The sequence below is a fragment of the Nostoc sp. JL31 genome (genome assembly GCF_017114965.1).
Lineage (GTDB): Bacteria > Cyanobacteriota > Cyanobacteriia > Cyanobacteriales > Nostocaceae > Nostoc > Nostoc punctiforme_A.
On record NZ_JABXKO010000024.1, the window covers coordinates 1 to 57,671 of the forward strand.

Sequence of the window (57,671 nt, forward strand, 5' to 3'; positions counted from 1 at the left end):
TTGAGCCTGAAACAGTTGAGCCTGAAACAGTTGAGCCTGAGACAGTTGAGCCTGAAACAGTTGAGCCTGAAACAGTTGAGCCTGAGACAGTTGAGCCTGAGACAGTTGAGCCTGAGACAGTTGAGCCTGAAACAGTTCCGTCTGAAAGTATTTCTGTTATTATCCCCACACCTGCAAAAAAGAGAAATGAGGGTAACTACTATGAAATACCTTTACCAATTCAAAAAATGTTTACGACAGATAACCCCACCCACGCTGACGCGCACCCCAATACTTGTCGGGTTTTGGGGAAAAAGGGAATGGGAAAAAGGAAAGAAAAAACCTTTAACCCTTAGCCTTTAAGCTTTTCCCCAAACCAAATTCTAGTTTAAAATTCAAAACCCGATCAGTATTGACGCGCACCCTGCCTTATACCATTTTGGATTTTAGATTTTGGATTGTGAAACATGCATTGGATAAGTGTTTCAGTTTTCCATCTGTCGCAATCATTTTTCAAATTGGTATTAGCAAGGAGAGGGTAGGTGGGTATTGCCCACTCAAAAGGAATCGCATAAAAAAACCCCTAGCATTTCTACTAGAGGTGGAAAATAATACCATTTCACTTGATGTTTGTCTGAGATGACCCTGTTTGTGCCTCTGCTCTACGCAAGAGGCTGGAGTATTTCTCAAATATTACAGTAACAAAGCGATCGGGTATAAAATTAGCCAACATTTGCTAAGAGCAATTCTCGTTTTTCTGATTTTTTAACTCTCACTTGAGAGTCATCATCAACATCGATAAGCGCTGTGTCTCCATCTGTAATTTCACCAGACAGCATTGCTTCGGCTAGAGAATCTTCTAGGAGGCGCATAATTGCCCGACGTAATGGCCTAGCGCCGTAGCTAGGGTTATAGCCTTCTTGTACCACAAGCTCTTTGAAGCGATCGCTAACTTCTAGGATAATTCCCCTTTCTGTCAAGCGACTAGCAACATCGCGAAGCATAATTTCGGCGATTTGCTTAACTTCATCCTTGGAAAGCTGGGTAAAGACGATAATCTCATCAAGACGGTTAAGGAACTCAGGACGGAAGTAAGCTTTCAATTCCTCATTTACCAAGGTGCGGATGCGGTTATAACTAGCGTCGGCTTGAGTGTCGAAGTCAAAGCCTAAACCACTACCACCTTTTTCAATCACCTTGGAACCGATGTTAGAAGTCAAAATGATCAGCGTGTTCTTGAAGTCCACTTTCCGACCTTTGGCATCAGTAAGATGACCGTCATCCAAGAGTTGCAGCAACATATTGAATACATCGGGGTGCGCTTTTTCGATTTCGTCGAATAGCAGCACTGAGTAAGGTTTGCGCCGCACGGCTTCTGTAAGTTGTCCGCCTTCGTCGTATCCTACATAACCAGGAGGTGAACCAATTAGCTTGGCGACGGTGTGGCTTTCCATGTATTCGGACATATCTAGCCGAATCATCGAATCTTCCGCGCCGAAGAAGTAGGCAGCTAGTGCCTTCGCCAATTCTGTTTTACCAACTCCAGTAGGGCCAGAGAAGATAAAGCTAGCAATGGGACGATTGGGATTTTTCAAGCCAACGCGGGCGCGACGGATACCGCGAGATACAGCCGTGACTGCTTGCTCTTGCCCGATGAGGCGCTGATGCAGAGTGTCTTCTAGGTGTAGGAGCAGCTCTGACTCAGATTCAGTTAGCTTGTTGACTGGTACGCCAGTCCAAGAGGCAACAATTTGAGCGATGTCTTCTTCGTCAACTACAGTCGAGTTGACAGGTTGCTCGTTTGGTGTAAACGTTGCTTGCAGTTGTTCTGCGAGTTTTAACTCTTGGTCTCGTAGTTGTGTCGCTTTGTCAAAATCTTGGACTCTGACTGCTGCTTCTTTTTCTTTGGTAACGCCAGCGAGTTCACGCTTAAGTTCTTTATTGGGAGAACTTTGGGAGTTCCGCAGACGAACGCGAGAACCAGCTTCATCAATCAAGTCTATTGCCTTATCTGGCAAGAAGCGATCGCTAATATAGCGGTCTGATAATTCTGCGGCGGCGACAAGTGCCGCATCCAAAATTGTGACTTTGTGGTGTTGTTCATAAGCACCGCGCAAGCCGTAGAGAATTTGTACGGTTTCTTCTACCGATGGTTCCCCAACCTTAATCGGTTGGAAACGACGCTCTAGGGCAGCATCACGCTCAATATGCTTCCGATACTCATCGAGGGTAGTTGCGCCGATGCACTGGAGTTCACCGCGTGCTAAGGCAGGTTTAAGGATGTTGGCTGCATCCAAGCCACCTTCTGTACCACCAGCGCCAACTAAGGTGTGAATTTCGTCAATCACCAGGATAATATTGCCCACAGTGCGGACTTCTTCCACGACTTTTTTGATGCGTTCTTCAAAATCGCCACGGAAGCGAGTTCCAGCTACCAATGACCCCATATCAAGGCTGATAACTTGCTTGCCTTGTAAGCTTTCGGGAACATCCTGATTGATAATCCGTTGAGCTAGACCTTCGGCGATCGCAGTTTTACCAACTCCTGGTTCCCCAATCAACACTGGGTTATTCTTAGTGCGGCGACCGAGAATTTGGATTGCCCGCTCAATTTCCTTCTGGCGACCAACTACGGGGTCGAGTCTGCCTTCTTGGGCTAATTTGGTCAAATTTCTGCCAAACTCTTCCATTGTTAGCGGTTGGGTGCGCTTTTGATTACCACTACCAGCAAAAGCCGGTGCATTTTCACCCAAACGGCGAACTATCGCACTGCGGACACTCTTGAAGTCAACCCCTAGATTTTGCAGTACTTTGGCGGCGACACCTTCACCAGCCTCGGTTAATCCTAAGAGTAAGTGTTCAGTGTTAATGTAATTCTGTCCCAAACTATGAGCTTCTTTAAACGATTGCTCAAAGAGGCTTTTTACTTTAGGAGTAAAAGGAATTTCTGGTGGTACAAAGCCAGAACCCCTACCAATAATTTTTTCTACCTCGCGACGCGCGTCTTTGAGGGTAACGCCTAATTCAGCCAGCACTTTAGCAGCAACCCCAGTTCCTTCTCCCATCAAACCCAGGAGAATTTGTTCAGTTCCTACGAAATTGTGTCCCAGGCGACGTGCTTCCTCCTGAGCTAACATAATTACTCTAATGGCTTCGGAAGTGAAGTGTTCAAACATAATGGGTTCTTGCTCCCTCGCTGCTTGGACTTTGGGTGAGATAAAATTCACCCTCATCTAAAGTTTTTTGTATTTTCTTAAGGACTAATGTAACTTTATTTAAAGTTAAGTGGCAGTGGTGAGAGCCGTAAGACATCAGGTGTACTTGCCGTCTACTAGAAGTTCTGAGTGGAGTACGGGGAAAGCTAAAAGTTGCAAACTTGACAGTTAAGCTTTCGGTATTTGACAATTTTCTTTTGTCTGTCCTGTTTTCCATTGTCAGCTAAACTTAAAATTCAGGACTTAGCACTCTAAACTCAGGACTGACAATGACTGAAGCAACGGCCGGTAAAGACCAACAACATCCACTTTATAACCGCGATCGCCCCCTTATTGATATTTTACTCGCTCAAGAGGCTACAGACTATAACTTAGCAGAATTGGCTAGACTGCGAATGCGCTATCAAGGGTTTCCAGGGGCGAGAGACATCCAAAAAGACCTAGATAAAGTCTTGCAACAGTGGGGTTTGACCGAAGCCGAGCTTTTTGAGAAAACTCGTCAAATTCACGATTTGGGTGGAATTTACAAAAGCCGTGGCAAGAAAGATGAACAGGATTGGAATTAGTTATGGGGAATTGGGCATTGGGCATTGGGCATTAGTTATTCTTTTCCATTCCTAACTCCTGACTCAGCGCTGGAATCGCGTTGGCAAAGCCCGCCTTAGGCATCGCTAATTCTGTGCCTTTGCCTAATTCAGATGTCACTGTGAATTGTACACCATGTTTTTTTATAATCTACCGGGAAATGGCTAATCATAAGGGAGTATTTTTACTTACTGGCTTGGTGATAAATAAATAGTCTAATAGTTTTTGGAATATTAAAATAAACCTTGCGATCGCTACCTCGTTTCCAGAACGACATGAGTTTAAACAAGTCTTTTTGGAAATAGTCTAAATCGATTGTGGCGATCGCTTCCTCATTTTCTGCTCCCCAATCAGGAAAGTTTTGCCAATAAAGCTCGATAGCTGCCAGAGAATCGTAAAACTTGAAATACAGCAGATTTCAAGTTTCTTTGCCCAAATATAAAGCGTATTTTACTCCTGAACTCCGAATTCTGGATTCTGGATTCTGAATTCTGCTGTATGTTAGGAATTTGTCTTGGCAAAAGTATTACATTTCTGAGGATCGCCCGTTTGGATACCTTGTTTAAACCAACGAACCCTTTGGGCTGAACTACCATGTGTAAAAGATTCTGGCACAGCATAGCCTTTAGCTTGTTTTTGCAAGCGGTCATCTCCAATACTGCTAGCTGCGTTCAATGCTTCTTCAATATCACCTGTCTCCAGAATTTGCCGTGAGCGTTGAGCATGATTTGCCCAAACGCCTGCAAAACAGTCGGCTTGTAATTCTAATCGCACAGAAAGCTGATTTGCTTGCGTCTGACTCACTTGGTTCTGCAAGGTTTGAACTTGCTGCGAAATTCCAAGTAAATTTTGGACATGATGTCCAATTTCATGAGCAATCACGTATGCTTGAGCAAAATCTCCAGGTGTCTGATATTGAGTCTTCAAATCGCGGTAAAAACTCAAGTCAATATACACCTTTTGATCGCGCGGACAATAAAAAGGCCCAACTGCTGAACGTGCAAATCCACAAGCAGACTCCACCGCTCCTGAGTAAAGAACTAACTTTGGTTCTACATAAGTTTCTCCGTCTTGCCGAAACTGCTCACTCCATGTATCTTCTGTATCAGCCAGTACAACAGATACAAAATCCGCCATTTGATCTTGAGTTTGAGATCCTGTTGTTTGAGGTGACTCAGCTATCGGGCTATCACTTGGTGGGGAATCTTGTTGCCAAAGGGCACTGGGATCGCCACCCAATAGTAAAACCAGTAGCGATATGAGTGCTGCTCCTACACCTCCACCCACGACAGGAGCGGAAATCTTCATCCCACGCCGATCTTCAACATTTGTACTCCGACGACCTATTTGCCAACGCATAATTACTGCTTACCAAACTCATAAAAAAATACGGCTTGAACTAGGTAGGATGAAATCTACACAAGCCTTTTAACTATACAAATAAATATTACTTATTCTATGTATCGATCTCTTCTGCCTACGGACAAAGCACAAGTAAAGTACAGTCAGCCTTTAGGAAGGTTTTATTAAACAGGTAGTCCATTAAATCACACAGAATTCCCGGACTACTTATAGGGAAAACCACAGTCAGTACAAAAGTGAAATTTCAAACACGTAATTTGCATTCCATGACCAAGCTCTCAGGATTTGGGATATCAACACAGGGGAATGTCGTTATGTCTGCGTTGGAAATACAAATTTAGTTGAGGCTATCCCGTGTCATTCACTAATAATAATTCCGGATCAGTTAGGGATCTTCTCATCTTGGTGTATTCACTTTTTGACTTGCACCGTTGAGGTATTATTGCCTACCTCATGAGCGAAAGAATGTATTTTATTACTAAGGATAGTTTTGAGTTGAACCAACTCGTATTTAATATAGCAAGTACTGAAGAATCAACTTTGTCAGTGATTAATCTTTTCCCTGCGACCAAGGAGTAATTATGGTTTTAATTCAATATCAACGTGCTGTAGGCGTATTTACTCATCGGATAGATGCGGAGCAGGCAATACATGAGTTGAGAGATTCTGGCTTGGCGATGGAGAAAGTATCTGTAGTTGTACAAAATTCAGATCGTAATCATGAAATTACCGATAATGAAGTTAAAGAGGGCACTGGTGATAAAGCTGACGAAGGTGCAACAGTAGGAGGGCTTTCAGGGGGCGCTGTTGGTGGGTTAACTGGTTTATTAGTGGGTCTTGGGACTTTAGCAATCCCTGGAGTTGGCCCAATAATGCTGGCTGGGGCAGCAGCAACTGCTTTGGTTACAACCCTTGTTGGGGCAAGTATTGGTGCTGCCACTGGGACTTTTGCTGGTGCATTAGTTGGTTGGGGAATATCGTCAGAGCAAGCTAGAGCATATAACGAGCGAGTAGAGGACGGACACTATTTAATAATTGTGGATTGTACATCTTTTGAAATTGCTAAAGTACAAGAAATACTACAGCGTTGGGGTATTGAAGAGTTTGGTATTTACGAGCATCTCAACAGTGAATCTGAAACTACAAATTCTCTGACCACAACAACTTCTGCTACTGCCATTCCTAATAAAAGTGGGATGATGTCCAAGTATAGTGTTAGTTGCTTTAATAGCATAGCTAATGCTGAAGCGGCAATTAAGGATATGTGTGTCGCAGGTTTTTCAGTAAATCAGATTTCCTTAATTTGCAAAGACTTTTCTCAATTCCTTGGGTCAACAGGCATTAATTTAAGTGAACGCTTTGATGCTATGAGGTTAGGAATAGCAGATGAGTGGGCACGCTTTTACAATGAGCAAATAGAGCAAGGCAATTACATACTTATCGTTAGTGGCACAGATGGTGAGCAAGATATAGCTAGGTCTATTCTGTTTAATTATGGGGTTCAAGAGTCTCAAATTTATGACCCAATGTTAATTCGTTCTTAAAAGCGGGTGCTATCATGAATGGGAGCAAATTTATTTGAGTTTTGGCAGATACAGCAGAATTCAGAATGGGCTACGCCCCGCTGCGCTAACAAGATTAAAATACGCTTTATATCTGGGTAACAGATTTAGCTTGTGTAGCTCACCAACTTGAAATCTGCTGTATCAATAAGCAATGGGTTTTGCAGCCTAAAAACTCTACTATGTAAACAATCGACACCTTTCAAGGTTATAGCGAGTGGTGTCGATGAGCTTCAACACATTTACCTGATAGTAAAATATCTTACTTAAAATTCTCAACAGTCTGGCTTTGCTCAGGGTCAGCAGTGAGCGAAGTTGAAGGGTCAACCTGTATAGCCTCTTTCTTCGTCTCCAGTTCCTCCCGTTGCTTGCTGTACTCCCGCAGGTGCTTCAAAAGGTTTTCTTGGGATGAGTTTGGGATAGACGGACTGGGATTTGGTTGAAGGTCGGTGTCGGTACTTGCAAAATTAGCCGCTGAGGGATTCATTTCGTAGACTCGTAGCGACTTGTCATTAAACATCGCCTGTTGGGTTGGCGCTGGGGTAGGAATTAGATTCTTTGGTTTGCTCACAGCAGCTTTTACCGAATCTAGAGTAGTAGCAACCTGCACTTGTTGCTGCATCTGTTGTGTAGAAGATACTAAACCACTTAAACCATTCACCAATTGCCGCAGATTTTTACGGAAATTAGGATCGCCTGTCAATTCATCTAAATCAGATGTAATTTTTTGGGTATTTTCAAAGGTTACTCGTGCTGAATCTAAAGTTTGTTGCAGCAACACCGCATTCTTTGGATCGTTTAAGGTTTTAGAAGCATCGCGTAAATTAGCTGAGGCTTGAGCTGCATTTGCTGAAAGCGTTTCTAAATTGTTAAGTAATTCTCCTTGAGTCAATCGATTGACAGACGGTGATAAGCTACTGACTGTAACACGCAATTGGTTGCTGGTTTCGGTGATATTGTTCAATGCACCAACGAGCGTCGAACGATTTGTTGTCAACAAATTATCCAGGTTGTTCAGCAATCGATTTGCTTGAGTTGCAGTTGCACCGAATTTATTGACTGTTTGATTTGCAGATGTATTAAGTTGGTTTGTCGCCCGTTGCACTGAATTAGCCGTAGCGGAAAAGGTACTAAGTTGTAGTTGTAAGCTTTTGGTCAAACCTTGTAAATCCTGACTTAGCTCACTAAAACTTGATGCTGCGCCTGTGGTAGTTTCTAGAACCCTATTGACATTTCTATAAAATTTTGGATCATTGTAAGCACCGGCTAGCTCAGTTGAACTACGAATTAGTTGATCAACACTGATACCAACCTGACCTTTTAACCGAGAGCCATTACAGACTATGAGGCTGGTATCACAACTTTTATCTAGGGGTTTAGCAGTCACAACCCCAGCAGGCAAGGTTGCTTTTGGTGTGATGTCGATAATACTTTCGCTAATTAATCCACTTTGATTAGCTTCCACTACAACATTACGGGGAATAATGAGGTCAGCTTGGGCAATTTCAATCTCTACATCAATGGCATTTGCGCCTGGTCGAACGTGGGAAATAGTTCCTACCTTAACGCCACGATAGCGAACTGCTGCTCCCTTTTGCATACCGCCAGCGTTGGCAAATTCGACAATAATTTTGTATGAACGGCCAGCAGCGGTGAATCGATTTAACCACAGAAAGAGTAAGCCAAATACCCCTAGTCCTAGCAGGAGTAATAACCCCACAGAACCTTCTCTAAATGTTCGCCCAGACGCGAAGCGGCTTGTCATAAGACCTCGCATTTTTTTGCCTCCACCAACAACCAATAACCAATTAGGAGTTAAAAGTTAGGAGTTAGTAGTTAAATTTAACTCTTTACTCCTGGCTTTTAAGTTTCTAGCCGGCGACTTTAATCGGGCCTTGAACACTTCCACTGATAAATTGTCTGATCAAGGGATGTTCTGTGTTGTATATTTCACTAACTGTACCTTGCCACTGCACTTTACCTTCATAGAGAAATATAAGTCTATCAGATGTACGGCGGATAGTGCTGTCCTGGTGGGTAACAACGGCGTATGTACTACAAACTCCATGTAAACATTGCAAGTGGCGGATTAAATCTTCGATTACTGTCGAGGCAATGGGATCGAGTCCGGCCGTTGGTTCGTCGTATAGTAGAACTTCTGGCCCTTCACTGGGATTATCAGGGTTAGACATAATCGCACGGGCAAAACTTACCCGTTTGCGCATTCCCCCGGAAAGTTCGGCTGGGTAGAGGTGGCCTATTGCTGGTAAACCTACCATCTCCAATTTTTCTTCTACCAAATCTCGGATGCGCGATCGCGGCAGCTTTGAATTTTGATAAAGTAAAAATCCCACATTTTCCTCCACTGTCAGCGAATCAAATAGGGCTGCCTGCTGAAACACCATACCAATGCCAACCTGCTGTCCGCCATCCTCAATCAAACCCTCTCGCCGCACTCCTTGCACATAAATTTCTCCTTCATCGGGACTAAGTAACCCTGCCATGACTCGTAAGATGGTTGATTTCCCAGTCCCTGATGGCCCAATAATACCCAGTGCTTCTCCCCGGTAAACGGTCAAGTCTACATTATCTAGAACTTTATGGCTACCAAAGGACTTAGAAACACCTTTCAGTTCAATCAATGGTTCAGTCATTAGTTATTAGTCATTGGTCATTGATCATTGGTCATTAGTCAGTAGAAAATAAACAAATGACTACTGAGAACTAACAAAGGACAAATATGCCAAATAGTGATTTCATACTTACTTAGTAAAAAATTATTATTGTATAGTATATTATAAGTACATAATTAGCATTCTGATTAGCAAACTTTATTTTTTTAGCATAATATTTAGTTATTTGCGATGTTTATCGTCTCAAAATACCCTAAACACAAGGCTGACGAAGACACCGTAGTAATTAAACATCTCAGTGATGTCAACATAAGATTCCAGTTTTCTGTACACATCAGCAAAGTCATTTATCTATTATTAAGATCCTACTTAACTTTATAACAACTCAGGTTGAGACAAAATAGAAAAATCAGATTTAAGTTGTGAAAATCAAAAGGATTAGACTCGCTATTTTTTATATAAGTCAAAAACCTTGTTTTTCATTAATTATTAACTATAGTTATAAAAAATTAGCCTCTTGCTATCCAAAGTTATTGGAATTAGCAGAATTATTAATTGAAGAATAAGTTAGAAGTCAGAATCTAGACGCGACGCTCGTTCGCCCTTGGCGTCTCCCCTTGGGAGAAGACTCGCTAACGCTACGCTATCGCCCTTAGCGTCTATACTCGCTACCGCGGACTCGCTCTCCGTTGCGCTATCAGTCGGGGATTTAGACCAGCCACTGAATTGTTGCATCACTAAATCGTTTGCGCTGCGTCTCTGAAAGACAAGATTTAGTGCGGGTATTAAACCCTTTGATTCATCCGCTAGGGGCACAAAATAGCCAACTGAATTCTGGCTCCTAACACCTGAATTCTGTTTTGATTTAATAGCATTACTCGCCAATGCATTTGGCAAAGTCGAAAATTATTTACTAGTATTGTAACAATTACTGTTAAAAATCAAAGTAGAAATTATGAGTAGCCAATTAGAACAGTTTGCAAGTGATAATTCCTCTGGTATTTGTCCTGAAGCACTGGAATATATGATTAGGGCAAATCAAGGTAGTGTTCCAGCTTATGGAAATGATGAATGGACTCAAAAAGCAACAGATTATTTTCGGGAACTCTTTGAAATTGATTGTGAAGTATTTTTTACCTTTAACGGCACAGCTGCAAATTCTTTATCTTTAGCTGCTCTTTGTCAGTCATATCACAGCGTCATTTGCCATGAAACATCTCACATAGAAACAGATGAATGTGGCGCACCTGAATTTGCATCTAATGGCTCTAAACTGCTACTTGCTCACGGTAAAAATGGCAAATTAACATCAGACTCTATAGAGTCAATTGTCACCAAACGCACTGATATTCATTATCCTAAACCTAAAGTTATTAGCATTACACAATCAACTGAATTAGGAACTATATATTCTATTGAAGAACTTTTAAGTATTAAAGAAGTTGCAAACAAATATAACTTAAAGATTCACATGGATGGCGCTCGTTTTGCAAATGCAGTTGCCGCTATGAATAAAAGTCCTGCTGAAATTACTTGGAAAACTGGGGTGGATGTATTGTGTTTTTGTGGCACCAAGAATGGAATGGCATTAGGTGAAGCCATTCTTTTTTTCAACAAAGCATTAGCAGAGGATTTTGATTATCGATGCAAACAAGCAGGTCAGTTAGCCTCAAAAATGCGGTTTATTTCTGCTCCTTGGTTGGGTTTATTGGAAACTGGCGCTTGGCTAAAAAATGCCAGACATGCTAATCAATGTGCTGAATACTTAGAAAATCAGCTATTAAATATAGAAGGCGTTGACTTGATGTTTCCTAGAGAAGCCAACGCCCTATTTGTGAAATTACCTGAAGAAGTCATTCGCAGCTTAAAAGCCAAGAACTGGCAGTTTTATACATTTATTGGTGTGGGAGGAGTACGTTTTATGTGTTCTTGGAACACTACTCAATCAAGGATTGATGAGTTGATTGGTGATATTAAAAATTCAACAATGAAATAAGTGCAGCAATCCTAAAATTTAATACGATTCAGTTAAGGATTATTGGTGTAGATAATTGGTCTTTCAAGACGCGATAAATCGCGTCTCTACATGAGGGTTTTGTTGCTCATTCTCAACTGTATTGTTTTAAAATTGCTTCAGCTTATTATAACTTATAATGTCAGCGTTTACTTGGTATGTAACTTCAACTGCAATTTTGATTGTTGCCACAAACCCAAATGCTTATTTTTAGCATTAGCTTCTGCAATTAAAAATTGGGTTTTGCTCTCATAGCAATTTTGTAAAGATTCTTGGTCAACGACGGCATTACCTGACTCTACCAGAAGAAGATTTACTGACCGATTATCTACAAACACTTCACCCGCTGGACGACCACTTTTAAGTTGTTCTGTGCTTCTAATCACGACAGGAGTTTGAAGTGGTAATAGCTGTTTTAGCCTTTGTGTTGCTGCTAAACCATAGCGCTTGTCAGTTGCCTCTGGTGCATTAATACAGGCTAACTTGACTATAGTTGTTTGTCCTGCATTATCTTTAACCAAAATAGTGTTCCCGTCTGTAACACCAACTACTCTACCTAGCACCAACATTAGTTGAAGTAATTCCATCATTTTATTTATGCACAAATAGAATTTTATTTCGGTACTTAGGTTACTAGTGTGATTTAGCTCACAAGTTGCAAATAAAAGTAAAAGTAAAAGTAATAAATATTATTATTGCCAAAACCTGACCTTTATATCAATCAAAACTTCATTTAATAACTACAGGTAATTGAACACTCACAGTAGTTCCGGTGAAGAGGTTAGAAGAGATTCACACTATTATGAGCATTGACTATTCTAAAAGTCAACTTCACAGATTTACAAATTATCATTGTATTTGAAGAGTTTTAACTTCTAAATCCTAACTTTGTTTGTATGCCAGAACAACAGCAGTGGACTATAACAGCAACTGAACAACCACCAGAGTGCTTTATCCAAGCAGTGAAACAGTATACACCTGCATCAAGTGGACTGTATGCAGCGCAGTTGTTGTGGCAACGGGGTATTAAAGATCGTCAACAATTAACAGCTTTTATCAACTATAAAGTTTATCAACCAGCAAGTCCCTTTGAGTTTGGGCAAGAAATGCATCTGGCGATCGCACGGTTGCAACAAGCGTATAATACTAAAGAAAAAATCGCCATTTGGGGAGATTTTGATGCCGATGGGATTACCGCTACATCGGTACTTTGGGATGGATTGGAACAGTTTTATGCTCAAAATACTCAGTTAGTTTACTACATTCCCAATCGCCTGAAAGAATCCCACGGACTTAATCATCAAGGGATTGATAACTTAGCAAAACAAGGTTGCAAATTAATAGTTACTTGCGATACAGGTAGCACAAATGTTGAAGAAATTATCTATGCCAAACAGCTAGGCATAGATGTAATAGTTACAGACCATCACACTTTACCAGCCGAACGCCCACCTGTTGCAGCAATTATCAATCCCCGCTATTTTCCAAAAGAACATCAGCTATTTAATCTTTCTGGGGTGGCGGTAGCTTATAAATTGGTGGAAGCACTATATCAAAGTCTGCCCAATGTTGCCAAATATCCGTTGGAGGATTTATTAGATTTAGTTGCAGTTGGATTAATTGCCGACTTAGTGCAGTTAAGTGGAGATTGCCGCTACTTGGCACAGATGGGAATTCAACGACTGCAAGAAGATTTTAAACAGCCAGCAGCAGCGCGGCGGCGGCCAGGGGTAGGAAGATTATTAGAATTGTGCCAGAAAAGTGGCGATCGCCCCACAGATATTTCCTTTGGTTTGGGGCCAAGAATTAACGCCGTTAGTCGCATCCAAGGTGATGCTAGTTTCTGCGTGGAATTATTAACTAGTCGTGATATCAAACGTTGTAACGAACTCGCCGAAGTTACAGAACTCGCCAACGCCCGCCGCAAATCTTTACAAAAAGATGTGCAAGCACAAGTAGCGCAAAAACTTACCCAATTAGATTTATCAACCACCAGCGTCATTGTCTTAGAAGATGCCCAATGGCCTGCGGGTGTATTGGGCTTAGTTGCGGGACAGGTAGCACAAGAAACAGGACGCCCGACGATTTTGTTGAGTACGGAAGGCGCAGGGGAGCAGGGAGCAGGGGGCAGGGAGCAGGAGGCAGGGGGAGAAATTACTTCTTTATCTTCTAACTCAGAACGGGCTGAACGCCCCGCTAACGCTAACAGCACTCAAAACTCAGCACTCGTATTAGCTCGTGGTTCCGCTCGTTCGGTGAATTCTGTAGATTTATATCAACTGGTGAAAGAGCAAGCACATTTGTTACATCGCTTTGGAGGACATCCTTTTGCAGCAGGTTTGAGTTTGTTGGTGGAGAATATTCCTTTATTTACAGCGGCGATTAATCAGCAGTTGCGGCAATCTTTAGGTAGTACAACTCTAACGCCAACTGTGCAAGCAGACTTGACGGTAAGGGTAGCCGACTTGGGGAAAGAGTTATTTTTGGAACTGAAACTGCTAGAACCTTGTGGAATGGGTAATCCTGTTCCGAAATTGCTAATTCAAAACTGCTGGTTTGAAAATTCTTGGCATCGCAATCAGCAGGATTGGCAAGGGAAAAAGGTACAGTACATTAAAGCTGAGTTTGATATTCGCGATGATTCTAGCAGAAGTGCTTTTCCTGGCTTATGGTGGGGACACTACAAAGATGAATTGCCCATAGGAAGATGTGATTGCATAGCAGAACTAGACTATAACACCTTCAAAAAACGTTATGAAATCAGATTGATTGCCGTGCGTTCTTCTGCTAACTCAGCACTCAACACTCAGCTATCGCTAACACCCTACATCCTAGACTTACGGAATCAGGAACACTCAGCACTCAGCACTCAGCACTCAGGACTAATTATCGAAGATTGTCCCACAAATTGGGATGATTTACGTATGTGGTTGCGGCGATGTTTGGCGATCAGCCGCTCTACGTCTGGGCTTGAGAATCAGCAACAATTAGTGATCGCTTGGTCTAAACCTAACCATCAACTACCTAATCAAATTTGGCTGACTCTTGTTGGAATTGCCAAATATCTCAGTCGCACAAATCAACTAGTTACCCGCGGACAACTTTTAGAGAAAATCGGCGTCAGTGACCAAACCTTACTTGTCGGCATCAAAGCCTTAAAATACTTAGGGTTCACAGTTCAACGACAAGACCGTTCTTTACAATTTACCTGGAATCCAAACGATAGTGCCGAAAACCTTGCTGACGAAGCAGTTGCACGATTTTTAGCTGCTGTTCGAGAAGAACAATTTCAGCAACAGTATTTTGCGGAAGTTCCCTTATCTACGATTGTTGCGATCGCCAGCTACGACAGTAAATAATTTAAAGGGTTTATAGCGTTCGCTACACAGCCTCTTTCCCCCTGCTCCCCTGCTCCCTGCGGTCTAAATGATAAGTCTTTAGCAGGACACGATATGAGTACTATCGGATGCGAACCCTGAAGTTAAAGAGGTGTCCCAGAAGGCTCTTGCACCCTCTTGTTAACAGTTTTTGCTTCTACAAAACCATCTCTACCTGTAATCAATCTAGAGCGACGATTACGAGTAATATAATTCCATCCCCACTGAATTGCTACTACTATTTTAGTGTCAAACTCGATTAAGAAGTAGATGTGAATTACTAGCCAAAAGAGCCAAGCAATGAAACCTTTGAGTTGGACTAAGCCTAAATCTACAACAGCTAAATTTTGCCCAATCATCGCCAAAGTACCTACGTCATTGTAACGAAATTGTGGCAAAGTCTCACCTTTAAGCCTGCGTTTAATGAGTTTAGCTACATACTCTCCTTGTTGTTTGGCTACAGGTGCAACACCAGGTAAGGGTTTACCATTTTGATGGGAAAAGTTGCTTAAATCTCCCACTACAAAAATGTTTTTATAACCCTTGATAGACAAGTCTGGTTCTACAATCACACGTCCTGAGCGATCGCACTCTACATCTGTACTTTTTGCTAGGGCTTTCCCTATAGGCGAACCTTGAACACCTGCTGCCCACAAGATAGTTTTTGAGGTAATTTCTGTCAATTCATCGCCTTGCTTGAAAGTAACGATGTTATCTTCAATCTTTGTCACTCTGGTGTTAGTGTAGACAGCCACACCCAACTTTTGCAAAGATTCTGCTGCTACTTTCGATAATTCTGGTGAAATGTGTGGGAGGATGCGCTCGCCCCCTTGCAATAGTAAAATACTCGCTTCTGAGGTGTTGATGCTGCGGAAATCTTCTGTGAGAGTTTGGTATGCCAATTCTGCGATCGCACCGGATAATTCTACACCAGTGGGCCCACCCCCGACAATCACAAAAGTCAACAAAGCACGGCGTTTTTCGGGATCGGTTTCTTTTTCTGCCGCTTCAAATGCCGAAAATATCTGGCGACGCATTTCTATGGCATCTTCAACAGTTTTCAAGCCAGGAGCAAATTCTTTCCAGTTATCTTTACCAAAATAGGAATGGTTAGCACCTGTGGCAACAATTAATGTGTCATAAGGTACTACTTCATCACCCAAAATAACTTGTTGCGCTTTTGGATCGATATCATTTACCTCTCCCAACAACACTTTTGTATTCTTGCTTTTGCTGAATACAGATCGCAATGGTGCAGAAATATCAGCAGGTGATAGCGTACCTGTGGCAACTTGATATAAAAGCGGCTGAAATAGGTGAAAGTTACGTTTATCAATGAGAGTAACATTTACATTTGCTTTCTTCAAAGCTTTTGCTGTATACAGTCCACCAAAGCCGCCACCAACGATAACAACCCGATGTGGTGCATTCTTTTCAAGTGAGACTTCCATCAGAAATATTTCCTTGTGTTAAGAGCTTGTAACTATTCTTAACAAAGATGTAACAGCATTATGATACTGGTTGCTGTCTATTTAGAACATTTGAAAAAATGATGAAAGTAGTCAAAGTTAGTTTTATATCGAGGAAGGCAGTGTTTCGACTACGCTCAACAACTGGGCAGGGGGCAGGGGGCAGGAGGAAAACTGCCCGACGCTGGATGACTCACTACCGCTATGCTATACGCCAGTCGTACAGAATTAATTCTGAATTCTGAATTCTGTTCGATGGATCAAGCCGCTCAAAATGTACTTTGAATAATTCCGCCATCTACTTGCAGCATGACTCCATTCACAAATGAGGCTGCTGGTGAACTCAGAAATACTGCAACATTGGCAAACTCTTCTGGTGTCCCCATACGACCCAAAGGGACTGTCCCATTGATTCTAGCAATTTCTGCTTCTTTAGTTTCACCATTTTTAGCGATGCGGGCGTTAATTAATTCTTCCACCCGTTCTGTATATGTCCAGCCTGGTAAAATGCTATTGACGCGAATTTTATCGCTACCCAGTTCTTGGCTAAGAGTTTTCGTTAAACCAATCACTGCTAATCGAATGGAATTAGATAAAACCAGATTTTGGACTGGTTGTTTAGTTGAGGTTGAGGTGATGGTCAGAATTGCTGGTGCGGTAGATTGGCGTAAGTGAGGTAGAGCGTACTTTACCAGACGTACCGCACTCAGCAAAGTCAAGTTGAGCGAAGTTTCCCAAGTTGCCAAATCGATATCGTCAAAAGTACCAGCAGGTGGGCCTCCGGCGTTGGTAACGAGGATATCCAACCCGCCGAATTTTTCTACTGTGGCATTAATTACTCGTTCAATATCTTCTTGACTGGTAACGTTGGCACGCAGAGATAGCACTTCTGTACCTGTTTCGCTCTCAATCTCCGCAGCCGTTTTGTCAATTAACTCACTGCGCGCGCAGATGGCAACTTTTGCACCCTCACGGGCAAATTGCCTCGCTGTAGCTTTGCCCAAACCTTTACTAGCAGCTGTCACTAAGGCGACTTTGCCACGGAGTTGCAAATCCATAATCTTGATTCTTCTTGTTTACAATAATTTAAAGCCAAGGTTATTGAGAGCTTCACGCAAGCGATCGCGTCCTCTCAATGATTCTACAGTGGCGATGCGCTGGGCTGAGTGTTCTGACCAATCACCAGCAATATTCATCTTTTGTTCAGTATAGAATTCTTTGATGATGTCGTTGTAGTGAGCGATCGCTTCTTCTTGTTCTGCTAATTTATAGGTTTCACGATGCAGTATCGCTGACTGGGGTAAGCGTGGTTTAATTGCTGCTTCTACTTCAGGATTCGGATAGCCTACACACAGCCCAAATACAGCATACACAGAGGAGGGCAAATTCAATATCTGTGCTACCTCTTGCGGGCGGTTCCTGATTCCGCCGATATATACTGTTCCTAAACCAAGGGACTCAGCCGCAACTGCTGCATTTTGCGCCGCCAACGTTGCATCGATTGTTGCCATCACAAACATTTCCAAATATTCCAGCGCATCATGAGATATGCCGCGACTGTCAGCAACATGACTTAGACGCGCCAAATCTGCTAACCAAACCAAGAATAAAGGAACCTGCTTAATATGTGCTTGGTTTCCCGCCAGTTTGGATAACTCCTCTTTGCGCTGTTGATCTTCGACTGCTACCACACTCCAGGTTTGCAAATTAGAAGAAGTAGATGCAGATTGGGCGGCTGCAATTAGCAATTCCAGAGTTCCCGGTGGTAAAGGATCAGATAGATAAGACCGAATTGAACGGTGAGATAGTAGTGCTGTTAGTGAATCATTCCATGCAATTTCGGGGTTGAAGGGAATTTCACCGTAACGCGATCGCAGTAGTTCTGTAGGATTAGTCATAATCAATTCCAAGATTTACATTTCCAAAATTGTCAGTTGTTTTATTACTAACATCAATCCCATTTGTAGGGAGATACATCTGTACATCCCTACAGCCGATTCATTGTACTAGTTTAAGTTTTTGGTGCAAATGCAGCATATTCTTCTTTTGTCAATACTGCATCCTTCACATTTACCTTTTTGGGAATTAACTTCAATTTGTAATATGTATCTGCAACACCTTGTTGTAGATTTATCAAATTGTCGTCAATTGGTACAATCCCAAAAGTCCGTCTATTAGTTGCTTTTTTCATCGTTTCTACATCAATTCCTAACACCGGGGCGAGAGTTTTAGCTACTTCTTCTCGATTCTGTTTAGACCATTCTTCAAGATTTTGAATTTCCTCCACTATTGCCTTGACAGTTTGGGGATTTTCAGTAACAAATTTGCGAGTCATCAAATAATATCCTCCCTGTTTATTAATTCCTGTGCCATCAATCAAGACTCTAGCTTTAGTTGCCTCTTGAGCCGCAGCATAAAATGGGTCCCAAATTACCCAAGCATCTACACTCCCTTTTACAAATGCAGCACGGGCATCAGCCGGAGCCAAATATTTAGGTTCAATGTCTGTATATTTCAATCCAGATTTTTCTAAAGCTTGGACTAACAATAAGTGGGCACTAGATCCTTTTTGAAAGGCAACTCTTTTGCCCTTCAAGTCAGTAACTTTTTGAATTTGCGAATTTTGAGGAACAAGAATTGCGGAACTAGCCGGAGTAGCCGCAGTACCAACAACATAAGTTAGTGATGCTCCCGCAGCTTGGGCAAATATTGGCGGTGATTCTCCTACGGGGCCGATGTCAATACTACCCACATTCATCGCTTCTAGTAGTTGTGGCCCCGCTTGAAATTCAGTCCACTGTACAGTAATACCTTCTGGCGCTAAACGTTTTTCTAAAACACCTTTAGTTCTCAGCAAAATGGTCGATTTTTGATAGCCAAACCTGACTACTGTTGCTTTACTAGAAGCAGAATTACTAACAGATGTGGCACTGGGATTAGGGGCGTTAACAATCGGTGTCGATGAACAAGCAGCAAATAGCAGGCTCAGACAAAGACCTGTAACAAAAGCCCCCACTGTTGGCAAAAGAGAAGAAAAGATTAATTTATGCTGGTTGTTAAAGGGGATATTCCTGAATTTTATCAACGATATCCACTTGGGAATTAAGCGGCGAAAGATTTGGTTAATCATCAAAATGATTTCTCTGAACTATAGCAATACTATAAACTTATAGGTTTACCGGAGTATATAAATAAATTTAGATTAAATTGACAATAAATATCTGGGAGGCGGAGTTGGAGCTACTCCGCTCAGTTCAGTTACCCTGCTCTTAAGCAAGCTACAGTCAGGGTTTAAATCCTCTTATGTAACTCTCTTCTCTAGGAGATGCGGCACGAATAATTTTGAATTTTGAATTTTTAATATCCCAATACCAAAAAACACAGCACTAATTTAGCAAATCAGGTTCTTCGCGCACAATCCGATCGTAAAGGGGCTGGAAACTGAACCACCCACTGATATGTGACCCCACTTGAGTTTGTGTTAAACGGGCTGTTTCGTGTTTGATACTAGTTGGTCTACCCGCAGCTTCGGCAAGCAGTTGGGCTTGACACGATCGCTCTAAGCTAATGTACCAAAAGGCAGCTTCATCAACTGTATGTCCCACAGTTAAAATGCTGTGGTTACGTAAAATAATAGCTTTCTTTGGCCCCAAGGCTTGCGCCAGTCGCTGACCTTCAGAAGTTTCTAAAACAACACCTGTAAAATCGTCAAACAGGGCATGGTCTTCGTAAAAAGCACAAGAATCTTGAGTCAAGGGGTCAAGGAGACGCCCTAAACTAGACCAAGCTTTACCATAAAGTGAATGAGCGTGAGCTGCTGCGATGACATCAGGTCGAGCTTCATGAATCTGAGAATGGATGGCGAAAGCAGCTTGATTTACCTCAGCATCGCCTTTAACCACCTCACCTTCTCTGTTAACCAAGATCAGGTCAGAAACTCGGATATGACCGAAGTATGTGCCGAATGGATTGACCCAAAAATGGTCTGTAAACTCAGGATCGCGAGCCGTAATATGGCCTGCGATTCCCTCGCTGAAGCCAAACTTACCAAATAGGCGAAAGGCAGCGGCGAGGCGTTGCTTACGGTGCAAGCGTTCGTCTTCAACTCGCTCGAATACTGGGAGTTTTGGTCTATCGTACTTGGGCATGTTCTTTTTCCTCTTCCTCTTTACAGGGAGCGTTGGAATATCCAGAGCGAAAGGATTTGACGCTGTGAGATGCTGGGATGAACTGGTGACGCCAGACGCAACCAGTATCATTACCTAAGACATGAATGGATACAGATGCGCTCTGGGATGTGGTTTTGACGGCATGGATATCACCATCTGGGGGTAAGAGGCGGTAGATATCTTCCGGTTGAAGGCTACGCACTTCAGTTATTTGTAATTGTGCGTGTCCTTCATCATCACCGCTATCTACACGGCGATAGACTGTTTCTTCTTGATTACCCTTGTATAAACCAATCAACCCCCAGGCTAGATGATCGTGGACGGGAGTCGTTGAACCTGGAGGAATCACCAAACTGAATACTGACAGCGAACGGTCTTTGGCGCGATAAAGCAGCCACTGACCAATACCGCCACCCATCCGGCTTTCGGGATTGACTTGGGCAAACTCTTCCGGTAGCCATTCCTGTTGAGCAAGCAGTTCTTGAAAATAGGGTTCTAGTTTGGCGAGAGTTTGTGTCCGATCGTCAACAGTGCTAGCGCTAATTTCCCGCACTGTTGCTACAAAGGATCGTAGTTCCTGGCTCTCAATAAACCATTGGTCTTCTGGTAACGGTTCTAAAATAGTGTGGTTCGTCATCTATAATTCCTCTGTTTAGGAGGCGACTAAGATTAACTAATTACGAATTACGATTTATTTTAATACCAGGATGAATTTTAAAGCCAAGTTGCTCAAGTTTTAGATGAGAAAGGGACTCCTTCAGAATGATCGTAAAAGGATATCGCTGGAATACAGTAGCTTTACCTTGTGACAATAGCAGCCTAGCATGGCTGATGCGTACTGGATATAACGGTTGTTTGTTTGCATCAAGAATGAATACTTTAGTCATATAATTTTGAATTTTAGATTTGCGATCGCCAGATTGGGATTGGGGACTGGGCACAGGGAGCAGAGGGGCAAAGGGGAAAAACGTACTGTATGCAACTTTTCCTCTGCTCCCCTGCTACTTTTATAAAAGGAGAACACAAGAATGAGAATCTAGAGATCAACTCCATAACTCTCGTCTTTAACGCTCATTTGGTTATTTCCAAGGAATAAATCATCCAATTTTGTGGGGTGTCTCACAATCATTTCTAGTTGGATATTTTTATTGGGAAGCCTCTTAGCAGTTATATTAATTTCTGTAACTACTATAAGTCGGTCGGATAACCGTTGAATTAACTACAAGCAGAAATTATCACATACAAATTTAAAAAGCAATAGGCTAGCTGTTAGGGGAGATAAAGCTTAGTTTTACCTCTTTGGGTTTCTTGGGATTTCAAGGAATTAAGCTGATATACAGCAGAATTCAGGAGTAAAACGGGTAACAGACTTAGCTTGTGTACCTCACCAACTTGAAATCTGCTGTAATATGACTCGTCAAAATGGCGTAATTGCTTGTAAATGCAGGGTTTTTTCTAACTGCGGATGGTCGAAGCGAAGTTCTCTGGCGTGCAGATGTAACCGACTAGTAACTGCACGGCATCCATAAAGGCGATCGCCTAAAATAGTTATCCCAAGTCCTCGCGTATCAGCAGCATGAACTCTTAACTGATGAGTGCGTCCTGTTAGTGGCGTAAATTCTACGCGGGTGTAGTCTCCTTCTCTCGCCATTACCTGGAAGTGTGTCAAGCTGGGTTTACCTTGCTGCCAATCAACTTTTTGCTCAGGGCGATTTTCAGGATCTCCCCACAATGGCAGTTCAATTTTACCTTGCTCAACTGTCAAAACACCGGAAAGTATGGCTTCATAAACCTTGTGAACCTGGCGTTGCTGAAACTGCTGGCTGAGTTGCCGATGGGTTTGGCGATCGCGTGCTAACAACAAAATCCCAGAAGTTTCTCGATCTAAGCGATGCACAGATACAAGTGCCATACCATCAGCTAACAAATTACGTAAGCGACTCAAGACACTATCTTGGCGATCGCGATAACGACCAGGTACCGAAAGTAGCCCAGCAGGTTTGTTGACAGCAATCAGCCATTCATCTTCATAAATAATAGGTAAAGTGACCTCTCCCCAAACCCCTCCCCTATCAGGGGAGGGGCTTCTTACTCCCCCTTCCCTTGCAGGGAAGGGGGCTGGGGGGTTAGGTCTTAACCCTGAGAGCAAAAACCCCATTAATGGCTGACATCGCTCGGCACATGCTCCATAAAACTCTCCCGGAACTTTATCCTGATTTATTGAAGACCCACCCCACCAAAATTCTGCCATTGCTAGGGGTTTGAGATTATATGTTGCCGCATAATGCAGCAGCTTTGGGGCACAACAGTCTCCTGTGCCAGTGGGGGAACCTCCTGGCATCAATTCTTGCAATGATTGCGATCGCCCGGAAAAATTAGTCAGACTGTAGCTAGCGTGCATCTGAGTTTGTAATTGACGCGACAATGCTTTACGCTGTTGTTTCAGTTCACTAATTCGCGCATCCGTCGCTGCAATTATCTGTTGTAGGGGCTGTAATATGGCATTTTGCTGGCGTTTAAGTTGTCGTCGCTCAATTCCCTGCTGACGACTCTCTTCGTCGAGTTGTTCAAGGGCAATCGTGAGTGCTTCGGGAGTGAGTGTATTGCAGATTTGCTGACGTTTTTCTTGTCGTTGATGTTTGCAATAGCGATGGCGATCGCTCATTGCTTGTAACTGTTGCTCAAAGTCATTAGACAGCATTTCATACTGCTGGCGTTCGGTTAGTTGCTTCAAGGTAATAATTTCTTGCTTAATCGCGTCCAACTGTGCCAAAGTCCGGCTTTCCTCGAAAGCAACCTCATCTCTTCCCGGAATTGGTGGAACCCAGCCCTCAACCACACTGCAACTATTCAAAAGACCAGAAAAAGCTTTTAGTACCCGTTGTTCGCTATTGGGCAGTTCAACCAATAGTATTCCATACATCTTGCCTTCACGAGAATAACAATCATTGTTGATAAGATATTGCATTAGTCCGTGGGCGATCGCTTCGGACATTGAAGTGCGGGGTAATTTTAGGAGGTCGCCACTTTGCGGACAACGCCCTTCGTACCAATAGCTACAAGATGAGTCCGCGATCGCAAAATCGCAGTCGATGAAATCTGAAAGTTCGTGCAGAACTACCATGAATCAATTCAAAATTCAAAATTCAAAATTCAAAATTCAAAATTCAAAATTCAAAATTCAATTCAGCTACCCACAAGGGGTGGGGTTTCTAGCTACCTTGGGGAAACAAGCATTCTTTCTCTACGAGACGCACTCGCGTTCGCGCCACTTGCGGGCGAGGTTTTAAACCTTCACTTTTTTCATAAAAGGTATGATTGCAAATCTAGCTGATCCTCCTAATATATATAGCGTTAAAGTTACTTTTGCAAGATGTCTATTGTGTTGAGTGCATTTGGCAATTTGGCATCCAAAGTTTTTCTGTTGCAGTTTTAATTTATATATCAACAGGGTTACAGGGACATTGAGAAAATTCTACAAGGGATCAATTCCCGTCTCAAAATCCCACCCAATGGCCAGTTGTTGACGTTCACGCTCTCCGAACCACCTTAAGGTGGATGCAGCACAAGCGTCACCGCTTCACCACAACTGGCTAGAAATCAAACAGAAAATATATAGTACAAATGCACGGACATTGTTGTGTTATTTGTAACGATATATTAAAATTATATCAAAAGTTTGACCACGCAGAGAATGTGTCCGGCGATCGCGAAGGTGCGATAAGCATCTTCTTTTGATACGACTTATGAAAATTTTGTTGGTAGAGGATGACGTATTACTGAGTACAGCACTCTTCGAATTGTTGAATGCAAATCGTTATACTATCGACATCGCAAGCAATGGACAAGCTGGATTAGAACTAGCGCTATCGACTGAATATGAGTTGATTTTGCTGGACTGGCTAATTCCGAAACTGGATGGGATTACCTTGTGTCGGCAACTGCGATCGCAAGGCTACCGTAAATCTATTCTGTTGTTAACAGGGAAAAATTCTAATGCAGATATTGTGGCGGGGTTAGATGCCGGAGCAGATGATTACGTTATCAAACCCTTCGATCCAGAAGCATTACTAGCAAGAATTCGCTCTTTATTACGACGCAATGGGGCGATTTCATCATCTACGTTAACCTGGGGAAATCTCTGTTTAGATCAAAGTGCCGGGAGAGTAACTTATAATCAGCAGGAAATTCCTCTCACAGCCACAGAATACAAACTGCTGGAATTGTTTTTGCAAAACCCAGATCGGATCTTTAGTCGGGCAGTGATTCTGGATCGGCTTTGGGGATTTGATGATGCACCGACTGAAAATGCAGTTTCGACTCATATTAAAGACTTGCGAAAGAAACTCAAACCAGTAGGTCTGACAGAAGAATTTCTAGAAACGGTATATGGCATGGGTTATCGCCTCAAGCCTGCACATAATCGCTCCATCTTTGTCATGGAAACGAATCAAGACGGGAAGAAAAAACCCGGCCCCAAAGATATGACTTCTGTAAATCGGGTGCTGGAGCGATTCCGTAATTCCTTTGTGGGACAGGTTGCAGTCCTAGAGCAAGCAAAAACTGCACTCTTGGCAGGGAATTTAAATGAAGATTTACAGCAGAGGGCATTGCGTGAAGCCCATAAGCTAGCAGGCTCAATGGGTTCGTTCGGTTATCCAGAGGGTTCCCGACTTGCACGGAAAATAGAGCATTTGCTGCTTGAACAAGGAGCAGGGGGCAGAGAGAATGTTCCTTCACAAGAACCACGAAACAAAGTGGAGCAAGGGTTTCAATCCTCTCCTCCCCTGCCTCTCTTTGAAGATTCCTCGCTATCTCTAGAGCAAATCTCTAATTTCTCGCAACTGGTAACAGCATTACAGCAAGAGTTAACCAAGCCGGCTGTCACTTCCACTGCTGCAAACGTCCCGATGAAGCAAACTCATCGGTTGTTAGTAATTGATGATGATACTATGCTGACGGAGCAGTTACAGGCAGAAGCCGATTCGTGGGGAATCAGGATAAAAGTAGCACCAAACTTAGCAACCGCCCGATCGCTTTTTTCCTTAAAAGCTCCTGACGCTGTTTTACTGGATTTAAGTTTTACAGAAATAGAGGAAGACGGATTAATATTATTGAGCGAGATCGTAGAGCGATCGCCAAACATCCCAGTAATTGTTTTTACAGGACGAGATAGCTTGGCAGATAGACTGAGAGTATCCCGTTTAGGAGCTAGACAATTTTTGCATAAACCGGCGACAACCGAGGAGATTTTTCAGGCGATCGCTCGTGTCTTACCTCAACCTCAAACTTCCGAAGCCAAAGTTTTAATCGTAGACGATGACCTTGTAATCCTGGCTGGATTATCGGCATTACTAACTCCTTGGGGGCTGGAAGTAATCACCCTCTCCCAATCACAGCAATTTTGGAAGGTGCTGATTGCAACATCTCCAGACTTGGTAGTATTAGATTTAGAAATGCCGATAGTGAACGGGTTAGAGTTGTGCAAAGTCGTGCGCCAGGATGCCCAGTGGGGAGATTTACCGATTTTAGTAGTTACAGCCCATATTGAACCAGAATTTCTTCAGCAAGCTTTTGCTGCCGGAGCCGATGATTTTATCAGCAAGCCAGTGCTAGGGCCAGAACTCGTGACACGGGTACTGAGCCGCATTCAAAGAACGCGTTGGCGCTCTCAGCCAGGGAAAAGTCAAGCATGATCAGAAATTATCAGCGATTATTAGCCTACGGTGTGGCTATTGGTTCAGCTGCGATCGCCCTGCTACTCTCACTCTGGTTAGAACCATTTATATCTCGAACTTTTGGTGCTTTTTTTTATATAGCTATCATCGTGAGTAGTTGGTATGGTGGCTTTCGACCAGGGATTGTTACAGTTATCCTTTCGACACTGGCAATTGATTATTTATTTATCCTTCCGCGATATCAATTCTTAATCTATCAACCACAAGAATTATTGCGGTTAAGTATCTTCTTACTGGTTGCTTTAAGTATTAACCTGATCACTAGCAATCTTCAGCACAGCAGACAAAAGATTAAACAACTTAGCCAAAAATTGGCTCAAGAAAATGCCGAGCAACTGCGGATGGCTCTTGACGAGCGCAAACAAGCACAAGAAACCCTGCAACATCAATTTGAGCAACAGCGCTTAGTGATGGAGATCAGCCAACGCATCCGGCGATCGCTCAATTTACAAGATATCTTGCAAACTACTGTCGATGAAGTGCGGCAATTTCTAGAGTGCGATCGCGTCACTATCTTCCAATTTTATCCAGGTTGGGGTGGAACTACGATTGTTGAGTCTGTTGCACCGGAATGGATGCCGATTTTACCACTCCAGATTCATGACCCTTGCATTGGTGAAGAGAACGTCGAACCCTTTAAACAAGGCTTAGTCACGGCGAAAGCTGATATTTATACTGCCGGAATTAGTCCGTGTCACGTTGAATTTTTGGAAAGTCTCCAGGTGAGGGCAAATCTGGTCGTTCCCGTTTCCTTGGGAAGTGAATTGTGGGGATTACTGGCAGCTCATCAATGTGCGGCTCCTCGTGAGTGGCAATCTTCAGAAATTGCTCTGTTACAGCAGTTAGGAGCGCAGGTAAGCATTGCTATCCAGCAAGCAGCTTTGTTTGAACAGGTGCAGACAGAATTGACAGAGCGCAAACAGGCAGAAATTGCCCTGCAACAACTCAATGCCGAACTTGAGCAACGGGTGCAAGAACGCACTGCACAACTGACAGAGACGAATGATCGCTTAGTAAAAACAGTGAACGAGCAGCAACAAACCCAACTCACACTTTTAGAACAAACGCATAAGTTGGAGCTTCAGGCTGTAATTACCCGAAATATGGCAGAAGGCATTTGCTTAATCAGAGCTGATAATTCCGTTATTGTCTATGCCAATCCGAAATTTGAGGAGATGTTTGGCTATGACTCTGGTGAACTAAATGGTCAGCACGTTTCGATTTTCAACTACGTCACCGAATCGGTAACTGCTGAAGATGTAAGTCGAGCCATTTTATCTGCCGTTTTAGAAAATGGTGAAGATACCTATGAAGTCCAAAATGTTAAAAAAGACGGTACACCATTTTGGTCTAGTGCGACGACTTCTGTATTCAGGCATCCCGACTACGGCGACGTTCTGGTTGCGGTTCACCAAGATATCACTGAACGCAAACGCATCGAAGACGCTTTACGCGACAGCGAAGAAAAATTTCGTCAGCTGGCAGAAAACATCCAAGCAGTATTTTGGATGACCGATAATCAAATTCAGCAAGTTCTATATGTGAGCCATGCATACCAAACCATCTGGCAAAGAAGTTGTGAAGACTTATATCACAACTATTCAAATTGGTTAGATGCAATTCACCCAGAAGATCGCCAGCGCGTCGAAATTGAACTCATTGAACAGATTAGAACAGGGCAATACGATCACAAATATCGGATTATCCGCCCTGATGGTTCAATCCGTTGGATTCGCGATCGCGCATTTCCGATCAAAAATGAACTAGGCGAGTTAGTTCGGATTGCTGGTATTGCCGAAGATATCACTGAACTAGAACAGATTAATCTGATCAAGAGTGAGTTTATTGGCATTGTTAGTCACGAACTCCGCACTCCCTTAACTGCAATTCGGGCAGCATTGGGCTTACTACAAACTGGTATCTACGACAGAAAACCAGACAAATTCAAGCGGATGATTGAGATTGCAGCCATCGATAGCGATCGCTTAGTGCGTCTTGTTAACGATATTCTCGATTTGGAACGCTTAGAATCGGATCGAGCTGTCTTAGAAAAAACCACCTGCAATGCGGCTGATTTAATTCAACAAGCAGTAGCTGTAGTGCAAGCGATCGCTAATCAGCAAAATATTACTTTTAATATCCACCCTACCAATGCTCAAGTTTGGGCGGCTCCTGATGCCATTGTGCAAACACTTACTAATTTGTTAGGTAATGCGATTAAATTCTCGCCTGCCGATTCTACTATTACCCTGAGTGTCCAACAGCAAACAGACCGCGTACTATTCCAGATCGTGGATCGAGGACGAGGTATTCCAGCAGATAAGTTAGAAGCAATCTTTGGACGATTTCAGCAAGTAGATGCTTCTGATTCTCGCACCAAAGGCGGCACAGGCTTGGGATTGGCAATCTGTCGTAGTATTATTGATCGGCACGGTGGGCAAATCTGGGCTGAAAGTACTCTTAGTGTTGGCAGCACGTTTTTCTTCACTCTGCCATTGCCGGGAAATTATGCAGGGGAGCAGGGGGGCAGGGGAGGCAGTGGAGGCAGTGGAGGCAAGGGAGAATAAGAAAATGACAAATGACAAATGACAAATGACAAATGACAAATGACAAATGACAAATGACTAAAAAATTGTTAATTGTGGATGATGAAGAACGAATCCGTGAATTAGTGCAAGCTTGTTTAGAAGACTTGGGAGGATGGGACACCCTGACAGCTGCATCAGGATCAGAAGGATTAAAAATCGCTCAGACAGAACCTATTGATGCCATTCTACTTGATGTCTCTATGCCTGACATGGACGGCTTTGCAGTCTACGAAAAACTTCAGGCAAATTCCGCAACTCAAGGGATTCCAGTGATTCTGTTAACAGCAAAAGTCCAAGGAAGCGATCGCTCCCGTTTCGCCCAGATGGGAATTGCTGGGATTATCACCAAGCCTTTTGAACCCACCTCTATTTGCAACGAAGTTACTCAGATTCTGGGGTGGGACGATTAATTTTTAAGTTGTGTAACAAAATCTATATCTTTATTAGTTTTTTATTTTTGTAATTTATCTTTCTTGGTTACAGATAAAAATTTTTTGTCTGTAACAAAAAGGTATATGAAATAAAATGAACGTGCTAGAGGAGGTAAATATAATCGGCAAAACAATATTGCTCATTGATGATGAACTGCATGTCCGTGAGATAGTAAAATTTTGCCTCCAAGATTTAGCTGGTTGGAATGTGGTGACAGCAGATTCTCCATTAGAAGGATTGCAGAATGCAGTACACCATAGTCCTGATGCGATTTTATTAGATATCTCAATCCGCGATCTAGCTAGTTTTGAATTTATGAATAAACTAAGAAATCATCCAGAAACTCAAGCTATTCCTGTAGTATTGCTCAGTGCAAAAGCGCGATGGTTGGATTCGCAAATTTTGCGACAGTATCAAGTCGCAGGTGTAATTCCCAAACCCTTTAATCCAGTTACCCTCCCGGCTCAGGTTGCTCAATTGCTGGGTTGGGACTTTACTTGACTAAAAGATTAAACAAGAATGGGTAAAACATCGAATATATAGCAGGGTTTGTAATTACTTGGAGTACAAAAAAATCGTAGGGACGCACCCTAGTGTGTATCTCATTCAAATGAAAATTGCGATAAATTGCAGTACGCAAGTTTAAGCTTGAATTTAATTTAACGTTTTGGGTAATTTAGAATAAAATCAGATACCAGAATATAATATTACATTAAATAAGTGTATATACATAGACTGTTGTTAATGGTATTACTATGCTGTTCAATCGTCTATCGGGTTGTAAAATTGATTTAAAGCAAATCCTCAATCAAATTAGGATACTGTCCGATCAAATTCATCAGTCACTTGAACTGAGTACATCCAGCCAAAACCTAACGTCGCAACTAAATCAAAACCTGAAAAAATTGACGGTTCAGCCAAAGTTGAAGTTGACGTCAATACAAAGAACTCTGTATAAGAATTTTAGAGAGTCCATCATAACAAGAACAGCATTGCCGAAGAATATATCAGTTGCAGACTTGACTGCATTTGACCGATTACAAACTCCAATTTGGATTTATGATATTCAAAACTTGCATATGTGGTGGGCAAATCAGGCCGCTGTGCGTATTTGGAATGCTCAAAGTAGAGAGGAATTGCTCAATCGCAACTTCAGTGATATTTCCGAGTCTACTCACACTCGAATGCAAAGCTATTTGCAAGAATTTCAGCAAGGGAAAACCATCACTGAAAACTGGACATTTTACCCAGAAGGAAAACCTGTTTCTGTTCACTGTCTCTTTTCTGGAATTCAAATTGAACAAGGGCGAATGGCAATGCTGGTTGAAGCAACAACAGAATTTATCAATCAGATTGATCGCGAAACGCTGAGATCGATTGAAGCCCTACGTCACACCACAGTCATGATCTCGCTTTACACAATGGATGGTGTACCTTTGATGCAAAACCCGGCAGATCTTCGTTGTTATCGGGATATCCTGCACCCTAACTCGTCAGTTGAGAATATTTTCCTGAGTCACTTTGTTGATCCTAATGTTGCGCAACAAGCGATGAAAGCGATTCATTCCGGTGAGATATTCAGCACAGAGGCTCAGGTTTTGACCACTGAGGGGATTCAATGGCATGAGATAGATATACGATGCACTCGCGATCCGGTAACGGGTAACTCCGTCATCCTCGTCAACGAAAAGAATATTACCAAGCAAAAAGCTGCACTACAAGAACGCCAGCGTGCAGAATCAGAATTGCGTTGGCGGGAAGCTTTACTGCGTTCTATGACTGAAAATTCTTTGCTGGGATTCTTTGTTGTTGACAATCGCACCGATGAAATCCTCTATTTCAATCACCACTTCTGTAAAATATGGGGCATTGAACATCTAGAAGCTCAAATGCGCTTGGGTGCTTTAAAAAATAATGACATCATTCCTGACTGTATACCTTTAATTGCAGATGTGCCCGCATTTGCCGAATCTTGTAAACCGTTGCAGTCTGAAGAAAATCGTTGCATGATTGAGGATGAAATCTCATTTGTCGATGGGCGAACGATTCGCCGTTGTTCCAGCCAAATTCGAGATACTCGCGATCAATACTTTGGGCGGTTATACATTTTTGAAGACATCACCCCACGTAAACAAATCGAAGCCGCACTCAAAACCAGTGAAGAAAGATGGCAGTATGCCTTGGAAGGAAATGGCGACGCAGTTTGGGACTTGAATGCTGAAACTAACGAAGTCTTTTTTTCCCGACGATGGAAAGAAATGTTAGGGTTTGCAGAGCATGAAATTGGAAATACTCTCAGTGAATGGGAACAACGGGTTCACTCTGATGATAAAGCGAGGGTTTACGAAGAGATTAGCAAGCATTTATGCGGCGAAACCCAGCAATATGTCAGTGAATATCGGATCGAGTGCAAAGATGGAACCTACAAATGGATTCTAGATCGGGGTCAAATTTCGAGCCGCGCAGAAAATGGTCTTCCCCTACGGATGCTAGGAACCCATACTGATATTACTGAACGCAAGCGTATAGAAGAAGCACTACGAGAAAGCGAACAACGCTATCGTTCTGTAATTACAGCGATGGCAGAAGGTATTGTCCTCCAGCAATCAGATGGGCGAATTACCACCTGTAATGACAGTGCCGAAAAAATTTTAGGGTTAACAGCCGATCAAATGATGGGGCGAACTTCCACCGATCCGCGATGGCAAGCTATTCATGAAGATGGTAGTTCTTTTCCAGGCGAAACTCACCCCGCCATTGTCACCTTACGCACTGGAAAACCGCAATTTAATGTGATTATGGGAGTTCACAAACCTGATGGCAGCTTGACTTGGATTTCAATCAATTCTCAACCACTGTTTGAATCTGATGAATCAAAACCATCTGCGGTGGTCGCATCATTTACAGATATCACAGTTGGCAAACAGGCACAAATTGCCCTGCAACAGCAAACAGAACGGGAACGCATGGTTTATGCGATCGCTCAACACATCCGCGAGTCTTTAAATTTGGATGAAATCTTAAATACAACTGTTGCTGAAGTTCGGCATTTTCTGCAAACCGATCGCGTTATCATTTATCGCTTTCAGCCAGATTGGAGTGGTGTAATTGTCACGGAGTCTGTAGCAGCAGGTTGGCAATCGATTTTGAATATGGAAATTACAGACAACTATTTTGTCAAAACACAGGGACAGTGCTATCAAGAAAGTACACTTAGAGTCACTCCAGACATCTACACCGCCGGATTTTCTCCTTGTCATATAGAGTTATTGGAAAAGTTGCAAGTTAGAGCCAAGCTAGTCGTACCAATTTTACAAGGCGATCGCCTTTGGGGTCTTTTGGTTGCTCATCATTGCAGCGCCTCGCGTCAGTGGCAACCTTGCGAAAATGAACTGCTTCAGAAATTGGCAACCCAGTTAGCGATCGCTATTCAGCAATCAGAACTTTATCAACAATTGCAGCGTGCCAACCACCAACTTGAAAATATGGCGATGGTAGATGAATTAACTCAAATCGCCAATCGCCGATGTTTTGATAATCGGCTTAATTCTGTCTGGCAATATCTTTTACGAGAACAAGGTTTTGTCTCCCTACTTTTATGCGACATTGATTATTTTAAACAATATAACGATACTTATGGTCATGCGACCGGAGATGATTGTTTGCGCTTTATTGCCCAAGCTTTTAAACAAAGTGTCAAACGTTCTAGAGATTTAGCTGCTCGTTATGGCGGAGAAGAGTTTGTTGTCATCTTGCCTAATACTGCTAGTGATGGGGCTTTTTACGTTGCCCAAGAAATTCATAAAGCTATAGAACAGCTAAATATTCCCCATGCGGCATCGCCTGTGAAGCATCACGTCACCTTGAGTATCGGAATTGCCACAGTGATTCCAACACCCAATATGGTTCCTTTGGATTTGATTGAAGCAGCAGATCAAGCCCTTTATCAAGCCAAAGCAAACGGGCGTAATCGTTCTTGTATAAATAGACTGTCTTAGACTATGTTTGAAAAGTCGTGATTGATGTATCAAATATTTTTTACCCCTCCCTATAACTGAATTGTATTGGATTTTAATCACTCTAAATCATGCGAATATTAAATGACTCTTAAACCGTGTAATCAGGTACTCTTGCATCTTACTTAAGCCTGATATCTTCTTGGGAACAGCTTTGTTGTTGTCAGGTAGATTGATGAGTCGAATTAATGGATTTGTCGGGCGACGTAATTTCTTGAAATTCGCCAGTGTTGTAGGTATTGCAGCTACTACTTTTGGTGATAGCTTTTGGAATATAGAGCAAACTGCTGTTGCTGATATTCACCCAATTAACCCTAATTCAATCAGTCCGAATGAAGCTATCAGACGCTTGCTTGATGGTAATCAAAGATTTATCAATCAAAAACGTCAATATCCCGATCAATCACTAGAACACTTACGATTAGTTGCGAAAGCTCAGTATCCCTTTGCTGCCATATTAGGCTGTGCAGATTCTAGAGTACCTGCGGAAATTGTCTTCGATCAAGGACTTGGAGATTTATTTGTCGTGCGAGTTGCTGGTAATGTTGTCAGTGACACGGTTATAGGTAGTCTGGAATATTCTACAGCAGTATTGGGTTCGCAGTTGATTATGGTTTTGGGTCATAGGAGATGTGGTGCAGTAGCAGAAGCAATCAAAAACGAACCACTTCCTGGCAGAATTGGTTTGATTATTGAAGGCATCAAACCATCTGTAGAAAGGGTAAAGTTCAGAACGGGTGATAATATGCAAGACGCAGTTATAGCTAATATTCAGTATCAAACTGAAAAATTGCAAGAAAGCTCAACTATTTTAGCTAAATTGCTCGGTGAAGGTAAACTAAAAATTGTTGGTGCTTGTTACGATATTGACACTGGTAAAGTCAACATTATTACTTGAATATCTCCCACCTTTTAAGTGTAGGATTCTTAGTTCAATCATGTTGGAAAAATGTTTGAGTTGATCTACGCTAACGCAAACTCACGAAATTTTAGAAAAAACTTAAAGCTTGTAATAAATAAACCCAGCAGGGACTATATAACAAGGCCGCCTGCCAGGAAGGTATAGTATATTCTGGCCATGTTTGATCGGGTTAACGCTTATTTGTAAAAAATAATTGCGTATCCCTAGATACAATAACTAAATACTTTGGAAAACACAGTTAAGAAAAGTTACTAAATAGGTTAATTTTCAATTAAAACCCAATAGGCTTGGGTTAAGAGTTATTCGATGTAGATAATTGGTCTTTCAAGACGCGATTTATCGCGTCTCTACATAAGGGTTTTGTTTCTCTATCTGAACTGTATTGAATTGAAACCAACAATTTCCCCAATGGGGAGAATAGGGGGGCAAGGGAGAATGATTGAACAAATTTTTTCTTTGCCTCTTCCCAATGGCCAATCCCCAATGCCCCATAATATAAGAAAGCGCTTCACACTTCTTAAATAATCAGCTTTATTAGAACAATGGCGAGAGACTTGCGGGGATTCATTAAAATTTTGGAAGAAAGAGGACAATTACGGCGAATTTCTGCTTTAGTTGACCCAGACTTGGAAATTGCTGAGATTTCCAACCGGATGCTGCAAAAAGGTGGCCCAGGGTTGTTGTTTGAAAACGTCAAAGGCGCTTCCTTCCCGGTAGCGGTGAATTTGATGGGAACTGTGGAAAGGATTTGCTGGGCAATGAATATGCAGCATCCAGAGGAGTTGGAAACTCTGGGGAAAAAATTAAGTATGCTGCAACAGCCAAAACCGCCGAAGAAGATTTCCCAGGCGATAGATTTTGGGAAAGTGCTGTTTGATGTGGTGAAAGCGAAACCAGGACGAGACTTTTTCCCCGCTTGTCAGCAAGTTGTGCTTCAAGGTAATGATTTAGATTTAAATAAGTTGCCTTTGATACGTCCTTATATTGGTGATGCTGGCAAGATTATCACGCTAGGACTAGTAATTACCAAGGATTGTGAGACGGGTACTCCAAATGTAGGTGTGTATCGCTTGCAACTACAATCTAAAAATACGATGACGGTTCACTGGTTATCGGTGCGGGGTGGGGCGAGGCATTTGCGAAAAGCAGCCGAACGTGGGAAGAAATTAGAAGTTGCGATCGCACTTGGTGTAGATCCTCTAATTATTATGGCAGCAGCGACACCCATCCCTGTAGATTTATCAGAATGGCTGTTTGCTGGACTTTACGGTGGTTCTGGTGTGCAGTTAGCGAAATGTAAAACTGTAGATTTGGAAGTTCCCGCAGATTCCGAATTTGTCTTAGAAGGAACGATTACACCAGGAGAAGTTTTACCAGATGGGCCTTTTGGCGACCACATGGGTTATTACGGCGGCGTGGAAGATTCGCCGTTAATCCGCTTTGAGTGTATGACGCACCGGAAAAATCCGATTTACTTAACAACATTTAGCGGTCGTCCACCCAAAGAAGAAGCGATGATGGCGATCGCACTAAATCGCATCTATACACCTATTCTGCGGCAACAAGTATCAGAAATTGTCGATTTCTTCCTGCCAATGGAAGCTTTGAGTTACAAAGCGGCAATTATTTCCATTGATAAAGCATATCCGGGACAAGCGCGACGGGCGGCTTTAGCGTTTTGGAGTGCTTTACCACAATTTACATACACCAAATTTGTAATTGTGGTGGATAAAGACATAAATATTCGCGATCCGCGTCAAGTTGTCTGGGCCATTAGTTCCAAAGTTGACCCAGTGCGGGATGTCTTTATTTTGCCAAATACACCTTTTGATACGTTGGATTTTGCCAGTGAGAAGATTGGCTTAGGTGGACGTATGGGAATTGATGCGACTACAAAGATTCCGCCGGAAACAAATCATGAATGGGGTTCGCCTTTAGAATCCGACCCAGATGTGGCGGCGATGGTAGAGAGACGATGGGCGGAATATGGTTTAGCAGAGTTGCAGTTAGGAGAAGTAGACCCAAATTTGTTTGGCTATGATATGAAGTAACCTGTTATAGATAAATACAGTTTAGATAGAGCAACAAAACCCTAATGTAGAGACGCGATAAATCGCGTCTTGAAAGACCAATTATCTACACCAATAACCATTAAGTAAAACGTATTGTGTGATAGATAATGCAGTAATAACACAGTAAAGCATATCTTACGACAGATATCATTAAAATAAATGAAACCTGCTGTAATCAAATATCAAAATGAAAAAGCTGGAGAACATAGCCTGATATAAATATCTCTTTGATCGTCAGCAAAAGACCTTCTACCATGAAGTATTCTTGTATTATCAATCATTAAAATATCGCCTTTTTGCCACGAAATTTCCGTGGTTATTTTTTCAGCAATCTCATTCAGTTCAGATACAACCTCTTCAGGAATTTCTGAATCATCTTCAAAATTAAGAATCTTTGGGTTTAACTGCTTTGTGGGCAATAGACTATTAATAAATACCTGATATTTTCCACATCTGCTAGGGATAATAGCTGGAGAAATGTATTCAAGCAGAATCGATTGATCCTCATTTACTGTCAAATGCATATTATTTTTCCGACACATTTCTTCTAGCTGATTCAAATCATCTGTTTGGTATTTTTTCTGCCAGTCTTCTTGAGATATCCGAACATTAAATTTTAACTTCTTTTTACTGAATAACTCTTTGGTTGAACTGCTAATTTCATTAAAAAATTGTCTACCATCACATACCGTAGTTTCACCATCTTCTAATGGTGGATTAGCACAGAAAAACCACAGCATAAGTGGGATATTCTGCTGATAATACATTTCTCCGTGCAACTTAATCTCAGACTTAAAATCATTAACGCTTAAAAGAGTCTCATCTCCATTAATTACCCTTCTACTGAATGCACCACCAGCATAATTTATAAAATCGATACTCAAGAGATTGGTAAATTCTTTAAAAATATCAACATCAACATCAAATCCTCTAAAAAGTAAGATTCCATTAGCCTTAAATAAATTAATAATTTCTTCCTTGTCTAATTCTAAAATACTCACATTATCGAGATTATTAATTTCTTGGACTATGCTATCTGACATGGAATGTATTTGATTATTCATATAATTTAATAAATCTTTGTCGAAATTTGAAATTACCGTTGGTGTTAACTATACTGATATTTTAATACTCAATGATGTCATTGTGTTTTATCCATTAGCGTAGGTGTAGCCCGTCGTAGACATCGCAGAACTAAATTTTGTAAAATTAAAAGTGTTATTACAGTACTAAAATCTCTTTGATAGAACTACGTTACAAAGTTAACCATAATTTGTTTATGTAGATTCGGAGATATCCATAAGACTCCAGGCTTGGGTACTGATGCCAGAAACTTGAAGAAATTATGACAAAAAAAGTGAAAAATCCAGCATCAAAGTTAGCGATCGGATTGGCATTCAGTTGTATTTGTGTGATACCCAATACTGGTATAGCTAGTGAAATAAGTTTAGCGAAATCAAGTAATTCTCAAAAGTGCGATATTTTTGCCTACGTCACCGATACAGATTCCCAAGGGGTAAATATGCGCAGTGGTGCAAGTACAAATAACGTCATTATAGGACAAATACCCATTAACGAAACAGTTCATGTTATTGGTGCTGCTGGAAATTGGGTGCAGATTACTAATGCTAGCAATGGTTTTCAAGGAACTGGATGGGTATTTGTGCCAAAGTTAGGCTTAACAACGCGGGGCTACGGTACTAATGGTGTGGATTTCTATGCTAGTAGCAGTCAAAAAAGCCAAAAACTGAGAAGAATTCCTGCTAATACGGCTGTCAAATTGTTAGGCTGTCAGGGAGATTGGGCGCAGATAGAATATCAAGGTGTTAAGGGTTGGTTGACAAGGAAAGAGCAATGTGGTGCAGCCCTTACTAGTTGTTCTTAGAACCCTTCCCACTGTTTCGTGGAGGAGGCTATGAGAATTACTTTTATATACTTATGTAGTCGCAATATTACCTCGGTTTTTCCTTAACGCTTGATACATATTTCGAAAAAACTAAAGAGTAATTTTTGACATGGTTATTGTCAGAGTTCTGAGAATAACCATGTCACGAATTTAATTTTTAATTCCGCCTTACGGTACTAGCGCTTGTGATGATTTCGCATAGATTTATGAATCTTCTTCCATCTTTCTTTCTCAACTAATTGCGCTCTCTGGTCTTGTTTGCGGGTCAGGTAGTCGAGTTCTTTTTGTAACTTTTGGTAGCTAAAAAACCTGGAATAATCAAGTTGTCCCTCAGCCAACGCTTGCTGCACGACACAACCCGGTTCGTTATTATGCTGACAATTGCGAAAATGGCATTCTTGCGCCAAGGTTTCGATGTCTGCAAAAGTTTCTTGCAAACCTTCATCACCTGCCCAAATTTGGATTTCCCGCATTCCTGGAGTATCAATAATTAATCCGCCAGTAGAGAGCAAAATCAATTCACGATGAGTTGTCGTGTGTCTACCTCGGTCATCACCTTGCCGCACTGGTTGCACAACTTGGACAGATGCACCTTGCAGTTGGTTGGTGATGGTGGATTTACCAACACCAGAAGACCCTAACAAAGCAACTGTCTGTCCTGGTTGCAAGTAAGGTTTTAAGGCATCCAATCCTTGATGATTGGTGGCACTTAAAACTACAATTGGTACACCCAAAGCAACTGCTTTTACTTGGGTTAAATACTCTTCTAGAGAGTTGCACAAATCTGCTTTATTTAACAAAATTACCGGATTTGCACCACTTTCCCAAGCTAGAATGAGATAACGCTCAACTCTTCTTGGGTTAAAATCGCCATCCAATCCTGAGACTAAGAAGACTGTATTAATATTCGCTGCAACAATTTGTTCTTCTGTTTTACTACCCACAGTCTTGCGAGAAAATTTGCTTTTCCTGGGTAAAATCTCGTTGATAGTGGCTCGTCCTTGAGATTCTCTGACACTAATCACAACCCAATCTCCAACGGCGGGAAAATCTTGTGGTTGAGAAGCCTGATGCCGCAATTTACCTGAAACTTCTGCTGAAAGTTCCCCTTGTTCACTATAGAGGGTGTAAGTATTTCTGTATTCAATGGCAACCCTACCAACGCTAAATCCTTGTAAGCGATAGGGTTCAAAGCTGCGAGCAAAAAAGTCACTCCAGCCTAAATAATCCAAATTCATTGATGTTTCCTCGATGTGTGCTACTTGTTTTGCACAAGGTTACACAGAGGAAGACACTTCTATGCAGGAGAACTCCCCGCACCAGAATGTCTGTGAATTCTAGTTTTCATTCCTGTAGAAACGAGGACTGAACAGAATCTCTGCGCCTTGTGTTCTTTGAGTTGGGATGGTCAAAGTAACCCGGACTGCTAGCAACTCAGTCATAGTTCGTCCTCCTTATGTACTACAGTAAATAATCTCCATTACTACATTAGCCTATTCCAGAAAATTCGTTTAAATTATCCAATTTAAACCCTGATGTAGAGACACGATTTATCGCGTCTTGTAAGACCAATGCACAAGTTTGCACATTACAAAAATAATCTTGGTAAAAAATATTTGCTCATCTTTCACCAACTTCTAGCGAAAGAAAGAGTTTGAGGCTGAGTATCTCTGTAATCATGAATGCGGACAAGTGTTTACCTGCTGAATAACTGATATGCCGCAATATTTCGGAAAACTACCCACAACTAACCAACCTTGGACAACTGTTAGCAATGTAAAATCTGTAACTTGGAACAATAATATTGTTAATCTTGACTGTGGCGACTCACACCTTACCATCAGCATACTTACTCCGAATTTAATCCGCGTGCGTTTTACACCGACTGGGGAATTTATGCCTCGCCGCTCTTGGGCAGTGACGTTGGATGATTCAGAATGGGCAATAACACCTTTTGCAGTGCGGGAAACTGAAGCAACGGTCGAAATTGAAACAGAACAGATTCGTGTGTGCGTTCAGCGGGAAAAATGTCGCATCGCCTATTTTGACAAAGCTAATCGTCCCTTTGCTCAAGATGCAGAGATGGGGATAGGTTGGCGGATGGGCGCAGTTGCAGGGTGGAAGGAAATTGCAGCCGATGAACATTTCTATGGCTTTGGTGAACGCACAGGCTTTCTGGATAAACTCAGCGAAGTGAAAACCAACTGGACAACGGATGCTCTAGATTATGATTCACTGACTGATGAAATGTACCAGGCAATTCCATTTTTTATGGCTTTGCGCCCGCAGGTAGGCTATGGCATCTTTTTTAACACCACTTTTTGGAGTCAGTTCGATATCGGTGCTGAACAACCAGGTATTTGGAAGATGGAAACTCGTGGCGGTGAATTGGATTATTACATTATCTACGGCCCCGAACCAGCCCAAATCCTGGAGACTTACACTCAGCTAACTGGGAGAATGCCATTACCGCCGAAATGGGCGCTGGGTTATCATCAATGCCGTTGGAGTTACGAATCAGAAAACGTTGTGCGGGAACTAGCAAAGGAATTTCGTCAACGCCGCATTCCCTGCGATGTTATTCACTTGGATATTGATTATATGCGGGGCTATCGAGTGTTTACTTGGAGTCCTCAACGCTTCCCCAATGCGGCAAAACTTATTAGTGATTTAGCAGAGAATGGTTTCAAAACAGTCACAATTATCGATCCTGGTGTGAAGTATGAACCAGAAGGTAATTATCATGTTTTTGACCAAGGCATAGAAAACGACTATTTTGTACGTAAAGCTGATGGTACGTTGTTCCACGGCTACGTTTGGCCTGAGAAAGCTGTTTTTCCTGATTTTTTACGTCCTGATGTGAGCAACTGGTGGGCTAATTTACACAAAAGCCTAACTGATATTGGTGTGGCAGGAATTTGGAATGATATGAATGAACCTGCCATAAACGATCGCCCTTTCGGCGATGATGGGGAAAAGATTTGGTTTCCTCTAGATGCGCCGCAGGGGAGCAGAGGGGCAGAGGAGAATTTATCTGCGTCCACTCATATAGAAGTGCATAACTTGTATGGGTTGATGATGGCTAAAGCTTGTTATGAAGGGTTACAGCGGCATCGAAGTTCAGAGCGATCATTTGTGTTAACGCGATCGGGTTATGCTGGTGTGCAACGCTGGTCTTCTGTGTGGATGGGAGATAACCAATCGTTGTGGGAGCATTTAGAAATGTCTCTGCCGATGCTTTGTAACATGGGACTTTCGGGTGTGGGATTTGTGGGTTGCGATATTGGCGGGTTTGCTGGTAACGCTACAGCTGAATTATTTGCTCGCTGGATGCAGGTAGGAATGCTTTACCCATTGATGCGCGGTCACTCGGCAATGTCTACTGCTCGTCATGAACCTTGGGTATTTGGCGATCGCGTTGAAAATATCTGTCGAGAATACATTAATCTACGTTACCAATTACTTCCCTATATTTATAGTCTTTTCTGGGAAGCAGCAACGACGGGCGCACCGATTTTAAGACCATTATTGTACCACTTCCCTAACGATCCGAAAACCTATAGCCTCTACGATCAAGTATTGCTAGGTGCATCGCTGATGGCTGCGCCAATTTACCGCCCTGGAGTTGAGCATCGATCTGTCTACTTACCCGTTGGCACTTGGTATGATTGGTGGAGTGGCGATCGCTATGAAGGTCCGATTCACATTCTTGCTCATGCACCACTAGAAACAATGCCACTGTATGTCCGTGGCGGTGCGATCGTACCTATGCAACCTGTCAGGCAATACGTTGATGAAGCCCTACTCGACCAGATTCGGTTACGAGTTTGGCCTGGTAACAACGAATATCAGTTATTTGAAGATGATGGACAGACAAACAAGTATCAAGATAATAACTTCTCACTAACAAACATCCGTGTATTTACCCAGGCAAAACAAACAGTAGTGGAAATTGCAGCAAGAGTTGGAAAGTGGACACCTCCAACGCGAGAAGTGATTGTAGAACTTGTTGGGGTTGGAGAGCAACGGTTTCAAGATGATGGTAAGCGACATAGCCTACAATTCTGAAATACTCGCAAAGGTGGTTTTTAAGCCACCATTATTTCCTACTTTAAATTATGCAAGAAAAAATATGCATAGAGGTAGATGAAAAATCAAATAAAGTGTAGCCTAAAATACAAAGAGCATCAATGATTAGATCGTGAGAAATACGTAAGTTTACTACGTTAGATAGATGCGGTTAGAGAACACTCAATGTTAAGGATTAACCGCTTGCGGCTGCAAAATAGATTTAAAATCTCTACAAATGCACTTGTGGCAAGAGTCGCAAGTGCGATCGCTGTTTTTGTTGGTAGCTTGGTATTAGTTGGCTGGTGTCTTGGCATTGAAGTTCTGAAGCGCGGCTTCCCTGGTAGTCCTGCCACAATGAAAGTCAACACAGCGGTTTGTTTTGTGTTGTCTGGTGTGTCACTGTGGCTATTTTTAACAGCAGGGGAGCAGGGGAGCAGGGGAGCAGGAGAGCAGGGGAGCAGGGGAGCAGGGGAGCGGGGGAGTAGGGGGGAAAGAACAACTCAAAATTACCCGCACAGTTCCACAGTTCCCTTGCCCGCACTCACTCTTCTAATCTCTCAGGTTTGTGCAATAGCTGTCACCACAATTGCGGCGCTTACCCTCTGTCAATATCTGTTTGGCTGGAATCTTGGCATTGACGAACTGGTGTTTCGTGATTCGCCAACTAGTATAGCGACATCGCATCCGGGGCGAATGGGGTTGAACACAGCACTGAACTTTATACTGATCAGTGTCGCCCTACAGATTTTGATTCATCTAACAACCCATCGCAGTTATTGGTATGCCCAAATTATCGCTCTGATTGCTACTTTAATTTCCTTTCAGGTGCTTATGGGCTATGCCTACCAAGTGGAAGTTCTCTACGGACTTGCCCCTTATACAACATCAATGGCGTTACATACAGCGGTGTTGTTCCTCTTGCTAAGTATGGGTATTCTGTGGGCGCGGGCAGAATATGGCTTAATGAGGGTAGTTACAAGTGATAGTTACGGCGGCTTACTTGCACGTCGTTTACTAGTTGCCGCGATCGCAGTACCTTTTATATTGGGATGGGTAATTGTTGAAGGGCAACGGGCAGGAAAATACGATCCGGCATTTGCAGTATCGGTGTTTGCGATCGTTCTGATTGTAATTTTTACTATTTTGATTTGGCAAAGTGCCAGGGTTATTGAAAGCCTCAGCTATCAACGCGACCTTGCCCAAGAAGCACTAAGAACCTACGAAGCTAAACTAGGGAGTTTTGTAGATTCTAACGTCATCGGTATTCTGTTTGGCGACGTGTATGGCGGTATCCAGCAGGCAAACGACGAATTCTTGAGGATGATTGGTTACACGCGGGAGGATTTGTTAACAGGTAAGTTAAATTGGAGCAATATTACACCACCAGATTATCTATACTTGGATGAGCGAGGTGTTGCCGAAGCGCAAGGAAATACCAACGCTACTTGTACGCCCTACGAGAAAGAATATATTCGCAAGGATGGTAGCCGCATCCCGGTTTTAGTTGGTTACGTGCTGCTAGGAGAAAACCGGGAAGAGTCAGTAGCGTTTATCCTTGACTTGAGCGAACGCAAGCAAGCAGAGGCAGAGCAACAAAAATTAGTGTCGGTAGTAGAAAATAGCTCTGATTTTATCGGCATCGCCACCCTTGAAGGTCAATTACTCTACATAAATGATGCAGGTCAAAAGCTGGTAGGTCTTGCCAGCTTTGATGAAGTGAGGCAAAAAGCAGTATTAGATTACTTCATGCCCAAAGACAAAGCCTATTTCCAAAAATATATACTGCCGACTGTGCTATCAGAAGGGCGCTGGCAGGGAGAATTCTGCTTCCGGCATCTGCAAACAGGTCAACCGATACCAGTTGATTACAACATCTTCACTGTTACAGATAACAACACAGGTCAGCCAATTGCCTTAGCAACGGTGACTCGCGACATCACCAAGCAAAAGCAGACCCAGGAACAAATCTTACAGCTAAACAGGGATCTACAGCGCCGCATTAGTGAGTTACAAACTTTGTTGGAGGTAATTCCCATTGGAATTGGTATTGCCGAAGATCCAAAATGCCAAAATATCAAGGTCAACCCTGCTTTTGCCAGGCAGTTGGGGATATCGTCAGATACAAATGGTTCTCTCAACGCTTCCTTGGACGAAAGACCACCAAGCTTTAAGATACACCGCGAGGGAAGGGAACTGTCAACAGAAGAACTCCCAATGCAGTACTCTGCTGCTCATGGTGTCGAAGTTCTGAATTCTGAACTTGATGTCGTCCATGAAAATGGCAAAATCGTCAAGCTGTTGCACTATGTTGCACCCCTGTTTGATGAAGAGGGGAAAACTAGAGGAAGCGTTGGTGCATTTTTAGATATTACGGAGCGCAAACAGGCAGAGGAAGTACTCCTAAATCAGCAAAAATGGCTAGAGGATGTGTTAAATCTGATGCCAAGACCGTTGCTGTTTATTGAACCAGGAACGGCGCGGGTAACTTTTGCCAATCGCTCTGCTGATGAATTAGCTGGGGGCGAATTTCCCAAAGGTATACCCGCCGAAGATTATCACACAGCTTACTACTATACAGATGCCGCTGGCGATCGCATCCCCAATGAACTTATGCCAGGAGTGCGGGTTGCCCGTGGCGAACGCCTGAATGGATTGGAAGTGGACTGGCACACTCCGGCTGGTGTGCGCTCTCTACTAGTATTTGCTGATACCTTACCAGCAATGCACGGTCATCCGGCTACCTGTATCTTAGTGTTCCAAGAAATCAGCAACCTCAAGGCTGCACAAAAAGCCCTCTCATTAAGTTACAAAAGGCTAAAGCTACTATTTGACACAGCCAACGATTTATTATCGAGTCAGCAACCAGTAGCACTAATCGATAGCGTCTACCAAAAACTAAGAGACCAAATTGGTTTAGATATTTACTTTAACTATTTGGTTGAGGATAACTCTCAGGTAATGCGGCTAGAGTCTTACAGCGGCTTTTCCCAGGAGATAGCAAAGCAAATCGAGTCCTTGGAATTTGCTGAAGCGGTTTGTGGGACTGTCGCCCAGGAGCGTTATGCAATGGCTCTAGAGAATGTGCAGCAATCAATTGACCCGAAAACAGAATTGATTCGTTCTTTAGGGATTACTGCTTATTATGGTTATCCGTTGATTGCCCAAGGACGGTTATTGGGTACTCTTTCTTTTGGCAGCCGCACTCTGTTGAGCTTCACCGACAATCAAAAAGGGATGATGCAAGCAGTATGCGACCAAATAGCGATCGCAATGGAACGGGCTAGTTTAATTGCTTCTTTGCAACAACAAACTGAGCAGTTACAAGAAGCCAACCGGATGAAGGATGAGTTTCTAGGAATATTATCCCACGAATTGCGATCGCCCCTCAATGCCATCCTTGGTTGGGCGCAATTACTGCAACGAAGCAAGCTTAGTGATACCCAAATGGCTAGAGCAACGGAGACAATTGAGCGCAACGCCAAAGCGCAAACCCAGCTAATTGAAGACTTGCTAGATATATCGCGGATGGTTAGAGGCAAGTTACACCTCGATGTCAGTACTTGTAATTTGGTTCCCATCATTGAGTCAGCCATCAAGACTGTTAGTTTAGCCGCCCAATCCAAGGAAATCGATTTGAGATTTTCCCTGAGTCCCTCAAAAGAAACGCGAAATTCAGATTGGGAATTAAGAGTTAATCACGAAAATCTCGAATTTTCAGCAGCACAATCCCAAACCAATCAACATTCACAGGACAGTAAACTGGGTGAAAATTCTCAATATTTAGTTTCTGGGGATGGCGAACGCTTGCAACAAATTATTTGGAATCTGCTATCCAATGCCATCAAATTCACCCCAGTTGGCGGAAGGGTAGAGGTGCAATTGTCAGTAGTCAATGGACAAGAAAAACAACAGACAACAGATAAATATGCCCAAATTCGAGTGATTGATACAGGCATTGGTATCAGTCGTGATTTTCTTCCTTACGTTTTTGATCGCTTTCGTCAAGCTGATAGTTCTAGCACTAGAATCTATGGTGGATTAGGACTAGGATTAGCGATCGTCCGTCATTTAGTAGAATTACATGGCGGTACTGTCCACGCAGATAGCCCAGGTACAGAGCAAGGAGCGACGTTTACAGTCAAACTACCACTTCTGAAAACTCCTCCCCAGTAGTCGCCAGCTCTAGTACAACAGGGCGGAAATCAACCAATCATTTCAAATCAACGAAACCCTTATGCTGTATTCATTTTTAATTTTTAATTTTTAATTCCGCCTTGCGGTACTAGCTATCTAATTGGTATACAAAGAAAATGCTTCAAACACCCGTAAGTGGTATCAACAGATTGCTGCTATCTGTTTCCTTATCTATATTTTTCATGAATCTTCCTATAGTAATTAACCACTTACTTACCACGTGCTTGGATTTAAGTAGTCCTCCTACTTACCGAGGCTCAGGAGGTTGTTGCAGGCGTAATAAGGTATTGTAAACCTGCCTTTTTAAGATAGTATTATTTTGTAGTTCTATAGTAATTTTGTTGAACTGTTCAAATTTCAACCCATTATCTTCGACAATTTTTTGAGCGTGGTTACAGTAGTTGACTGCAATATCTTGAGCCTTCCTTGGAAGACCATTTATGCTATTAGAATCGTTGCAGACAATATTGGGAATTTCTCCATTGCCCATAAGTTTTTTAATTTCTTCAAAAGCATTTTGACGAGCTGGCTCCATTGCTAGCACGGCTTGAGCGTAACTGTCAATTTCAGTATTGTTAACTATTGGTGGTGGAGTTTGAGCGTCAGCTTTAGAACTCAATGAAAAAGCATTGGAAATGACACCCACAGTAGCGATCGCACCGAAAAATAATGCTCGCGAAAGAGTTCGCTTTCGGCCAGTTCGGAAAAATAAATCAGAAATTTTCTTCATATAGTGTGTGACACAAAACTACATCAGGGATATTATAAGAACTTTGAATTATTTTCAGAGTTGGAAGTTCCAGGAACTGTTCAATAGATCGAGCTTTTATATTTGATTGTCAATTTCCTCGGCATACTTCACAAAGTTCGATTACTTTAGTCTGGAGAGTTGACATTTCTGATGCTCCTTGCTTGAGGCTGACTTCTAATTCCAGCAGTAGGGGTAAGCAAGAGATTAACTGTTGCACAGAAAGCAGCTTAATTTCTTGCTGTAAGAAGTAAATCCGTTTGGGATTACTGATATCAGCGGCTTTAGCGATCGCTTGTTGATTCCGTTCCCCACTTTCTATCATAATCTTTACCCACAGCCAGGTGCGAAATTGTCCAATCAGCGTCGCAACTATCCGTAATCCCGGCTCGGAAGCATTGCTCAAATCTGCCAGTGTTGTCAAAGCTTTAGCTGTATCTCCTGTTCTGATTGCTGCTGCTAATTGTAAGCTATTTTGAGTAGTATTTCTTACTAAATTCGTAACAGTATCTACGTCTAAAGGCTTATTGCTACCTTGGACATATAGCCGTAATTTCTCTAGCTCATTGTAAAGAAGCCGTGTATCATTGCCTACAGATTCTGCTAATAAATGGGAAATATTGGCAGTCAGTTTCACACCCACAGTCTGGGCTGCTTGATTAACATATTGCACCAGTAATTCTGTTTTCCAAGGGGGGATGAGGGGAAATTCTCGAAATTCGGTAGCAAACTGTTTTAACAATTTCGTGGATTTGAGGCGTTCATCTGGCTTATTGCGGCTGGTGAGCAATAAAAATGAGTTTTCGGGAATCACAGGTAGCGATCGCCCCAATTCTGCCAACACATTCTCTGGACAGTGCTGACACAGAGTAGTGTTTATCAGCCATACCAAGCGCCCACCAGCGCCAAAAGTAGGCGTCATAACCTGATTTAAGCCCTGGATAGTAGCATCAGCTTGATCTGGCGAGAATGCAGTGTAATTAAAACTTGTCCATTGGGGATCGAGGACGCGATCGCGCAAAAGTGCGATCGCCTTTTCCATCGCAAAATCATCCTCACCCCAGTAAACATAGATTGGCATAGATAAACCTCTTAGTAGATGGAGAATGGGGCATTAAGAGTTAGGAGTTAAGAGTTTTATTTACCCCTTTGTCCCCCTATTTCCCTCATCTCCCCACTCCCCACTCCCCACTTCCCACTTCCAAAAATTAAATACTTTTGAAATCATTCTCTTAATCAAGGTAATTTTCCCTAAAATCTATCAAGTGAGAGCATGAGGCTATGAAGATTGGACGACAACTATCAAACTTACTTAAATCGGTTAGCACGACTGACGCTACCAGAAGCCTACAGATCCCAAGCCCAGCATATTCAGGAATCTTCTAAATTTCAGCCACATTCTGGCTTGAGACAAGCAGCGTCCTTTCCTGGCTATACCATAATTACCCCGCCGGCAGAAGAAGAATCACAAAACTCTGCTTTTTATGCCAAATTACAGACTTACCAACAGGAACTTTTGCAGTTGCCTGTAAACCGTAATTTGATTGTACCTGTACCTCCTGCTAGCTTCCATCTGACTTTAGCGGATTTAATTTGGGACAATGCTTACCTTGACGCCTACGAAAAAAATCCTAAATTTGACGAGGAGTTACATTCTTGTTTAGCTGAAATGTTTCAGCAATATCAACAATTGATGACAAATAGGAATAATCCAATTAAATGGCAAATGCTGGGGCTGATACTGATGCCAAGAGCTATAGCCGTTTGTTTAGTACCTCAAGATCAACGCTGCTACGAGGAAATTATTCAATTTCGCCGAACAATTTATCAAAATTCCAAGTTAATTGCCTTGGGTATTGAGCAGCATTATCACTTCACAGCCCATATTACATTAGCCTATTTTGGGGAGGTTCCGTCTGACCTAGACCGCATAAGCTTCAGCACCATGCTTTCTCAATTGAATGAACAATGGCTGTTGAATTTACCAGAATTTTTGATCGATCGTGTTGAATTGCGAAAGTTTGACAACATGACACGCTATTATCGTGAACCAGACTGGCCGATTTTAGCTTTTTAAGTAATTAGTTAGTAGTCAGTAGTTTCCACTCACTCACTGACAACTGACTACTAATAGACTTCTTGCAGAAGTCGGGAAAAGGGGAAGGGGGAAAGGTTTTGTATTTTCCCCTTCCCCTTTAACATGAGTCCCTTTTCCCTTTTCCCACGAGAGTGCAAAAAGCACTTTTGCAAGAGACTCCATGAGCTGCGCTCACAATGAACAATGAAAATGATGTTGGAACGATTTTGCGTGCTTTCAGCCTCTATTTTCAAGGCAGGTCTAATGATTAGTTATGTTTGCCTTTTTGAAAGAATTAGGATATACCCAAGAGTAAAGACGCTAAAATTTACAGATGTTGACAACGGGTTAGATTGATGAGTTCGTCACTCGAAAAAATTTTAAGCGAGATTGAGCAACTGACTCCAGAAGATCAATTGACGGTAATGGGGCATTTGGTAGAGCGCATAAAAAAGCATATTAATCAAGCCCAACCAAAACGCAAGTGGAGCGATATGAAGGGTATGGCTCCCTATCCGCTATTGGGTGAGGATGCTCAGGAATGGGTTTCGCGGACTCGACAAGAAGGAGATGAGTATCGAGAACGTTTGTTGCAAGGAGAAGAATGAAGATTAGTGATGCATTAGCTAATGTTTCTCGCTTGTTTCTCGATACAGCACCCGTAATTTATTTTGTAGAACGCAATCCGCAGTTTGTGGATTTAGTCGATCCAATTTTTGAGCGATTGTCAACTGACATTACAGCAGTAGCATCTGGGATAACGTTATCAGAGTGCTTGGTAGGTGCTATACGTCTGGGGTTAGCTGACTTAGAGCAAGCTTTTGTCGATGTGTTGCAACAAGAACAAGTGGTTTTTGTGGAGATTAATGCTGCTATTGCGCGAGAAGCTGCGAGAATTCGGGTACGTTAATAACCTTCAGTTACCCGATGCGTTGCAGGTGGCGGCGGCAATAATTGCTGGTTGTGAGGCGTTTTTGACCAATGATGCAGCTTTGAAGCGGGTAACGAAATTGAGGGTTTTGGTGGTGTGTGAGTTGGAAAGCCAGAACCCATAATTACGCGCTTGGCGATCGCTTACAGTGCTGGTTGAAGTGGTTAGCAGTAATTGTCTAAAATAATTAGCTCAAAGATAAATCCTATGATTTTGTCTTATAGGTAAACCTAGCTTTTTGTCAATGCTCTAAACAAAATATTCAGCCTAAAATTTCGGTTGTTGATAACCGAGGTAAATTGCTTCTAAAAAAACATCAGACGTAACAGCTTCTGGCAATTTTTCTAAATTAATAATAGCTTTAACTTGCTCGGCTAGCTTTAGAGATAGTGAAGCTCTTGCCTTTAACGACATTGCACCACGTCGCTGTAAATACTCACGAATAACTGCAAAATCATCTGGCATCAATGGTGATAAATCGGCAATCTGTACTAACTGTTCATGGAGTGTCTTTGCCTGTTCTGAAATTACCAATGTTGAAGATGCGGTGGGTGTTTGGGCTTGAATTACAATTGTGCCAGCAGCCAAATCACCTAAGCGCTTTTCGCGGCTACCCAGCATAATTAAAAAAGCACCTATAAACAAAGTTTCATCAAAGGGCCGCAGTAAAGCACGTAGCGTTGCTTGTTGTAGCCCGATCAGTCTACCATCATCTCGAACTACGCGAATTTTAGCAAAGCGTTTACCAGGAGTTTCCCCAAACCATAAGGTTTCAAAAAAGACAAAATAGCCGATGTAAATTGCAAAAGCGATAATGAAGAAAATTGCTAACAACCAAATATCTAAACTTGGTAAATTTTTAAAAAAGTATTCAAAGAAATTTAACAGCTGTGTCGAGAAGACACTCCAAGTAAGGACAAACAGAAGCAAAGTTATACCCAATACTGTATAGTCAATCAGGAGTGCCAAAGCCCGATTACCGATTCCCGCTAGAGTGAATTCCAACTCTACACTTTCTGGAGTCTGGAATGTGATGCGATTAAAAAAGCGCATATTTTAACTAATTCAAAATTAATAGAGTTGGATTAAGGTGTTGAGTTAACGAAAATCTTGCGAGGGAGGTTCTCGTAATTGTAAACCTAGACCTTCACGCCGACTACGCAAGTCCAAGTATAAAACAGCTTTTAGTGCTTGCCAAAATGGCATGACTAAAACTCCACCGATCAAGCTTCCAATCACAGAAATAAGATTAACAATCGAGTAAATAGCAGTACCAGGCTCAAGCCTGATTAGGAATAAGCTAGGTATATAGTTTAATACAAACACCAACGGCAATGTAACGATAAAACCAACTAAAACAATGCCTTGAATGCGAAATACTGAGGCTTTAGTTAACTCCCAACTTCTAGCAACACTTTCGCCACCATTGATATTTTCCTCAACCGCTAAGGGCACTTCAGCTACTATCCAACGGGAGTAGAACCAGGTTAGTCCTAACAGCACAAGAACTACCGTTACAATTCCTCCCACAATTATGACTGTAATACCTGTACTAACACCAAATATCCCTCCTAATACTCCTCCGATCAACGCACCTAGCACACCGCCCACGATCGCTAATCCAATATAAATTATCAGTAAAGATATACCTACTTGGAAAGCAACTCTTAAAAAAGACCAAAGACGTGGATTAATATGGCTCCTGGCAGTTTGAACACCTTCAGGCTGGTAAATCAATTCTCCAAAAGCCAAGCGTGAAATTAGTCCAGAGATGGCTGCATATTTTGCCCAACCATACACAGGAACTAAAACCCACAAGTGAGCGATCGCAGCTAGGTTAAGATAAGTCTTCAAATGAGAACGATACAACCGTACCGCAGCACTGACAACGTTACCGATACTCAGTGGTTGTATCTGGCCGGAAGAGCCAAAGTTTTCAGACATAATGGTAAATTTCCCTTGAAATTACGGAGATGAATTTGAGGCTATCTTAAGCTAAGTTAAACTCAGTGTTCCCAAAATTCATGAATATTCAACGTTGGATTGCGCGACGAGAACCAAATTGGCAGCGTTTGGATGCCCTACTAAAGCAGATAGAAAAAAAAGGGTTAAAGTCCTTACGGGCAGCAGAAATTAGAGAGTTAGCGAGTTTATATCGTTCAGTCGCAGCAGATTTGGCACGTGCCCGCACTCAGCAAATCAGCAATACTTTGATCCAAAGTTTACAATCTTTAACAACTCGTGCCTATACGCAGATTTACCAAGGTTCCCGGCGACAGGAATGGCAGACAATCCTAGAATTTTACCGCTGGGGATTACCATCTGTAGTCCAGAAAGCTTTTGTATACATTGCTATGGCAACGGCACTATTTTTACTAGGCGCACTAGTGGCTTGGTGGTATTCCTGGCAAAACCCCAGCTTTATGCCTTTAATCGTACCTGAAAGCTTGATTACCAAGGTGCGAGATGAGCATAAATTATGGATGGGTTCAATTGTCGGTGTTGAACCTCTGGCATCCAGCGGTATCATGATCAATAATCTATCAGTGTCTTTTGGGGCTGTTGCCGGTGGTATGACGACTGGAGCATACACAGCCTATTTGATGGTATTTAATGGTTTATTAATTGGTGCTGTTAGTACTTTAGTTGGTCAAAATAATCTGGCTTATCCTTTTTGGGCCTTTGTGTTTCCGCATGGTTCTTTGGAATTACCCGCGATCTTTTTTGCTGGAGGTGCGGGATTTTTATTAGCAAGAGCAATTTTATTTCCTGGTAAATATCGCCGTGGGGATGCACTGAAATTCTATGGTTATCAGGCGGTGCAGCTAGTATTTGGGATTGTACCAATGTTGATTATTGCTGGTGCGATCGAAGGCTTTTTCTCCCCTAATCCTAATGTACCCGATGCAATTAAATATTTGGCAGGAATAGGATTATTTATACTTTTAGTGCTGTATTGTAACCGGAAGCAAACATAAAAAATATTTTAATTTAATATTTAAACACACCTTAATTTCTTGCTTATCAATTGTTAAATAAGCTTTAACCATACAAAATGTAGCCTATTTAAGACTGGAATTACAGCAGTAAAATACTCCTGGAATCAGAGATAATATGATTTTTTCGACCGCCATATTGAATCGTGTCGTTGCTACTTCAATGGTGACAAGTTCTGTTGCACTTAGTCCATTTTTTGGTGCGCTCGCACAAGCTGAAACTCTAAATGGTGCAGGAGCAACTTTCCCGGCTCCGCTTTACGAACGCTATGCTCGTGAAGTGAAGAAGAAATATCCAGACTTAAAAATTAACTACCAAGCAATTGGTAGTGGTGGTGGTATTCGTCAAGTCATCGCTGGAACCGTTGACTTTGGTGGTAGTGATGCTGCAATGAAAGATGATGAAATTGCTAAAGTCAAGAATGGTGCAATTTTAGTACCTACAGCAGGCGGTGCTGTTTCTGTTGTTTACAATCTTGCAGGTGTTAACGATCTCAAATTATCCCGCGCTACACTACCAGCAATTTATTCAGGTCAAATTACCAAATGGAATGACGCGAAAATTAAAGCTGATAATCCAGGCGCTAATCTACCAAATCAAACAATTAAATTTGCTGTTCGCGCCGATGGTAGCGGTACAACTTTCATTTTTACTAATCACTTGAGTGCCATCAGCGGTTATTTTAAAGGCAGAGTTGGAACTAATACTGCTCCAAAATGGAATCTGCCAAATGTTCTTAAAGGCAAAGGCAATCCAGGCGTAGCTGCTATAGTAGCTCGTACTCCTGGTTCTATTGGTTATGTTGAATATAGCTACGCTGTCCAAAATAATCTGAAATCAGCATTGGTACAAAATAAGAACGGAGAATTTGTTGCTCCTTCTTTAGAATCTGCAAATGCAGCTTTATCAACTGTCACTTTTCCAGACAACTACCGCGTTTTTATAGGAGATCCAGGACAAGGTTATCCCATTGTCGGTCTTACTTGGATGATGGTTTACAAACAGTATGCTAATGCTGCTAAAGCTGATGCAATTAAGAAATGGATTAATTGGGTATTGAAAGACGGTCAACAGTATAACGATGATCTTAACTACACCAAAATTCCATCTGATGTAGCAAATCGAGTGCTTCAGACAGTGAATAGCTCTGTCAAGCCTTAATTTGTAATTTTTAGAAATTACGCAAAAGAGATTCCCCAATTCTCTTAAAAAGAGAAAGGTGCTTTGAATATATCCCCCTTTGAAAAAGTTTAGGGGGATTATTTTACTACTTTCTTCCCCTAATAAACTGAGTTACCAGTAATAAAAAATCTATTTTACTGATTTGTAATGGCAAATTTATCAGATGATTCAAATCTAGGTGATGAAAATTTCAATCTAACTACTACCAGCGGTACAAATTTCTGGTTTGACCAAGGTTTTACACGGCTAGTATACTTTTTTGCCGTGATTACTGTTGCAGTACTATTTTTGATGAGTTGGGTAATTTTACACGAAGCTCTACCAGCTATTAAGCAGTTTGGAATGGGGTTTTTGTGGGGACAAGATTGGGATACAGGTAATCAGATTTTTGGTGCATTCCCCTATATTTATGGAACTTTAGTAAGTAGTGCGATCGCTATTTTATTTGCTGTCCCAGTGGGAATAGCAGTAGCCTTAGTCACGAGTGAAAACTTTTTACCTAAATCGCTGGGAACCATCCTAGCATTTTTTGTTGAATTAATTGCCGCAATTCCCAGTGTAATTATTGGTTTATGGGCGATTTTTGTCTTTATTCCAGTTCTAGAACCTCTACAAAAATGGTTAGCCAGCACTTTTAAATGGATACCACTGTTTAATACAGAAGATCCTTCTGGGACTAATATGTTGACTGCTGGGGTTATTCTCGCCATCATGATTTTGCCCACAATGGCAGCAATTAGTCGTGATGTTTTAATGGCTATCCCTAAAGAATTACGTACTGCATCTATGGCTTTGGGTGGCACTCGTTGGGAAACAATTTTTCGAGTCTTGCTACCATCTGGGTTTTCTGGAATAGTAAGTGCAGCAATGCTTGCTTTAGGACGGGCTTTGGGTGAAACAATGGCCGTCACTATGGTGATTGGTAACTCTGCTCAAATCAGCGCTTCTTTACTCGATCCAGCTTATACAATTCCCTCTGTATTAGCTAATGAGTTTGCCGAAGCTGAACCGGGATTGCATATAGGTGCTTTAAGCTATTTAGCATTAATTTTATTTGGGTTAACTCTAACTGTAAATATTGGCGCTGTAATCTTGGTGAAGTGGGTTGGCAGGAAAAATTAATAACACTATCTCGCTTTGAAATTCCTATAAATATCTCAGTCTAAAAAGACAATTATCAATCAAAGTTTGTCAAACTTATGAGTGGTTACATTCAGTCAGAACAAGATAAATTTTTGGTAGCAGAATTATGCAGTCCTCTGCCAAAAGAGCGAGTAATATTTACATACTTAATGAATGCGATCGCCTTTGGTCTTACAGGTCTAGTACTCATTCCTTTATTATCAATTTTATGGGAAATTTTCATCCGGGGAATATCTGGACTCAAATCAGAAATGTTTCTCAAAGCAGTTATTGATAATGGCTTTGGCAATGCCATTTTGGGAACCATAATCATGGTGGTAATTGGTGCTATTTTAAGCATTCCCACAGGGATTATGACAGGAATTTTCTTAGCAGAATTTAATCAAACTAACCCAGTTGCTAGTATTGTTCGCTTTGTCACTAGTATTCTTACAGGCGTGCCTTCAATTGTTGTCGGCGTGTTTGCTTATGGTGTGATAGTTTTGGTAACTAAAGGATTTAGTGCGATCGCAGGTGGTTTTGCTTTAGCCGTGATTATGCTACCTGTAATTATATTGACAACCGAAGAATCCTTAAAGCTGATTCCCACATCTCAACGCCTCGCCTCTGCTGCTTTAGGTGGAACTCGCTTCCAAACTACTTTTCGCATTGTTGTAACTACTGCAATCCCTGGAATTACTACAGGCATTTTATTAGCTGTAGCTCGTGCGGCTGGTGAAACAGCACCCTTAATTTTTACCGCTTTATTTAGTTTAGATTGGTCAGAAGGATTGTTAAGTCCAACAGCTTCTTTACCAGTATTGATTTTTAACCTCTACAACGACCCCGATCCACAAAAAAGTCAATTGGTATGGACTACTTCTATAGTTCTACTTGCCTTAATTTTATGTGTCAGTATTCTCTCTCGCTTAGTTATTAGGCAGAGAAAAATAAATTGAAGAATAATTCATACTGAATTCTGAATTCTGTTTTTATAATTTTTATTTCGTACCTTAAGCAAGCATGAGTAACCTAATTCCAGCTATCAAAGTTAAAAATTTCAGCTTTTACTATGGCACAACAAAAGCAATTGAAAAGGTGTCAATAGATATTTATCAAAAACAAGTAACCGCAATTATTGGCCCTAGTGGTTGTGGTAAATCTACCTTCATCAAAATTCTTAATCGCATTAGCGAATTAGAAGGGCCTGTGAAAATTGAAGGACATGTAGAATTTTTTGGTCAGAATATTTACGATCGTCGTGTCAACATCAATCGGTTACGCCGCCAAATTGGTATGGTGTTTCAAAAACCAAATCCTTTTGGGATAAGCATTTACGAAAATGTTGCCTACGGGATGAGAATAGCAGGCAGATATTCAAAATTAGAATTAGATGAAATTGTCGAATCAGCCCTTAAAAGCGCTGCCCTTTGGGATGAAGTGAAAGATAAGCTCGATAAATCAGCTTTAGGGCTTTCTGGTGGTCAGCAACAAAGATTATGTATTGCCCGTGCTTTAGCAGTCAAGCCGAAAGTTTTGCTGATGGATGAACCTTGCTCGGCTCTTGACCCCATTGCCACCATGAAAGTTGAGGAACTACTCCACAGTTTACAGTCTGAGTTGACAATTGCGATCGTTACTCATAATATGCAGCAAGCCGTTCGCGTCTCTGATTTTACAGCTTTCTTTAGCACCGATGAAAGTCGGATTGGTCAAATGGTTGAATTTGGCGCTACAGAGCAAATCTTTAACAACCCATTAGACCCCCGCACCCGCGACTACATTTCAGGACGTTTCGGTTAAGATACTTTCAAGCGTGACTTATTGATTTTGTCAATCTAGCTTGCACTAGAAGATATTCATAAAATGTAGTGTAAAAAAGTTACTCCTCACTATTTATGAGAAATATACAGCAATACAGTTCAGTTAAGCCTAAAACTCAACTTCTACGTAGGTTGGCTTGAGGAACGAAACCCAACACTTCCTTGACTTTGTTGGGTTTCACTTCGTTCTACCCAACCTATAATTTTCTTAACCTAACGGTATTGAAATATACAGAAGAATTCAGAATGGGCTACGCCCCGCTGCGCTAACAGGAGTAAAACACGCTTTATATCTGGGTAACAGACTTAGCTTGTGGACCTCACCAAATTGCAATCTGCTGTATGATATTCATATTTTGATTTCTATATAGCTATTTTAAATCGAACTAGACCTAATCCTTTTTCATAAGAAAGGATGCTATATCAGTCAAGGTGCAAAAGATGGGTATAAAAAGTCTGTAAAAAATAAATTTTGGAACACAGTCTT

Annotated in this window: 43 protein-coding genes; 22 read left to right on the plus strand and 21 right to left on the minus strand. The window is 42.0% G+C overall.

Annotated elements, in window-relative coordinates:
• Together HWQ43_RS33710 and HWQ43_RS04440 are read right to left on the minus strand one after the other, a co-directional pair.
• The coding region (locus tag HWQ43_RS33710) for a pentapeptide repeat-containing protein (RefSeq protein WP_366932782.1) at nt 1-135 on the minus strand (135 nt) is incomplete at its 3' end.
• 566 nt (nt 136-701) lie between these two features.
• On the minus strand, nt 702-3,155 hold the full coding sequence (locus tag HWQ43_RS04440) for an ATP-dependent Clp protease ATP-binding subunit (protein WP_292730781.1): 2,454 nt from the start codon (nt 3,153-3,155) through the stop codon (nt 702-704).
• Nucleotides 3,156-3,463: 308 nt separating this feature from the next.
• Between HWQ43_RS04440 and HWQ43_RS04445 the strand changes: the two genes are divergently transcribed.
• Nucleotides 3,464-3,760, plus strand: a complete 297-nt coding sequence (locus HWQ43_RS04445; RefSeq protein WP_094353136.1) for a DUF3288 family protein — start codon at nt 3,464-3,466, stop codon at nt 3,758-3,760.
• 520 nt (nt 3,761-4,280) lie between these two features.
• On the opposite strand, the gene HWQ43_RS04450 is transcribed toward HWQ43_RS04445, so the two are convergent.
• Complete coding sequence (locus HWQ43_RS04450) at nt 4,281-5,138, minus strand: neutral zinc metallopeptidase (RefSeq protein ID WP_292730690.1); 858 nt, start codon at nt 5,136-5,138, stop codon at nt 4,281-4,283.
• Between the two features lie 584 nt (nt 5,139-5,722).
• Between HWQ43_RS04450 and HWQ43_RS04455 the strand changes: the two genes are divergently transcribed.
• Nucleotides 5,723-6,685, plus strand: a complete 963-nt coding sequence (locus HWQ43_RS04455) for a general stress protein (RefSeq protein WP_292730692.1) — start codon at nt 5,723-5,725, stop codon at nt 6,683-6,685.
• A gap of 280 nt (nt 6,686-6,965) precedes the next feature.
• Here HWQ43_RS04455 and HWQ43_RS04460 read toward each other — a convergent pair whose 3' ends face one another.
• Both HWQ43_RS04460 and HWQ43_RS04465 read right to left on the minus strand, forming a co-directional pair.
• Entirely contained in the window at nt 6,966-8,480 is a 1,515-nt protein-coding gene (locus HWQ43_RS04460; RefSeq protein WP_292730694.1) for an MlaD family protein, read from the minus strand.
• Between the two features lie 94 nt (nt 8,481-8,574).
• Nucleotides 8,575-9,357, minus strand: a complete 783-nt coding sequence (locus HWQ43_RS04465) for an ABC transporter ATP-binding protein (protein WP_292730696.1) — start codon at nt 9,355-9,357, stop codon at nt 8,575-8,577.
• A 934-nt stretch (nt 9,358-10,291) separates the two neighbouring features.
• Here HWQ43_RS04465 and HWQ43_RS04470 point away from each other — a divergent pair.
• Nucleotides 10,292-11,332 (plus strand): low specificity L-threonine aldolase, encoded by a 1,041-nt coding sequence (locus HWQ43_RS04470; RefSeq protein ID WP_292730697.1) that lies wholly within the window; start codon nt 10,292-10,294, stop codon nt 11,330-11,332.
• 167 nt (nt 11,333-11,499) lie between these two features.
• Here HWQ43_RS04470 and HWQ43_RS04475 read toward each other — a convergent pair whose 3' ends face one another.
• Complete coding sequence (locus tag HWQ43_RS04475) at nt 11,500-11,940, minus strand: thermonuclease family protein (RefSeq protein ID WP_292730699.1); 441 nt, start codon at nt 11,938-11,940, stop codon at nt 11,500-11,502.
• 306 nt (nt 11,941-12,246) lie between these two features.
• On the opposite strand from HWQ43_RS04475, the gene HWQ43_RS04480 reads away from it, so the two are divergent.
• On the plus strand, nt 12,247-14,709 hold the full coding sequence (locus HWQ43_RS04480) for a DHH family phosphoesterase (protein WP_292730701.1): 2,463 nt from the start codon (nt 12,247-12,249) through the stop codon (nt 14,707-14,709).
• Nucleotides 14,710-14,831: 122 nt separating this feature from the next.
• Here HWQ43_RS04480 and HWQ43_RS04485 read toward each other — a convergent pair whose 3' ends face one another.
• The 8 genes from HWQ43_RS04485 to HWQ43_RS04520 form a co-directional block, all read right to left on the minus strand.
• A complete protein-coding gene (locus HWQ43_RS04485; RefSeq protein ID WP_292730703.1) occupies nt 14,832-16,178 on the minus strand; it encodes an NAD(P)/FAD-dependent oxidoreductase in 1,347 nt (448 codons plus the stop codon).
• Between the two features lie 287 nt (nt 16,179-16,465).
• Nucleotides 16,466-17,254, minus strand: coding sequence for an SDR family oxidoreductase (locus HWQ43_RS04490; RefSeq protein ID WP_292730705.1), 789 nt, complete (start codon nt 17,252-17,254; stop codon nt 16,466-16,468).
• An 18-nt stretch (nt 17,255-17,272) separates the two neighbouring features.
• Nucleotides 17,273-18,094: an NADPH-dependent oxidoreductase gene (locus HWQ43_RS04495; RefSeq protein ID WP_292730707.1), complete on the minus strand. Its 822-nt coding sequence runs from the start codon at nt 18,092-18,094 to the stop codon at nt 17,273-17,275.
• A gap of 113 nt (nt 18,095-18,207) precedes the next feature.
• Entirely contained in the window at nt 18,208-19,326 is a 1,119-nt protein-coding gene (locus tag HWQ43_RS04500; protein ID WP_292730709.1) for a sulfonate ABC transporter substrate-binding protein, read from the minus strand.
• 256 nt (nt 19,327-19,582) lie between these two features.
• Nucleotides 19,583-20,344: a class II aldolase/adducin family protein gene (locus HWQ43_RS04505; RefSeq protein ID WP_292730711.1), complete on the minus strand. Its 762-nt coding sequence runs from the start codon at nt 20,342-20,344 to the stop codon at nt 19,583-19,585.
• Complete coding sequence (locus tag HWQ43_RS04510; RefSeq protein WP_292730713.1) at nt 20,328-21,002, minus strand: hypothetical protein; 675 nt, start codon at nt 21,000-21,002, stop codon at nt 20,328-20,330. Before HWQ43_RS04510 ends, HWQ43_RS04505 begins: the two co-directional genes overlap by 17 nt.
• Nucleotides 21,003-21,042: 40 nt before the next feature.
• On the minus strand, nt 21,043-21,306 hold the full coding sequence (locus HWQ43_RS04515) for an RRXRR domain-containing protein (protein WP_292730715.1): 264 nt from the start codon (nt 21,304-21,306) through the stop codon (nt 21,043-21,045).
• A 476-nt stretch (nt 21,307-21,782) separates the two neighbouring features.
• Nucleotides 21,783-23,489 (minus strand): RluA family pseudouridine synthase, encoded by a 1,707-nt coding sequence (locus tag HWQ43_RS04520; RefSeq protein WP_292730717.1) that lies wholly within the window; start codon nt 23,487-23,489, stop codon nt 21,783-21,785.
• 622 nt (nt 23,490-24,111) lie between these two features.
• Here HWQ43_RS04520 and HWQ43_RS04525 point away from each other — a divergent pair.
• The 7 genes from HWQ43_RS04525 (at nt 24,112) to HWQ43_RS04555 (ending at nt 36,112) form a co-directional block, all read left to right on the plus strand.
• Nucleotides 24,112-26,061 (plus strand): response regulator, encoded by a 1,950-nt coding sequence (locus tag HWQ43_RS04525; RefSeq protein WP_292730719.1) that lies wholly within the window; start codon nt 24,112-24,114, stop codon nt 26,059-26,061.
• Nucleotides 26,058-28,670 (plus strand): PAS domain S-box protein, encoded by a 2,613-nt coding sequence (locus HWQ43_RS04530; protein WP_292730721.1) that lies wholly within the window; start codon nt 26,058-26,060, stop codon nt 28,668-28,670. The genes HWQ43_RS04525 and HWQ43_RS04530 overlap by 4 nt, the downstream gene beginning before the upstream one ends.
• A 53-nt stretch (nt 28,671-28,723) precedes the next feature.
• Nucleotides 28,724-29,101: a response regulator gene (locus HWQ43_RS04535; protein ID WP_292730723.1), complete on the plus strand. Its 378-nt coding sequence runs from the start codon at nt 28,724-28,726 to the stop codon at nt 29,099-29,101.
• 115 nt (nt 29,102-29,216) lie between these two features.
• On the plus strand, nt 29,217-29,624 hold the full coding sequence (locus HWQ43_RS04540; protein WP_292730725.1) for a response regulator: 408 nt from the start codon (nt 29,217-29,219) through the stop codon (nt 29,622-29,624).
• Between the two features lie 491 nt (nt 29,625-30,115).
• Nucleotides 30,116-33,121 (plus strand): diguanylate cyclase, encoded by a 3,006-nt coding sequence (locus HWQ43_RS04545; RefSeq protein WP_292730727.1) that lies wholly within the window; start codon nt 30,116-30,118, stop codon nt 33,119-33,121.
• A gap of 193 nt (nt 33,122-33,314) precedes the next feature.
• Nucleotides 33,315-34,037 (plus strand): carbonic anhydrase, encoded by a 723-nt coding sequence (locus tag HWQ43_RS04550; RefSeq protein ID WP_292730729.1) that lies wholly within the window; start codon nt 33,315-33,317, stop codon nt 34,035-34,037.
• A 566-nt stretch (nt 34,038-34,603) separates the two neighbouring features.
• Nucleotides 34,604-36,112: a UbiD family decarboxylase gene (locus HWQ43_RS04555; RefSeq protein ID WP_292730731.1), complete on the plus strand. Its 1,509-nt coding sequence runs from the start codon at nt 34,604-34,606 to the stop codon at nt 36,110-36,112.
• 203 nt (nt 36,113-36,315) lie between these two features.
• On the opposite strand, the gene HWQ43_RS04560 is transcribed toward HWQ43_RS04555, so the two are convergent.
• The gene (locus tag HWQ43_RS04560) at nt 36,316-37,197 is read right to left on the minus strand and encodes a TauD/TfdA family dioxygenase (protein WP_292730733.1); all 882 of its coding nucleotides are present in this window, start codon (nt 37,195-37,197) and stop codon (nt 36,316-36,318) included.
• A gap of 281 nt (nt 37,198-37,478) precedes the next feature.
• Between HWQ43_RS04560 and HWQ43_RS04565 the strand changes: the two genes are divergently transcribed.
• Entirely contained in the window at nt 37,479-38,018 is a 540-nt protein-coding gene (locus HWQ43_RS04565; protein WP_292730735.1) for an SH3 domain-containing protein, read from the plus strand.
• A 197-nt stretch (nt 38,019-38,215) separates the two neighbouring features.
• On the opposite strand, the gene rsgA is transcribed toward HWQ43_RS04565, so the two are convergent.
• Nucleotides 38,216-39,277 (minus strand): ribosome small subunit-dependent GTPase A, encoded by a 1,062-nt coding sequence (gene rsgA / locus HWQ43_RS04570; RefSeq protein WP_292730736.1) that lies wholly within the window; start codon nt 39,275-39,277, stop codon nt 38,216-38,218.
• Between the two features lie 478 nt (nt 39,278-39,755).
• On the opposite strand from rsgA, the gene HWQ43_RS04575 reads away from it, so the two are divergent.
• Entirely contained in the window at nt 39,756-42,107 is a 2,352-nt protein-coding gene (locus tag HWQ43_RS04575) for a TIM-barrel domain-containing protein (RefSeq protein WP_292730738.1), read from the plus strand.
• A 186-nt stretch (nt 42,108-42,293) separates the two neighbouring features.
• Complete coding sequence (locus HWQ43_RS04580) at nt 42,294-46,283, plus strand: PAS domain S-box protein (protein WP_292730740.1); 3,990 nt, start codon at nt 42,294-42,296, stop codon at nt 46,281-46,283.
• Between the two features lie 268 nt (nt 46,284-46,551).
• On the opposite strand, the gene HWQ43_RS04585 is transcribed toward HWQ43_RS04580, so the two are convergent.
• Both HWQ43_RS04585 and holA read right to left on the minus strand, forming a co-directional pair.
• A complete protein-coding gene (locus tag HWQ43_RS04585; protein ID WP_292730742.1) occupies nt 46,552-47,034 on the minus strand; it encodes a DUF4168 domain-containing protein in 483 nt (160 codons plus the stop codon).
• Between the two features lie 109 nt (nt 47,035-47,143).
• Nucleotides 47,144-48,133 carry a DNA polymerase III subunit delta gene (gene holA / locus HWQ43_RS04590; protein WP_292730744.1) on the minus strand — a complete coding sequence of 330 codons (990 nt, stop codon included), beginning with the start codon at nt 48,131-48,133 and terminating at the stop codon, nt 47,144-47,146.
• Between the two features lie 207 nt (nt 48,134-48,340).
• On the opposite strand from holA, the gene HWQ43_RS04595 reads away from it, so the two are divergent.
• The 3 genes from HWQ43_RS04595 (at nt 48,341) to HWQ43_RS04605 (ending at nt 50,039) form a co-directional block, all read left to right on the plus strand.
• Nucleotides 48,341-49,129, plus strand: coding sequence for a DUF1868 domain-containing protein (locus HWQ43_RS04595; protein ID WP_292730746.1), 789 nt, complete (start codon nt 48,341-48,343; stop codon nt 49,127-49,129).
• Between the two features lie 356 nt (nt 49,130-49,485).
• Nucleotides 49,486-49,737 carry a hypothetical protein gene (locus HWQ43_RS04600; RefSeq protein WP_292730748.1) on the plus strand — a complete coding sequence of 84 codons (252 nt, stop codon included), beginning with the start codon at nt 49,486-49,488 and terminating at the stop codon, nt 49,735-49,737.
• Nucleotides 49,734-50,039 carry a PIN domain-containing protein gene (locus tag HWQ43_RS04605; RefSeq protein WP_292730750.1) on the plus strand — a complete coding sequence of 102 codons (306 nt, stop codon included), beginning with the start codon at nt 49,734-49,736 and terminating at the stop codon, nt 50,037-50,039. Before HWQ43_RS04600 ends, HWQ43_RS04605 begins: the two co-directional genes overlap by 4 nt.
• On the opposite strand, the gene HWQ43_RS04610 is transcribed toward HWQ43_RS04605, so the two are convergent.
• The 3 genes from HWQ43_RS04610 to HWQ43_RS04620 form a co-directional block, all read right to left on the minus strand.
• Complete coding sequence (locus tag HWQ43_RS04610; protein WP_292730751.1) at nt 50,036-50,182, minus strand: hypothetical protein; 147 nt, start codon at nt 50,180-50,182, stop codon at nt 50,036-50,038. The two genes, HWQ43_RS04605 and HWQ43_RS04610, sit on opposite strands and share 4 nt — an antisense overlap.
• Before the next feature lie 145 nt (nt 50,183-50,327).
• The gene (locus HWQ43_RS04615; protein ID WP_292730753.1) at nt 50,328-51,113 is read right to left on the minus strand and encodes an RDD family protein; all 786 of its coding nucleotides are present in this window, start codon (nt 51,111-51,113) and stop codon (nt 50,328-50,330) included.
• Between the two features lie 45 nt (nt 51,114-51,158).
• Nucleotides 51,159-52,004 (minus strand): hypothetical protein, encoded by an 846-nt coding sequence (locus tag HWQ43_RS04620; RefSeq protein WP_292730755.1) that lies wholly within the window; start codon nt 52,002-52,004, stop codon nt 51,159-51,161.
• 80 nt (nt 52,005-52,084) lie between these two features.
• On the opposite strand from HWQ43_RS04620, the gene HWQ43_RS04625 reads away from it, so the two are divergent.
• The 5 genes from HWQ43_RS04625 to pstB all read left to right on the plus strand — a co-directional run bounded on the left by HWQ43_RS04625 (nt 52,085) and on the right by pstB (nt 57,164).
• Nucleotides 52,085-53,038 carry a stage II sporulation protein M gene (locus tag HWQ43_RS04625; RefSeq protein WP_292730757.1) on the plus strand — a complete coding sequence of 318 codons (954 nt, stop codon included), beginning with the start codon at nt 52,085-52,087 and terminating at the stop codon, nt 53,036-53,038.
• A 136-nt stretch (nt 53,039-53,174) separates the two neighbouring features.
• A complete protein-coding gene (gene pstS / locus HWQ43_RS04630; RefSeq protein ID WP_292730759.1) occupies nt 53,175-54,218 on the plus strand; it encodes a phosphate ABC transporter substrate-binding protein PstS in 1,044 nt (347 codons plus the stop codon).
• A 168-nt stretch (nt 54,219-54,386) separates the two neighbouring features.
• Nucleotides 54,387-55,361, plus strand: a complete 975-nt coding sequence (pstC, locus tag HWQ43_RS04635) for a phosphate ABC transporter permease subunit PstC (protein WP_292730760.1) — start codon at nt 54,387-54,389, stop codon at nt 55,359-55,361.
• A 77-nt stretch (nt 55,362-55,438) separates the two neighbouring features.
• Complete coding sequence (gene pstA / locus HWQ43_RS04640) at nt 55,439-56,320, plus strand: phosphate ABC transporter permease PstA (protein ID WP_292730762.1); 882 nt, start codon at nt 55,439-55,441, stop codon at nt 56,318-56,320.
• A gap of 64 nt (nt 56,321-56,384) precedes the next feature.
• Nucleotides 56,385-57,164 carry a phosphate ABC transporter ATP-binding protein PstB gene (pstB, locus tag HWQ43_RS04645; protein WP_292730764.1) on the plus strand — a complete coding sequence of 260 codons (780 nt, stop codon included), beginning with the start codon at nt 56,385-56,387 and terminating at the stop codon, nt 57,162-57,164.
• Nucleotides 57,165-57,671: the final 507 nt, after the last annotated feature.

What these genes read in the sequence shown, in the direction of transcription:
- HWQ43_RS04440 (WP_292730781.1), bottom strand. Translation starts at nt 3,155, where the DNA reads ATGTTTGAACACTTCACTTCCGAAGCCATTAGAGTAATTATGTTAGCT.
- HWQ43_RS04445 (WP_094353136.1), top strand. Translation starts at nt 3,464, where the DNA reads ATGACTGAAGCAACGGCCGGTAAAGACCAACAACATCCACTTTATAAC.
- HWQ43_RS04450 (WP_292730690.1), bottom strand. Translation starts at nt 5,138, where the DNA reads ATGCGTTGGCAAATAGGTCGTCGGAGTACAAATGTTGAAGATCGGCGT.
- HWQ43_RS04455 (WP_292730692.1), top strand. Translation starts at nt 5,723, where the DNA reads ATGGTTTTAATTCAATATCAACGTGCTGTAGGCGTATTTACTCATCGG.
- HWQ43_RS04460 (WP_292730694.1), bottom strand. Translation starts at nt 8,480, where the DNA reads ATGCGAGGTCTTATGACAAGCCGCTTCGCGTCTGGGCGAACATTTAGA.
- HWQ43_RS04465 (WP_292730696.1), bottom strand. Translation starts at nt 9,357, where the DNA reads ATGACTGAACCATTGATTGAACTGAAAGGTGTTTCTAAGTCCTTTGGT.
- HWQ43_RS04470 (WP_292730697.1), top strand. Translation starts at nt 10,292, where the DNA reads ATGAGTAGCCAATTAGAACAGTTTGCAAGTGATAATTCCTCTGGTATT.
- HWQ43_RS04475 (WP_292730699.1), bottom strand. Translation starts at nt 11,940, where the DNA reads ATGATGGAATTACTTCAACTAATGTTGGTGCTAGGTAGAGTAGTTGGT.
- HWQ43_RS04480 (WP_292730701.1), top strand. Translation starts at nt 12,247, where the DNA reads ATGCCAGAACAACAGCAGTGGACTATAACAGCAACTGAACAACCACCA.
- HWQ43_RS04485 (WP_292730703.1), bottom strand. Translation starts at nt 16,178, where the DNA reads ATGGAAGTCTCACTTGAAAAGAATGCACCACATCGGGTTGTTATCGTT.
- HWQ43_RS04490 (WP_292730705.1), bottom strand. Translation starts at nt 17,254, where the DNA reads ATGGATTTGCAACTCCGTGGCAAAGTCGCCTTAGTGACAGCTGCTAGT.
- HWQ43_RS04495 (WP_292730707.1), bottom strand. Translation starts at nt 18,094, where the DNA reads ATGACTAATCCTACAGAACTACTGCGATCGCGTTACGGTGAAATTCCC.
- HWQ43_RS04500 (WP_292730709.1), bottom strand. Translation starts at nt 19,326, where the DNA reads ATGATTAACCAAATCTTTCGCCGCTTAATTCCCAAGTGGATATCGTTG.
- HWQ43_RS04505 (WP_292730711.1), bottom strand. Translation starts at nt 20,344, where the DNA reads ATGCCCAAGTACGATAGACCAAAACTCCCAGTATTCGAGCGAGTTGAA.
- HWQ43_RS04510 (WP_292730713.1), bottom strand. Translation starts at nt 21,002, where the DNA reads ATGACGAACCACACTATTTTAGAACCGTTACCAGAAGACCAATGGTTT.
- HWQ43_RS04520 (WP_292730717.1), bottom strand. Translation starts at nt 23,489, where the DNA reads ATGGTAGTTCTGCACGAACTTTCAGATTTCATCGACTGCGATTTTGCG.
- HWQ43_RS04525 (WP_292730719.1), top strand. Translation starts at nt 24,112, where the DNA reads ATGAAAATTTTGTTGGTAGAGGATGACGTATTACTGAGTACAGCACTC.
- HWQ43_RS04530 (WP_292730721.1), top strand. Translation starts at nt 26,058, where the DNA reads ATGATCAGAAATTATCAGCGATTATTAGCCTACGGTGTGGCTATTGGT.
- HWQ43_RS04535 (WP_292730723.1), top strand. Translation starts at nt 28,724, where the DNA reads ATGACTAAAAAATTGTTAATTGTGGATGATGAAGAACGAATCCGTGAA.
- HWQ43_RS04540 (WP_292730725.1), top strand. Translation starts at nt 29,217, where the DNA reads ATGAACGTGCTAGAGGAGGTAAATATAATCGGCAAAACAATATTGCTC.
- HWQ43_RS04550 (WP_292730729.1), top strand. Translation starts at nt 33,315, where the DNA reads ATGAGTCGAATTAATGGATTTGTCGGGCGACGTAATTTCTTGAAATTC.
- HWQ43_RS04555 (WP_292730731.1), top strand. Translation starts at nt 34,604, where the DNA reads ATGGCGAGAGACTTGCGGGGATTCATTAAAATTTTGGAAGAAAGAGGA.
- HWQ43_RS04560 (WP_292730733.1), bottom strand. Translation starts at nt 37,197, where the DNA reads ATGAATAATCAAATACATTCCATGTCAGATAGCATAGTCCAAGAAATT.
- HWQ43_RS04565 (WP_292730735.1), top strand. Translation starts at nt 37,479, where the DNA reads ATGACAAAAAAAGTGAAAAATCCAGCATCAAAGTTAGCGATCGGATTG.
- rsgA (WP_292730736.1), bottom strand. Translation starts at nt 39,277, where the DNA reads ATGAATTTGGATTATTTAGGCTGGAGTGACTTTTTTGCTCGCAGCTTT.
- HWQ43_RS04575 (WP_292730738.1), top strand. Translation starts at nt 39,756, where the DNA reads ATGCCGCAATATTTCGGAAAACTACCCACAACTAACCAACCTTGGACA.
- HWQ43_RS04580 (WP_292730740.1), top strand. Translation starts at nt 42,294, where the DNA reads ATGTTAAGGATTAACCGCTTGCGGCTGCAAAATAGATTTAAAATCTCT.
- HWQ43_RS04585 (WP_292730742.1), bottom strand. Translation starts at nt 47,034, where the DNA reads ATGAAGAAAATTTCTGATTTATTTTTCCGAACTGGCCGAAAGCGAACT.
- holA (WP_292730744.1), bottom strand. Translation starts at nt 48,133, where the DNA reads ATGCCAATCTATGTTTACTGGGGTGAGGATGATTTTGCGATGGAAAAG.
- HWQ43_RS04600 (WP_292730748.1), top strand. Translation starts at nt 49,486, where the DNA reads ATGAGTTCGTCACTCGAAAAAATTTTAAGCGAGATTGAGCAACTGACT.
- HWQ43_RS04605 (WP_292730750.1), top strand. Translation starts at nt 49,734, where the DNA reads ATGAAGATTAGTGATGCATTAGCTAATGTTTCTCGCTTGTTTCTCGAT.
- HWQ43_RS04610 (WP_292730751.1), bottom strand. Translation starts at nt 50,182, where the DNA reads ATGGGTTCTGGCTTTCCAACTCACACACCACCAAAACCCTCAATTTCG.
- HWQ43_RS04615 (WP_292730753.1), bottom strand. Translation starts at nt 51,113, where the DNA reads ATGCGCTTTTTTAATCGCATCACATTCCAGACTCCAGAAAGTGTAGAG.
- HWQ43_RS04620 (WP_292730755.1), bottom strand. Translation starts at nt 52,004, where the DNA reads ATGTCTGAAAACTTTGGCTCTTCCGGCCAGATACAACCACTGAGTATC.
- HWQ43_RS04625 (WP_292730757.1), top strand. Translation starts at nt 52,085, where the DNA reads ATGAATATTCAACGTTGGATTGCGCGACGAGAACCAAATTGGCAGCGT.
- pstS (WP_292730759.1), top strand. Translation starts at nt 53,175, where the DNA reads ATGATTTTTTCGACCGCCATATTGAATCGTGTCGTTGCTACTTCAATG.
- pstC (WP_292730760.1), top strand. Translation starts at nt 54,387, where the DNA reads ATGGCAAATTTATCAGATGATTCAAATCTAGGTGATGAAAATTTCAAT.
- pstA (WP_292730762.1), top strand. Translation starts at nt 55,439, where the DNA reads ATGAGTGGTTACATTCAGTCAGAACAAGATAAATTTTTGGTAGCAGAA.
- pstB (WP_292730764.1), top strand. Translation starts at nt 56,385, where the DNA reads ATGAGTAACCTAATTCCAGCTATCAAAGTTAAAAATTTCAGCTTTTAC.